The sequence below is a fragment of the Rathayibacter sp. AY1F3 genome, from assembly GCF_002931975.1.
GTDB lineage: Bacteria > Actinomycetota > Actinomycetes > Actinomycetales > Microbacteriaceae > Rathayibacter.
This window is the reverse complement of the sequence record NZ_PSVF01000025.1, coordinates 1-48191: the sequence shown is the minus strand read 5'-3', so window position 1 is coordinate 48191 and position 48191 is coordinate 1. Positions and strand designations below refer to the sequence as shown.

The following is a 48191-nucleotide window of genomic DNA, read 5'->3' as shown; positions in this document are numbered from 1 at the left end:
GGAGGGGGACGACCATCAAGCCTCGCACGCCCGCGCGGCGTCGGCGCGCGGGGGAGCCCACTGTCGTCCGGTGTTCATCCGCGGAGCGGAGCACCGGCACGTCCGGGTCGCCGTGCCGGTCCTCCGAGCAGGCGCGGCGCCGGCTACCACAGCGCCGCCCGCCCGTGCACGGGGTGGCCCCGGAGGCGCGGCTCGCCTGGGATGGAGGGGAGCGGCCCGATCCGGGTGCCGCGGACGGAGGAGCCATGCCCGACCAGTACACGTTCACGAACCCCGCCACCCGGTACCCGGATGTGACTCCGCCGGTCCAGCAGCAGCCCGAGCCCGGGCTGCAGTCGCGGATGACCCCGGTGCCGGACCTCGGCGAGGAGAGCTACCGCGGCACCGGCCGGCTCGCGGGCCGCCGCGCCCTCATCACGGGGGCCGACTCCGGGATCGGCGCCGCCGTGGCCATCGCCTTCGCCCGCGAAGGGGCCGACGTCGCCCTCGCCTACCTCCCGAGCGAGGAGGAGGACGCGCAGCACGTGATCGGGCTGATCCGCGCGGAGGGGCGCACCGCCGTGCCGATCCCCGGCGATCTCACGAGTGCCGAGTACTGCACGCGGCTCGTGTCGGAGGCGGTCGAGGGCCTCGGCGGGCTCGACGCGGTGGTCAACGTGGCCGGGAAGCAGATCTGGAAGGAGGACCTGCTCGACATCACCGATGAGCAGTTCGAGGCGACCTTCGCGGTCAACGTCTTCGCTCCGTTCCGGATCATCCGCGCGGCCCTCCCGCACCTGCCCGCGGGCGCCACGATCATCAACACGGCGTCGGCGGAGGCGCACAAGCCCGCCCCCGACCGACTCGACTACGCGATGACGAAGGGCGCGATCAACAACCTCTCGAAGGGCCTGGCGCAGCAGCTCGCCGCGAAGGGCATCCGCGTGAACGTCGTGGCGCCCGGCCCGACGTGGACCGCCCTGCAGGTGAGCGGCGGCGTCGACCCCGAGAGCCTGCCCGACTTCGGCTCCAGCGAGTCGCCGATGGGCCGTGCCGCGCAGCCCGCCGAGCAGGCCCCGGCCTACGTGTTCCTGGCGTCCGCCGAGTCGAGCTTCGTCGCCGGCGAGACCCTCAACGTGAACGGCGGCATGGTCTCGCCCTGACCCGCCGCGCCGCCGCCGCTCGCTGCTGGACCGCCGAGACGCCTCGGTCCTGCTCGAGACACGGGCTCGCGTCAACCCTCTCCCGAGCGGCGGGGGGCGCGAGGTGCCATGGAGGGACCACCACGAAGGAGCACCATGAGCACCACGACCGTCCTCCCCATCGAGACCTACTCCGACGAGCAGGGCTGGCACAACCGCATCGCCCACGCCCGGGTCCCGCTGAGCCACCACGAGTCGCGCCAGGAGGCGGAGGAGGTCGGCGAGGAGATCGCCGAGCAGCGCGGCGGGGAGCACGTCGTCCTCGGCTGACGGCCGGCGCGGGGCGCGGCATGCCGTGCCCGATCGGGGAACGCGCCCGGCCCGCGGAAGGCGCCGGGCCCGCAAGTCGCGCCCGGCCCGCAGGCGCCCGCTCCGCAGACGCCCCGTCCCGCGCGTGTAGCGCCCTCGACCCCGCCCGGTCAACCTTCTCGACCTCCCGGCCCCCTCCTCCCTAGCGTGGCCCGTCGTGCTCGCTCCCGAGCGCGCGACGAGAGGACGACATGGCCACCACGAGCGACGCCCCCGCGGCCGGAGAGGCCGGCGGCACCTCCCTGCGCCGCCGCATCACCGGCCCGCTGCTCTACTTCTTCATCCTCGGCGACGTCCTCGGCGCGGGCATCTACGCCCTCATGGGCACGCTCTCGGCGGAGGTCGGCGGCGCCGTCTGGATGCCCCTCCTGCTCGCGCTCGGCCTCGCGCTGCTGACCGCCGGCTCCTACGCCGAGCTGGTGACCAAGTACCCGAAGGCGGGAGGCGCGGCGGTGTTCGCGCAGCGGGCCTTCCAGCGCCCGATCGTCTCGTTCCTGGTCGGCTTCGCCATGCTCGCGGCCGGAGTGACCAGCGCGGCCGGTCTGTCGCTCGCGTTCGCCGGCGACTACCTCGGCACCTTCCTCGACGTGCCGACCGTGCCGACGGCCATCGTCTTCCTGATCCTCGTCGCGTGCCTCAATGCGCGGGGCGTCGCGGAGTCGCTGCTCAGCAACACGGTGATGACCGTGATCGAGGTCGGCGGCCTGCTGATCGTGATCGGATGCGTCGCGCTGCTGGTGGCGGGCGGAGGCGGCGACCTCTCCCGCACGGTCGAGCTCAGCTCCGAGCAGGCGCCGGCGCTGGCGGTGCTCGGCGCGGCGATCATCGCGTACTACTCCTTCGTCGGCTTCGAGACCTCGGCCAACATCGCCGAGGAGATCCGCGACCCCAGCCGCGTCTACCCGCGCGCGCTGTTCGGCTCGCTGCTGACGGCCGGTGCGGTGTACGTCCTGGTCGGCCTCGCGAGCTCGATCGCGCTGCCCGCCGACGAGCTGTCCGGATCCTCCGCCCCGCTGCTCGACGTCGTGACGGCGAGCGGAGCCGGGGTGCCGGCGTGGCTGTTCAGCCTGATCGCGCTCGTGGCGGTCGCCAACGGAGCACTGCTGACCATGATCATGGCGAGCCGTGTCACCTACGGCATGGCGAAGGACGGCCTCCTCCCGGACGTGCTCGGCCGCGTCCTGCCGAAGCGCCGGACGCCGTGGGTGGCCATCGCGGTGACCACGCTGGCGGCGTGCCTCCTGACCCTGGTCGGCGATCTGGCGACCCTCGCCGAGACCGTGGTGCTGCTCCTCCTGCTGGTGTTCATCAGCACGAACGTCTCGGTGCTCGTGCTGCGGCGCGACAAGGTCGAGCACGACCACTTCCGCGTGTGGACGGCGATCCCCGTGCTCGGCGTCGCCTCGTGCGTGCTGCTCCTCAGCCAGCAGGACCCGATCGTCTGGCTCTACGCGGGGATCCTCCTCGTGGTCGGAGTCCTCGTGCACCTGGCGACCCGCCGCTCGTCCCGCCGCACCGCCTGATCCGGCGGGGGACGGGCCGGCTGCACCATCCGACCGTCCTCCCCCGGCCGAGCCCCGCTCGCCCCACGACCGGTCAAGCCCCTGGGCGGACAGCCGCCCGGGGCGTGGGATGGAGGGAACGGAAGGAGCACGAATGACCGACACACCCTCCCGCGAGGAGCTGCCGCTCCCCGACTGGAACGACATCCCGCTCGGCACGCTCGCGGAGCGCATCCGCCCGCTCGACGAGGCCGGCCTCGGCGCGCTGCTCGCCTACGAGGAGGCGCACGGGCACCGCCTGCCGGTGACGACGATCCTGCACTCGCGCCTCGAGCAGCTGCGCGGGGGAGCGGAGCCGGCAGGCAGCGTGCCGGAGTCGCTGCCCGAGGTGTCCCGCTCGTCGTCCGGATCGCCGGTCTCGCCGGCGACGTCCGGTCCGCCGATCAATCCGCCCTCGCACGGAGTGCCGACGAACCCGGCTCAGCCGCGCTGACGGCGGCGGGCGGAGTCGCGGTCGCGGCGGCTCCGCCCCCGCCGCGCGCTGCCCAGGGCCTGCCCAGCGCGCACGGGCAGACTGTCCGGAGCCGATGACGGCGACCGGACGAGGGAGCAGTACCCGGAACGCGACAAGACTGACTCGTAGGAGCTGTCATGTCCTGGATCGTCCTCATCCTCTCCGGTGTCCTCGAGGCCGTGTGGGCCACCGCCCTCGGCAAGTCGGAGGGGTTCACCCGGCTCGGCCCGTCGGTCGTCTTCGGAGTCGGCGTCGTCGCGAGCATGGCCGGCCTCGCCTACGCGATGCGCGAGCTGCCCACCGGCACCGCGTACGCGGTCTGGGTCGGGATCGGCGCTTCGCTGACCGTGCTCTACGGCATGTTCTTCGGCGGCGAGGGCTTCTCGCTCGTGCGCACGCTGCTGGTCCTCGGGATCGTCGGCTGCGTCGTCGGCCTGAAGCTCGTGCACTGAACCGAGGCCCCCGTCCTCTCCTCCGCGAGAGCCGCTCCCGTACGCGACACGCCGACGGAGGCGCACCGGACTGGCATCTCGCCGAGGGTCCGAGGCCGGTGGTTGCAGGACGCCGCGCGTTCCACCTAGGCTCGGCGCATCAGGGGAGAACGATCGTTCTACGGTTCTCCCCGCCCCCCCCAAGGAGGACTCATGCCCACTCGTACCGCACGCACCGCCTGGAACGGCTCGCTCGAGACCGGCGAGGGCCAGGTCGAGCTCTCGAGCTCGAAGATCGGCACCTACGACGTCTCGTTCCCCAAGCGCGCCGCCGACGACGCCAACGGCTCGACCAGCCCCGAGGAGCTCCTCGCGGCCGCCCACTCCGCCTGCTACGCGATGCAGTTCTCGGCCGTCCTCGGCCAGGCCGGCGGCACCGTCGAGGCGCTCGACGTCCGCGCCGACGTCTCGCTCGGCCCGGACTCGGCCGGCGGATTCAAGCTCACCGGCATCAAGCTCATCGTGAGCGGCGAGGTCTCCGGCATCGACGAGGCCGCCTTCCTCAAGGCCGCCGACGAGGCCAAGGAGACCTGTCCCGTCAGCAAGGCGCTCACCGGAGTCGACATCACGCTCGACGCCACCTTCGAGGGCTGAGCCCCTCCGCACGTCACGAGCACCCCGTCGCGCATCGCGGCGGGGTGCTCGTGCGTCCGGCGCGGCCGCGGAGCGGCGTATCGAGACCCCTGCCCCCACCGGCCGCCCGGCGCCCCCTGTCGTCAGACCGCCGCCGGCGCGTAGCGGAAGCCGGCGCCGAGGTGCTCCTCCGGCAGCCGGTCGCCGCGGCCGTGCAGCTTCTGGCGGAGGCTCCCCTCGACGTACTCCTTCGGGTACGCACCGCGGCGGCGCAGCTCCGGCACGATGAACTCCACCACGTCCTCGAAGGTGCCGGGCGTGATCGCGTAGGCGAGGTTGAACCCGTCCACGTCGGTCTCCTCGACCCACTCCTGGAGGTGGTCGGCGACCTCCGCGGGCGAGCCGACGACGAACGGGCCGAGCCCGCCGATAACGCTGAGCTTGGCGATGTCGCGGACCTTCCACTCCGAGCCGTCCTCGTTCGCCTCCTGGAAGTTGGCGACGGCCGACTGGATCGCGTTGCTCTTCACGTTGCCGATCGGCTCGTCGAGGTCGTACTGCGACAGGTCGATGCCCATCCAGCCCGACATGAAGACCAGCGCCCCCTCCTCGCTCCCGTAGGAGAGGTAGTCGCGGTGCTTCTCGTGCGCGGCCTCGCTGGTCTCGGCGGTGATGATCGTCAGCAGCGTGTAGATCTTCGCGGAGTAGCGGTCGCGGCCGGCCGCCTCGAGGGCGTCGCGGATGCGCGAGACGGTCGCCTTCAGGCCGGCCTTCGTCGAGGACGCGACGAAGATCGCCTCCGCGTTGCCCGCCGCGAAGCGGATGCCGCGCGGCGACGCTCCCGCCTGGTAGATGACGGGGGTCCGCTGCACCGACGGCTCCGAGAGGTGGATGCCGGGGACGGTGAAGTTCTTGCCGCGGTGCCCGATCTCGTGCACCTTCGCCGGGTCGGTGAAGACGCCCGACTCGCGGTCGCGGACGACCGCGTCGTCCTCCCACGACCCCTCCCACAGCTTGTAGAGCACCTCGAGGTACTCGTCGGCGACGTCGTAGCGGTCGTCGTGCTCGAGCTGGTCCTCGTGGCCCATGTTGCGGGCGGCGCTGGGGAGGTAGCCGGTGACGACGTTCCAGCCCACGCGGCCTTTCGTCAGGTGGTCGAGCGTCGACATGCGCCGCGCGAACGGGTACGGGTGCTCGTAGGCGGTGCCCGCGGTGATGCCGAAGCCGAGGTGCTCGGTCGCGGCGGCCATCGCCGAGACGAGGAGGATCGGGTCGTTGACGGGGACCTGCGCGCCGTGGCGGATCGCCGCCTCGTTCGAGCCGCCGTAGACGTCGTAGGTGCCGAGCACGTCGGCGATGAAGATGCCGTCGAACGTGCCGCGCTCGAGCAGCTTCGCCAGGTCGGTCCAGTACGAGAGGTCCTTGTAGCGCCAGGACTGGTCCTGGGGGTGGCGCCACATGCCCGAGGACTGATGGGCGACGCAGTTCATGTCGAAGGCGTTGAAGCGGATCTGGCGGGTCATGGAGTCGATAGTGCCCAGCGGAGCCGCGAACGGGTACCGAGCGCGACGCACGGCGTCACAAAGCGACGCCCGTCGAGGCGCCCGGCGGGTCTGGGTGGTCGGCGACGTCCTCGACGAGCTGGCCGACCTCGAGGACCGCATCGGCAGCGCGATGATCGAGAGTCGGAACGGGTGATGCGCCGGGGCGCACCGCCCCCGTCCGCAGACCGGGCGGCTCCTCCTCCTACGCCAGCTCGCGCCCCAGGAAGCGCACGTGCTCGCCGATCTGGAACGCCTCGCCGCCCTCGTGGCCGTTGAAGGGGTAGACGCGGATCTCGCGGGGTCCGGCATAGCGGTTGTAGGAGGCGTAGACGGTGGACGGCGGGCAGATGTCGTCGCGGAGCGCCACCGAGAACAGCGCGGGGGACTGCGCGTAGGGGGCGAAGGAGGTGCCGTCGAAGTACGAGAGGGTGTCGAACACGCGCGCCTCGGCGCCGCGGTGGGTGTGCAGGTACTGCACGATCTCGCCGTACGGCATCGTGTCGACCAGCCGCACGGCGTGCGGGATGTGGGAGAGGAACGGCACGTCGACGATCGCCGCGCGCGCCGACTCCGACTCGCCGAGCAAACCCAGGATCCCCGTGACGGCCAGGGCGATCCCGCCTCCCTGGCTGCCGCCCGAGACGGCCACGCGGGAGGCGTCGACCGCGGGGTGCGCGCGCAGCACGTCGAGCGCGCGGACGGCGTCGGTGAAGACGCGGCGGTAGAAGTGCTCCGCGGGCGACTCGATGCCCTGCGTCATGAAGCCGGAGACGTGCGGCCCGCTGCCGACCGGGTCGGGCGTGGCTCCGGAGCGGTGCCCGGACCCCTGGCCGCGGGTGTCCATGACCAGGTGCGCGTAGCCGGCGGCCGACATCGCGGTCCACTCCGCGAGCTGCCCGCGGCCGCCTCCGTAGCCGATGAAGGTCACGAGCCCGGGGAGGGGGCCCTCGACGCCGCGGGGGAGGATCAGCCACGCGCGGATCGGGTGGCCGCCGAAGCCGGAGTAGGTGACGTCGAAGGTGTCGAGCAGTCCGAAGCCGGCGTCGACCCGCTCGAGGCGCGGCTCGGTCGCGACGGCCCTCGCCTCGGCGATCGTGTCGCGCCAGAACTCGGCGAACCCGGCGGGCTCGGCGATCTCGGGGGCGTACTGCTCGAGGAGGTCGAGCGGGAGGTCGTACTGCGGCATCACGGACTCCTTCTCGGGCAGCGGCGCCCGAGGACCGAGGCTACTGGAGGGACGGGCCCACCTGGGTGCGGCGTGGGAGAACGCCGCAGAGCGGAATGCCGGGGCGCCCTCCGCGTTCTCCTCAGCATGACGACGTACGGAATCATCGGAGCAGGCAACATCGGCAGCCAGGTCGCACGGGCGGTCATCGCCCTCGGGTACGACGTGTTCATCGCGAACTCGCGCGGTCCCGAGACCCTCGCCGACCTCATCGCGGAGCTCGGCCCGAAGGCCCGCGCCGCCACGGCACAGGAGGCGGCCGAGGCCGCCGAGATCGCCGTGGTGACGGTGCCGCTGAAGAACCTCGAGGAGGTACCGGTCGCCCCGCTCGCCGGCAAGATCGTCCTCGACACGAACAACTACTACTTCGAGCGCGACGGCCGCATCGAGGCGCTCGACAAGGGCGAGACCACGACCAGCGAGATGCTCCAGCAGCACCTCCCGGAGTCGAAGGTCGTCAAGGCGTTCAACCACATCATGGCCGCCGACATCACCACCGACGGCACCCCGGCCGGCACGCCCGACCGCCGCGCTCTCGCGACGTCGAGCGACTACCCCGAGGCGATCCACTTCGTGACCGACCTCTACGACCGGATCGGCTTCGACACCGTCGCGATCACGCCGCTGAGCGAGTCGTGGCGCGTCGAGCGCGACCGCCCCGCCTACGTGGTGCGGCAGAACCGCGAGGAGCTCGAGGCCAACCTCGCGAAGGCCCCCCGCACGGTCTGATCCAGCCACTCGAAGGGGAGCGGTGCTGCGGCGCCGCTCCCCTTCTGCCTGTCCGGACGGCGTCGGAGGCGCGCCCGGGACGGCCCCTCGGCGCTCGCCGCCGCCGGGCCTGCGATAGTCGAGAGGACCAGCCACGCACCAGAGAGCCCCGATCGGGCTCCGAGAGGAGAGGCCTGCTATGCCCTCGACACCCCGTTCCGTCCCCTCCCGCTCCGGGCTCTCGCGCCGCAGCGTCGTGATCGGCGGTCTCGCGGTGCTCCCGCTGCTCAGCGCCTGCACGCCCGACTCCTCCGCTCCGGACGACGCCCAGCAGGAGGCGCCCCGCACCCGCACCGCGGCTCCGAGCGGGCCGGTGGCGCTCGCCCCGGACGCGCTCGCCGCGAGCGCGGCCCTGTTCGCCGCGGCTCCGCTGGTCGTCCTGGTCGAGGACGTCGCCGAGTCCCGCCTGCGCGCCGCCCAGGTGAGCATCGCCTGGGGCGTGCCGCTGCTGGTCGGCTCGGCGGGATCCGGAGCGACGGCCGCCCCGACCGCGGACGCCGCGGCCGCGGGATCCACGGCTTCCGAGACGCCGTCCGACTCCGCGACGCCGTCGGACTCGGCGACGCCGTCCGACTCCGCGACCCCGTCCGTCGCTCCGTCCTCCACCGCTCCGACCTCCGACGCCCTCGCCGCCGAGTTCGCCCGCCTCGGCGTGACCCGCGTGCTCGCGATCGGCGACGTCACCGCGCCCGAGGGCGTCGACGTCGTCGCCTCCGACTCCGACGCGGCCGCCGTCAGCACCGCGTCCGGAGTGACCGTGACCGACCTGGCGCTCGCCGACCTCGCCGCCGCCGCGCCGTCCACCGCCTCCGACGCTCCGTTCGGGGCCCTCCCGGCCCGGGCCGACGCCCTGACCGGTCTGCACGCCCTCGCCCGTGCGCAGGACGCCGACGTCGCCGCACTGGCGACCGCCCGCGCGGCCGGCGTGCCCGTCACCGTGGTCGACGGCGACGACCTGCTCGCCTCGGGCGGAGCCGTGACCGCGATCGCCGAGGCCGACGCCTCCTGCACGCTGCTGCTCGGCCCCGTGCTCGCCGCCCAGCCCGAGCCCGAGTGGGCCGTGCGCGCGGCCGCGAGCGGCTGGCAGCTGCCGGGCGGCGGCCAACGGATGTTCGGCGGGCACCTCTTCGTCGCGATCTACGGCACTCCGGGCGCTCCCGTCCTCGGCGTGCTGGGGGAGCAGGGCCTCGAGCCCACGATCGCGCGGGCGGAGGCGGTGGCCGAGCCGTACCGGGCACTCACCGACAAGCAGGTCGTGCCGAGCCTCGAGATCATCACCACGGTCGCGGCGGGCGACCCCGGCAAGGACGGCGACTACTCCAACGAGCTCGACGCCGCCGACATCCGCCCCTACATCGACGCGGCGCAGGCGGCGGGGATGTACGTGGTGCTCGACCTGCAGTCGGGGCTGACCGACTTCCTCACCCAGGCGAAGCAGTACGCGGACCTCCTGTCGCTGCCCAACGTCGGCCTCGCGCTCGACCCGGAGTGGCGCCTGCTGCCCGGCCAGAAGCCGCTGGAGCAGATCGGGCGCGTCTCGGCCGCCGAGGTCGACAGCGTGTCGGAGTGGCTGGCAGACCTGGTGCAGAGCGAGGGGCTGCCGCCGAAGATGTTCGTGCTGCACCAGTTCCGGCTGTCGATGCTGCAGGACCGCGACAGCATCCGCCGCGACCGGCCCGAGCTGGAGTTCCTCATCCACGTCGACGGCCAGGGCTCGCAGCCCGACAAGCAGGCGACCTGGGACGCGCTGCACGAGGGCGCCCCCGAGGGCATCGGCTGGGGCTGGAAGAACTTCTACGACGAGGACGCGCCCATGCTCACCCCCGCCGAGACCATGGCCGAGGTGCGCCCCCTCCCCGACCTCGTCACCTACCAGTAGGCGGATCCCGAGGGCGGGCGTCAGCGGCGCAGGAGCTCGCCGGAGACGACGCCCGCCTCGACCTCCTCGAGGGCACGGCCGCGGGTCTCGGGCACGCGCTTCCAGATGAAGACGAGCGCGAGCAGGCCGACGGCGCCGAACAGGAAGAACGTTCCGGTGATGCCGACCCCGGAGACGAGGGTGGGGAAGAACAGGCCGAGCACCGCGTTCGTGATCCAGTGGCAGAAGATCGCGATGCCGACGCCGACGCCGCGGATCCGCAGCGGGAAGATCTCGGACAGCATCACCCAGGTGACGATGTTGAGGAACGTCTGCATGCTCCCCACGAACGCGACGACCAGCACCAGGATCACGTACGGTCGCGCCGGGTTCCCCACGGGGAGCGCGACGGAGGCGATGCCGATCAGGAAGTGCATCGCGGTGGTCAGGGAGTAGCCGAGCAGGAGGGTCGTGCGGCGGTTCATCGTCTGCATGAGCCGCAGCCCGATCAGGCCGCCGATCACGGCGATCGCCCCGGGCGCGATGTTGGCGACGAGCGCGCCGTCGTGGTCGAAGCCCGCCTCCTTCAGCACCGACTGGCCGTAGTACATGATCGAGTTGATGCCGGTGAGCTGCTGGGCGACTCCGATCCCGATGCCCACCAGGAGGATGCGCACCGCCCAGCGCTCGCGCAGCGCCTGCAGCAGGGGGATCCTCGGGCCGTCCTTCGCGCCGATCGAGCGGGCGATGGTCTCCGCCTCCGCGTGGGCCCGGTCGGGCGTCCGGATGGTCGTGAGCACGCCGAGCGCCTCGTCGCGTCGGCCGAGCGCGATCAGCCAGCGCGGCGACTCCGGGACCCGGGTCATGCCGAGCAGGAGCGCGGCGGCGGGGAGCGCGGCGACGGCGAGCATGATCCGCCAGACGCTGGGCAGCTCGCCCCAGACGGTGCCGATGACGGCGTTGGCCACGAAGGCGGCGAGCTGGCCGATCACGATCATCAGCTCGTTGCGGCCGGCGAGCGAGCCGCGGATCTCGGAGGGGGAGATCTCGGAGAGGTAGATCGGCACGACCACCGAGGCGCCGCCGACGGCCAGTCCGAGGACCGCCCGCCCGAGGACCATCACGCCGAAGCCCGGCGCCACCACGCAGACCAGGGCGCCGACGAGGAAGAGCACGGTGAGCAGGCGGATCGTGGTCCGCCTCCCGAGGGCGTCGGCGAGGCGTCCGCCCGAGATCGCGCCGATCGCGGCGGCGAAGAGGAGCGAGCTGGTGACGACCCCCTCTGTCAGCGCGGTGAGGCCCAGCTCGGCCGACATCGGCTCCAGGGCGCCGTTGATGACGCCGGTGTCGTAGCCGAAGAGGAGGCCGCCGAGGGTCGCGATGAGCGCGATGAGGCCGAGACGCCGAGTCGGCGCCTCCAGGGAGGTGGTGGTCATCCGCTCACTCTGACGCATGGCCGCGCGGTGAGCGAACCCTGGACCGTCGGGGGAACCCGGTGTAGCGGATCCTCTCGACGGCCCGGGGTCCCCTCGGCGGCAGGAGGGGGGGGGCGAGCGGAGGGTCCTCAGGAGGAGACGCGCGCGCCCTCGCGCAGGCCCTCCTCCTTGGCCTGCTGCACCAGGGCGGCGATGCGGCGGCGCGAGCGCGAGCGCCCGGCGAGCAGCGCCACGAGGATGAGGGCGACGCCGAGGATCACGAGCAGCTGCGGGACCGGCACGGCGGCGACCGTGATCGACTCCGTCACGGGAGCGGTGGCGACCGGCTCCTGATCGGCGGCGGCGACGGTCGGTGCGATGGTCAGGTCGGCGCCGACTCCGAAGAGGGGCCAGATGCCGTCGAGCTGCACCGAGACGCTGCGCCGGTCGCCGGGCAGCAGCTCCTGCTGGGGCGCGTCGGCCGCGACGACGGGCGCGGTGGCGCCCTGGGCGCTCGCCGTGCCGTCGAGCAGCAGGCGCACGTTGCCGGTGTTCACCACGTCGGCGACGAGCGAGAGGGAGCCGGGCTGGAACGGGTTCCAGGAGAGGCGGTAGTCGCTGGCCAGGTCCTCGACGGAGAAGGAGGGGGTCACCTCGCCGGTCACGCGGGTCATCACGCGGAAGCCGATGCGGCTCTCCACTCCGACGTTCGCGCCTCCCGCCTCGGTGCCCTGCGAGAGCACGGAGGCGGCGATGCCGGCGGCGTGGTCGCCGGGGGTGGCGTTGTCGGGGACCGTCACGGTGAACGGCACCACGCCGCTGCTGCCCGGATCGACGGTCACGGTCTCGGGGGCGGAGATCCACAGCCCGGCGTCGACCGACTCCTGGTCGGAGTTCAGCATGTTGAAGCGGCCGGTGTCGGTGAAGTAGCCGTCGGCGCTGGTGATGCTGAAGGTCACGGGCTGGTCGCTGAGGTTCTGCACGACCGCCTCGTCCGAGGCGCTCGCGCCGGGGGCGAGCTCGAGCTCGACCCACGCGCGCTTGTCGGGGACGCCGTCGGTGGAGGGGCTGACCGCCCAGGTGATCGCTCCGTCCGCCGCGACGGCCGCCGGAGCGACCCCCACGCCGAGGAGGGCGACGATCAGCGCGAGCAGCGCGGGGAGGAGCGGGCGGCGGGGAGCGGCGGAGCGGCGCGGAGCAGTCATCAGAACCTCATGGTCGCACGGGGGAAGCACGACGCGGCCGGGCGGGCGGGCCCGGCCGCGTCGGCCGTGGTGGGATCGCGGCCGAGGGAGTGCGTCCCCCGGCCGCGACGGGTCACTCGAAGAGCGACAGGGTGATGGTGGACGAGTACGCGCCGGCGTCCACGTTCACGGGGGTGCGGAGGAAGAGGTCGGCGTCGGCGCTCCAGGAGCCCTCGGGGTTGACCTGCTGGGAGTTGCTGGCGACGATCGCGAGCAGCTCCTTGCCCTTCAGGCCGACGCCGTTGACGCCGCCGTCGATGGCGGTGCCGACCTCGTCGCCCGCGGCGACCTCGCCGAGGTCTCCACCGTCGACCAGGTCCGGGGTCCAGCCGAGGTTCTCGGCGCCGATGGTCGAGCCGTCGGCCGACGTGAAGTCGCTCGCCGTGCCGATGACGTACCACGCGGAGTCGGGGGAGACGTCCGCGGCGTCACGGGTGTCGGTGACCGTGACGGTGGGCAGGGTGCCGGTGAACTGGCGGCGGACGTTGTCCGAGCCGGTCTCGGTCAGCGTCGTCGAGTCCGCGGCGACGGTCATCGAGAGGGCGCCGGTCCCGGGGAGGTCGGCGATGTCGACGTTGACGTCGACGTCGTCGCTGCCGTAGTTGGCCTCGGCGGCGAAAGCCGTTCCGGCGACTCCGAGCAGGAGGACGCCTCCGGCCAGTCCGGCGGCTCCGCGGATCAGAAGGGATCGGGTGTTCATGTCGGGTGTTCTCCGTTCTCCGGCCGGCGTCGTCGCCGGCTCGATCTCAGTGGGTGTGGGTCGTGCCCGCGGGTCAGCTGCAGCTTGCCGCGGAGTAGGGGGCGGTCGTGGAGGCCGTGGCCGGCTTCCCGCCGATGAACGCGGTCGCCGTGGCGGTCGCGGATCCGTCGGTCACGCTGGTCGCCCGGGTGGTGAAGGCGGCCGAGACGGTGGCGCCGGGAGCGACGTCGGCGAAGCTCTTGGAGCCCCACGTCGTGCCGATCACGATCTTCGCAGCGAAGGCGTTCGGGTTCGTGGCGGTCGCGGTGACGACGATCTTCCCCGCGACGCAGCGCGTCGTGGCGGTCGTGGTCACGGCGATCCCGGGTGCCGAGTCGGTCACGGGACCGACGGAGGCGGAGGCCGTCGCCGGCGTCCACTGCGGCTTCGCGGCGGTCACGGCCACCGAGATCGTCGCTCCGCGGTCGGCGGCGGTGAGCGTGTAGCTCGACGCCGTCACCCCGCTGATCGCGGTCCCGCCGCGCTTCCACTGGAAGCCGGTCGCCGTCCACGGGGAGGAGGCGGAGGCGGTCAGCGTGCTGCCCACCGTCGCCTTCCCCGTGATCGAGGCCGCGAGCGGCGCAGTGTCGACGATCGTCTGCGCCGCGACGCTGGTGAGGGTCGGGACGACCTTCTGCATGAGACCGGTCGTCTTGTCGAAGGTCACCCGGTCGATCGTCGTCTCGCGGTGCTGGCCGTCTCCGCCGGGGATGGCGAAGCGGTGGTAGGCGATGTACCAGTCGTCCGTGCCGGGCACGTTGACGATCGAGTTGTGGCCCGTGGCGAGGATGCCCTGCGACGGGTCCTTCTCGAGGATCACGCCGCGGTAGGTCCACGGTCCGTCGACGCTGGTCGAGGTCGCATAGCCGACCTTGTAGTTCTCGGAGCCGGTGTCGTCGATCGAGTAGGTGAGGTGGTACAGGCCGTCGCGGTAGTTCAGGAACGAGCCCTCGCGGAAGTCGGTCAGACCGCTGATCTTCTTGATCGTGCCGGTCTTGATCGAGAGCATGTCGTCGGACAGCTCCCCGTAGAGCGGGTCGCCGTTGCCCCAGAAGAGGTAGCTCTTGCCGGTCTTCGGGTCGGTGAACGCGGCGGGGTCGATCGCCTGGCCGGACCGCACGGACTCGCCGTTGGTGATCATCGCGGTCGGCTGCGCCGTGAACGGGCCCATCGGGCTGTCCGCGACGGCGACTCCGATCGTCTTGCGGTTGAGCGAGGAGTTCTCGCCGGAGAAGTAGAAGTAGTACTTCCCGTTCTTCTCGATGATCGTCGGCGCCCAGGCGTTGCCGGTCGCCCACGGCACGTTGCCGTTCGCGCCGTCCAGCGTCAGGAAGGGCTGCTCCGAGCGGGTCCAGTCGATGAGGTTCTTCGAGGACCAGGCGTAGAAGGTCTTGCCGCCCCAGCCGGCGAAGCCGTCCGAGGTCGCGTACAGGTAGTAGGTGTCGCCGAAGACTGCGATGTTCGGGTCGGCGTTCAGGCCTGCGAGGACGGGGGACTTCATGACGACGGCCTTCAGGGTCCAGGTGGTCGCGGTGCCGCCGGCGGCGGGCGTGAGCACGACCGTCTGCGGGGTGGAGAGGTCGCGGACGGTGCCGGAGGCGGGGCTCGCCGTGACTCCCGCCGCGGTGGAGAAGGTCGGGGTGAGCTTCGTCAGGTCGGTCCCCGGCTTCACCGGGAAGGTGACCGTCCTGCTCGCCGAGTCGACGATCGGGGCCGTCTTCAGGACGTCGCCGCTGAGCGAAAGGTCGACCAGGGCCGACGTGTTGCCGGAGGCGGCGAGCACCTCGGAGGCGCTGAGGGCCCGGTTGTAGACCGAGAACTCGCGGATCTGGCCGCGGAAGCGGTTGTCGGCGTCGTAGTTCGAGCGCCCGATGTAGTTCGCCGAGGTGGAGCCGCCGCCGATGTCCTTCGGGTCGGTCGTGACGGTGCCGCTGGCGACCTTCACTCCGTCGAGGTAGATCGTGCCGGTGGTGCCGGAGAGCGTGTACGTCAGGTGCGCCCAGGTGCCGCGGGGGAGGGCCGAGCCGCCGGCGACGGTCTGCTCGGTGGTGTAGTTCCCGGTCGCGATGCTGGTGCGGTAGTTGTTGCCCGAGGTGAAGAGGTAGCCGTCGCCGGCGCCGTTCGTGGTGTTGCCCAGGCCGTAGAGGAAGTAGGCGCCGCCCTGCGCGGGGTCGATCCAGACGTCGGACTGGATGGTGAGGTCCGTCACTCCGGCGAGCAGGTCGTTCGGCAGCTTGACGTAGTCGTCGGTGCCGTCGAGCTGCAGGGAGCCGTCCTTCCAGGTGCCGCCCGAGGGCAGCGTGCCGTTCTGGTTGTTGCCCGAGCTGTCGCGCACCGTGGTGCCCGAGCCGCCGTCGAAGGTGTAGCGGAGGATCTCGCCCGCCGCGTTGACCGGCTTCGCGGCGGGGCCGGTGCTGCTGGTGCCGTAGGCGGCCGTCAGGCGCGCCTCCTCGGCGCTCGAGAGGCGGAGCACCGAGCCGTGGCGGAAGGGCTTCGAGAACGAGTACGTGTTCGCGCCGGTGGTGCCGACGGGCAGGGCAGTGAACCGCATGTCCGCGAGGGTGTCGGTGACGTAGGCGGAGTAGCCGAACGAGTCGCCCATGACGACCCAGCGGCCGTCGGGCAGCTGGTAGACGGTGAGGCCCTCGAGGTGGTCGGAGAGGCCGCGGGACTTCTCCTCGCCGAAGCCGATCACGCGGGTCCACGGGCCGGCGAGGCTCGGGGCCTTGTCGACGACCGTGCGCCAGTCGGCGGTGGAGAAGCGGTAGTACGTGTCCCCCTCCTTCGCGATGGTCGTGTCGATGATGCTGCCGCGGCTCCCGCCGCCGGCGGCGGGGTTCTCGTCCAGCCAGACCTTCGGGGTGGAGAAGCCGACGAAGTCGCGCGTGGTCGAGACGTAGACGCGCTGGGCGGAGGCTCCGCCGGTCAGCGTCTTGTCGCGGGCGGCCCAGTAGACGTAGTACTGGCCGGTCGCGTCGTCCCAGATCGCCTCGGGAGCCCAGACGTTGCCCGCGTCGGGGAAGCCGGCGAAGACGATGCTCTGATCGCTCCAGTTCACGAGGTCCGTCGAGCGCCAGACGACGAGGTTCTTGCTCGCGTTGGTCTGGTCCCAGGTGCCGCCGGGAGCGGTGCCCTCGGCGTGCAGGTCGGTGCCGATGATCCAGTACTCGTCCCCGGTGGGGGAGCGCACGAGGTGCGGGTCGCGGACGCCGAGGGTGCCGCCGAGGTTGGCGAGCACGGCCTTGTCGTTGTTGAGCTTCGACCAGTGCAGGCCGTCGGTGCTGGAGCCGAAGTAGATCTTCTCGTAGTCGGTCGAGGCGAAGTGGGTCCAGAGGTAGCCCGCGTCGTACTCGGTGTCGAGGTCCGCGGGAGCCGCGGTCACCGTGACGGGCAGCTGCCGCGTCGCGGTCGTGCCGGCGATCGTCGCGGTGAGCGTGACGGGCGTGGCGGCGGACTGGCGCTTCACGACGCCGGTCGTGCTGAGCACGGCCGTGTTCGAGGAGGCCCAGGCGACATCGTAGGAGCCGGCCTTCGCGGGCAGCGTCACGTTGCCGCGGACGTCGCCGGAGTTGACGATCGAGAGGGCGTCGAGCGCCTTCTGGGCGTCGGCGTTCACGTCCTTGGCGGGCACGGTGGCGGTGAAGGTGCGGGTGGCCGTGGCCGAACCGCGGGTCGTCGTGGCGGTCAGCTCGACCGAGGCGACCCCGTTCGCGGGCGGCGTGACCACTCCGCTGGTCGAGACGACCGCGGAGTTGCTCGAGGCCCAGGCGATGGCGGAGCCGTTGGGGCCGGTCGTCGGGAGGGTGAGGTTCGCGGAGACCGAGGAGAGGCTCCCGAGGTCCAGGGCGGCGGAGTCGCGGGAGACGCGCGTGCTGTCCGGGGCCTGGAGCGTCGCGACGTCGGCCGCGCTGAGCGCCGTGCTGTAGACGCGGAAGTCGCGGACCGAGCCGGCGAGGGTCTTGTCCGCCGTGTAGACGGAGCGGCCGATCGCGTTCGCGGTGGTGGTGCCGTTGCCGATCGCGGCGGGAGTGATGGTCACTCCGGTCTGCTGTGCGACCTGGGTGCCGTCGAGGTAGAGGCGTGCGGTGTCGCTGGCGTCGTCGAGCGTGTAGGTGAGGGTCTTCCAGACGCTGCGCGCGAGGTTCGCGTTGGAGTTGACGGTCTGCTCGGTGGTCCAGTTGCCGGTGGCGATCGAGGCCTTGTAGCCGTTGCCCGTCGTGTAGAGGTAGCCGTTCCCAGCGCCGTTCGTCGTGTTGCCGAGGCCCCAGATGAAGTAGGGCGTGCCCTGGTTCGCGTTCACCAGGACCTCGGTGCTGACCGTGATCGAATTCAGACCCGCGAGCAGGTTGTCGGGCAGCTTGACGTAGTCGTCGGTCCCGTCGAGCGCGACGCCCGCGGCCCCCCGGGGAGCGGCTCCGTTGACGAGCGTGCCGGTGCGGCCCTTGCCCGAGCTGTCGGCGACGGTCGTGCCGCTCGTCTCGTCGAGCGCGTAGCGCAGGACGAGGCTGTCGGAGGGAGCGGCGCTCGCCGACTGGGCCGTCAGAAGGGGGACGGTGAGGGCTACGGCCGTCACGAGGACGAGTGGTCGCAGGAAAGGCTTCATCGCGCTTTGCTCCAGGGTCGGCACCATTGCTGAGGGGAGGGAGTGTGCCGGCTTCGTACGCGGCGATGTTCACGGTAACACTTTGTTGACGTCAACGTGAAGAGCCTAACCGGATCATTTCCCGACACTCCAGATAAGAGGCGAACCGGTTCGACTGATTCCGCGAGCATCCTGGAGCGACGCGGACGCCGATGTCCGGTCGGATCAGCCGCGGTCGACGTCGCGCGAACGGCTCAGCGCGCGGTCCATCGCCCTCAGCGTCCGGAAGCCGGCCCGCTCGGCCACGGCCGCGCGGGCCGAGGGCGAGAGCGACGGGCTCGCGGCGAGTAGCGACGCGGCGAGGTGCACGCGCCGCTCGCGGAGGGTCGCGGCCACGGTCGTGCCCCGGCGGTGGAAGGCGCGGTCCAGCGTCGCCCGCGAGACGCCGAGCCGCATCGCGAGAACACCGACGGTGAAGTCCGCCTCACCCGCCTCCGCGTCGATGACGGCGATCGCGCGGAGGAGGACGCCCTCGAGTCCGTCCTCGGGACGGGCAGGCGGCAGGCTCTGCTTGATCAGGGCCGACGCGGTCGCCTCGAGCGCCCGGCGCAGCTCGCTGAAGCCGGGATCGCCCGCCGAGAGGTCCGCGTTGAGGGTCGCGTTGACGAGGGAGACGAAGGCGCCGCTGTAGCTGTCGGCGGCGAGCAGCGTGCAGGACGGCCCGCCGGACTGTGCGCTCGTGAGGCCGAGCCTGCCCCAGGAGGTCCTCAGCGCCAGCCAGGCGGAGTCCTCCTCCGCCCGGAACCGAGCGGAGTCGTCGCGTCGGAGGAGGGCGAGCCCGCCGGGCCGCAGACGAGCGGCCTCGAGAGGGCCGTCGACGACGATCTCGCCGGCGACCGGGACGATGAGGTCGACCTCGGCCCGGTCGGGGGCGGGGAGGGGCGGGTCGGTCCGGAGCGTGCCGGGTGTGTGCCAGAGGCGGCTCAGCCGGAAGCCGTCGACGGCGAGCACGTCCCCGGCGAGGTGCAGGGGCGGAGCTCCGTCGCTCGCCCAGCCGAGGCTCCTCAGCCACGCCTCCACGCGGGGACCGCTCAGCTGCAGCGTCTCGACGAGACCGCGCGGGGCGGCCGGCTGCTCGGAAGCGGTCACCGGGCTCCTTCGCAGCGGGGACGGGGTGCGCGGGCGGTGACCACGCTAGGCCGGGGGAGGGGCGCCGAGACGGCGTGGCGCGTTCCACCTCGGACGAGGCGCCCGTCCTCGGCGGGAGGGCGGAGGCGGCCCTCCTCGCCCGCGGTTCGGCAGGACGCGGGCGGAGAGGGCCGCCGGGCGCGGATCAGCGGCAGTCGGTTCTCGCCTTGATCCAGTGGGGGTTCAGCGTGTTGTCTCCCTGGGCGGTGATCCCGGCCGCATCGGGCCCGGTGCTGGCACCGGAGCCGATCTTGGTCCACGTGTTCTGCGCCGGGCTGTAGTACCAGATGTCGCCGTTCGCCTTCACGGAGACGTTCCCATCCGCTCCCTGACCGTAGGTGCGGACGAACCCGGAGTTCTCCGGAACGGTCGCGAGCCGGGTGCCGTACTGCAGGACTCCGTCCTTGATCCAGTGGATCTCGAACGTCCCGCCCGGCCGCTGGGTCAGCCCGGCGGCGCTCGGCTCGGTGCTGGCTCCGGTGCCGATCAGGTCCCAGACGTTCCCCTGCGGGGTGTACCGCCAGATGTCGCCGTTCGACTTCACGGCGATCGTGCCGCGGGTGCCGAGGCCGTAGACGCGGACGAATCCGGAGTTGGTCGGCACGGTGGCCGTCGCGGTGCCGTACTGCAGGACTCCGTTCTTGATCCAGTGGACGTTCAGGGTCCCGGCCACGTTCGCGGAGATGCCGGCCGCGCTCGGCTCGGTGCTGGCGCCGGTGCCCAGAAGGATCCACTCGTTGGCCTGGCGGTTGTACCGCCAGATGTCGCCGTTCGCCTTGATGGAGACGTTCCCGTCCGCGCCCTGACCGTAGGTGCGGACGAATCCGGAGTTGTTCGGAACGGTCGCGAGCGCCTTGCCGTACTGGAGGACTCCGTCCTTGATCCAGTGCGCGTTGTAGGTTCCGTCCGGCTGCTGCGTGAGCCCGGACGTGCTGGGCTCCGTGGAGGCGCCCGTGCCGAGCTTCTGCCAGCCGTCGGACCGCCGGTACTGCCAGATGTCGCCGTTCGCCTTGACGGAGACGTTGCCGTTCACACCCTGCGAGGAGGTGTGGATGAATCCGGAGTTCTCGGGAACAGTGGCGAGGCCCGTGCTGTACTGCAGGTCGCCGGTCTGGCGGACCGGGAACGGGGCGTTCGTCTTCGCCGAGCCGCCGAAGGCGAGGGCCGAGCCTGTCGAGGGGCCGGCGATGACGCTGCCGGCGGGGATGGTGGCGACTCCGTTCGCGTCGGTCACGAAGGTGTCGGTCCCGCTCCCTCCGAAGCGGAAGCCGGGCGGGGTGTTCACCCGCACGGGGACGTTCGCGACGGTGCCGCCGGTGAGGGTCAGCGTGATCGGCGCCGTGTTGGGCATGCACGCGATCATGGTCGGGATGGAGCTGAACACGAGGGTCTGCGTGGCAGAGGCGGCGGCGGCCGGGGTGGCCGTCGCTGCGGCGATCACGGGCAGGGACCAGGTGGCGCCGGCGACGACGGTGCGTCGCCTCAGCGGACCCTGCTCAGCGGGAGAGTTGTCGGAAGTCACAGTGAAGCTCCTCGGTCTGTCTTCTCGCCGACGGCCTGCTCGGAGGACGGTCGTCGTCCGCTCGGTCGCTTCGGCGGGTACGACGGGCGCCGTACCGCTGGGGAGTCTTCCCGCGGGCGGTCGGTCTGCCCAAGCGCTCGGGGGCAGGTGAGGAGGAAGTGGCGCCGCCGTGAGGAGGGAGTGGTGTGCTCCGGCGCCGTTCCGAATCGCGATGGCCCTCCTGACCGGGCGATCCCGTCGGTCGCCCGACGCCGCCGGGGCGCCGCCGGTGCGATGAGAGGGAGCGTCGCCGTCCGCTGTGACCGGTCCGGTGACAAACGGAGTGCGCGGCGGCTGCGAATCACTCCCGTGGTGAGGCGTCAGCGTGCCCGCGAGGAGGGGGCACCCGATGGGGGCGAGATCGGCCGAGATGTACCGGCGGATGGCCGAGCACTGGAACGGCATGGAGGCCCGTTCTTCCGGACTGCGGGTAGAGGGGACGGGCTCGCCCGGCTTCGAGATCACCAGACTGTGGATCCCCGAGGGCTCCGTCCTCGAGCAGAAGCGGCAGCCGCGCTACCCGCCGGGCGCGCATCTGCTGCTGGTCGTCGAGGGCGGTGGACGCATCCGACAGGACGGACGGATGCTCGAGTGCGGCCGCGGTGATCTGGTGGTCCTCGACGCGGAACCGCGGACCGGGGCGCGCTTCCCCCGCTCGACCGTGGTCTACGCCTGGGTGCTCGGCGAGCGGGCGCTGGAGCAGCGCTGGATCGCTGAGCGCCTCGGCGAGGTCCTGCCGGTCGCCGGCTCCTTCCTGGCCCCGGCGCGGGCGCTGATGAACGGTCTCCTCGACGGCGACCCCGCTCTGGCGGAGCAGCCCGCCGTCGCCCGGGCGGGCGAGGCCTTCCTGAAGGAGCTGGTCGAGGGCTCCGCACCGCGCAGGCGTCTCCGCGCCGAGGAGGTCTACGGGGAGGCCATGGCCCTGATCGAGGAGCGCCACCGCGATCCCGCCTTCACCGCCGCCCGGCTCGCCCGCGAGCTCCTGGTGTCGGAGCTGACGCTGGCCCGCGCGTTCTCCTTCCTCGGTCGGACGGCCGACGACGAGCTCGAGCGGCGCCGGGCGGGCACCCTCCTGCTCCTGATCGGCGGGCGGTCCCTGGCGACCGCCGACTTCGCGCGCGCGTCCGAGGAGGCGGGCTTCGCCTCCGAGGGGAGCGCTCGCCGCGCGCTGTGGCGGCTCTCCCAGCGCCGCTGACCGGGACGGTCCCCGTGGCCGTCCTCCCGGTCCGGCGACGGCGTGCGGCCGGATTCCGAGCGCGAGACGCGGAGGCCTGGGAGATCCGTGCGAACGTCCGGCGGTGATCGACAGATGAGGGATTCTGTTCGTTCGACGCGGAGGAGGCGGGAGATGGGGGCCGCAGAGGAGCGGATGCAGGCGTTCGCTCGCGCCTGGTACGAGCGCGGGACCGGCGCTCCCGGTCTGCGGATGGACGCAGCGGATGGACCGGGACTCGCGCTGACGCGGGTGTGGGGGCCGAACGGGATCAGGGTCGCCCCCTCGCCGTCGGTCGACAGGGCGGACAGGCCGGCGGGCGTTCACATCTCCCTGATCGTCGAGGGCGGGGGAGAGGTCGTCCTCGACGAGGGCGTGCTCGAGGCGACTCCGAACAGCGTCCTGCTCCTCGACGCCAGGGTCCCGGCGCGCATCGACTACCGGCGGCCGACCGTCTCGTACACCTGGAGCTTCGACGCCGCCGTGCTCGAGCACCGGTGGGTCCGCGAGCGGATCAACGAGGTCGTGCCGGTGCGCGAGTCGGTCTGGACGCCTGCCCGTGCCCTCGCCACCAGTCTGATCGAGGGGGATCCGGCCGTGCTCGGGGCCGCCGGCGTGAGGCGGGCGAGCGAACTGCTGCTGGAGGGGATCGTCGAGCACTGCGCTCCGCGGGTCCGGACCCGGAGCGCGGACCAGGTCTACGCGGAGGCGATCCCGGTGATCGAGGCGCGCCACCGCGACCCGGCGTTCTCCGCCGCGGTGCTCGCCCGGGAGCTGCTCGTCTGCCCCCGCATGCTCGCGGAGGCTTTCGCGTTCCTCGGCCGCACGCCGGCGGAGGAGATCGAGACGCGCCGGGCGGGCACCCTCCGGCGCCGGATCGGCCTGCGGCGGCGGGGCCCTGCCGACTTCGCCCGCCTCGCCGAGGAATGCGGCTACGCCACCCGCGAGCAGGCCGCGCTGACGCTCAGCCGCTCCGCCTCCTGAGGCCGGCGGAGCGCCCCGGACACGACGGCGCCCCCTCGTCCGCGGAGGGACGAGGGGGCGCCGGGGGAGATCGGGCGGGAGCCCGGTCAGGTCTTGCTGCGGGCCATGACGGCGCGCTGGAGGAGGACGAAGACCAGGAGGATGCCTCCGGTGATGATCGTGGTCGCCTCCGGCGGGATGCCGCCGTCACGGGTGATCAGGACGTTCATCAGGCCGAGCACCAGGGCGCCGACCACCGAGCCGAGCACGAACCCGACGCCGCCGGTGAGCAGCGTGCCGCCGATGACGGTCGCCGCGATGGCGTCGAGCTCCCAGCCGGTGCCGGTGATGTTCTGCGCGCTGCCGAGGCGGGCGGTGTAGACCACACCGGCGAGACCGGCGAGCGTGCCGCTGATGATGTAGATGAACAGCTTGGTCCGCACCACCGGGAGGCCCATCAGGGCCGCCGACTGCTCGGAGCCGCCCATCGCGTAGACCGTGCGGCCCAGGCGGGTGCGGTGCAGCACGAAGAACGCGCCGGCCACGACGAGGATCGCGATGATCACGCCGGGGCTGATGACGAAGTCGTTGACCTTCGGCCCGTCGATCAGCTTGATCGGCGTGGCCAGGCTCAGCACGGCCGAGTCCTCGGGGAGGCGCTCCGGGACGGTGCTCAGCATGGAGGCGAGACCGCGGGCCAGGAACATCATCGCGAGCGTCGCGATGAACGGCTGCACGTTGAAGTACTGGATCAGGACGCCGGAGATCACGCCGAACAGGGCGCCGATCACGACCATCAGGACCATCACGAGCCAGGGGTTCCAGCCGGCGTTGATCAGGAGCACGCCGCTCACGCTGCTGAACGCGATCACCGCGCCGACCGAGAGGTCGATGCCGCCGGTGAGGATCACGAAGGTGAGGCCCACGGCGAGGATGATCAGGTGCGCGTTGTTGACCAGCAGGTTCGAGATCGTGCTCGCCTGCAGGATCCGGCCGTAGGCGGCCTCGCCGTAGACGATCATCCCGAAGAAGATGATCAGCGCGGCCAGGGTGGGCAGCTTGTCCAGGTGCTGGCTCAGCCAGCCGCGCGCCCCGGAGGTGCGCTTGGTGCTCGCCGGAGGGGCGGAGCGGGTCATCACGGCACTCATGCGGGGATCGCCTCTTTCTGCGGGACGCTGCGGCGCGCCTCGCGACGGGACTTGAAGGCGGAGCGGACGCGCTCGGACTGCAGGAGGCAGAGCGCGACGATGACGATCGCCTTGAAGGCGGGCGTCGCGGAGGACGAGACTCCGAGGAACACGACGGTCTTGTCGAGGGTGGCGATCAGGATCGCGCCCACGGCGGCACCGGTGATGTTGAACTTGCCGCCGGCGAGCGAGGTGCCGCCGATGACGACCGCGAGGATCGCGTCGAGCTCGAGCTGGTAGCCGGTGCGCGAGACGTCGACCGTCATCACGCTCGCCGTGGCGAACACGCCCGCGACTCCGGCGAGGATGCCGCTGCCGATGTAGGCGGTCATCAGCAGGCCCCGGCGGTTGATGCCCGCGAGGCGGGCCGCCTTCGGGTCCATGCCGATGGCCTCGATCATCAGGCCGAGCGCGCTGCGGCGCACCAGGACTCCGACGACCACGACGATCGCGATGGCGAGGAGGAACACGACCGGGAGCCCGAAGACGTACCCGTTCGCGAGCCAGCGGAAGGGCTCGTTGGTGGCGGCGGTGTTCTGGCCGCCGGTGATGACCTTCGCCAGGCCGCGGCCCGCGAGCATCACGACGAGCGTGCTGATGAAGGGCTGGAGGCCCACCACCGAGACCAGGACGCCGTTCACGGCTCCGAGCACGGCGGCCACCAGGAGGGCGACCGCGAAGGCTCCCGCTGCGGCGCCGAGCGAGTCCGGCGCTCCCGCGGAGTTGAGGAACTCCATCGAGACGGCGCCGGCGACGACCATGATCGAGCCGACCGAGAGGTCGATGCCCCCGGTCGCGACGACCAGGCACATGCCGACGGCGATCATCAGGATCGGAGCGGCGGCACGGGCGATGTCGATGACGTTGCCGACGAGGTAGCCGGTGGTGGGGCTGACCGAGACGGCCAGGTAGCCCGGGTCCTTGACGACGTTGACGAGGAGGAGCAGGGCGATCGCCACGACTCCCCAGAAGTACTGGCGGCGGATGATCCCGCCGAGGACGGATCCCCGGGCGGGTCGGGTGTCGCTGCTCATGATGCGGCCTCCTGCGTGGCGCTCTCGAGGACGACGACGTCCTCGTCGACGACTCCCTCTGCGGCGATGGTAGTGACGATCGACTCCGCAGTGACAGCGGGACCGTTGAGGATCTCCGCGATCACGCGGTGGTCCTTCAGGACGATGATGCGGTCGCTGAGGCGGACGACCTCGTCGAGCTCGGACGAGATGAAGACCACGGCGACGCCCTCGCCGGCGAGGGCGACGACCTTCTCCTGGATCTCGGCCTTCGCTCCGACGTCGATGCCGCGGGTCGGCTCGTCGAGGATGAGGATCTCGGGGGCGGTGGCGAGCCAGCGGCCGAGGAGGACCTTCTGCTGGTTGCCGCCGGAGAGCTTGCTGATCGGGCGGTCGGGGTCGGCCGGGCGCACGTTGAGCTCGACGAGGTACTTGCCGACGATCTCGTCCTTCTCCTTCTTGGAGAGGGGGCGGGCCCAGCCGCGCTTGGCCTGCACGCCGAGGATGAGGTTCTCGCGGACCGAGAGGTCGCGGATGATGCCCTCGTCGCGGCGGTTCTCGCTCGAGAACGCGATCTTGTGGGCGAGGCCGGCGGTCGGCGTCGGGACGTCGATCTTCTTGCCGTGCATCGTGATCTCGCCGGTGTCGGGCTTGTCGACGCCGTAGATCAGGCGCGCGAGCTCGGTGCGGCCGGAGCCGAGGAGCCCGGCGAAGCCGACGACCTCGCCGCGGTGCAGCGTCAGGTCGGTGCTCTCGATGGAGCCCTTCTTGCCGATGCCCTTCGCGGTGTAGAGCGGGGCGTCGCGGTAGAGGTGGTCCTGGCTCTCGCGCTCGGAGTCGAGCGAGCGCAGCGCCGCGATGTCCTTGCCGATCATCTTCGAGATCAGCGAGGTGCGGTCGAGCTCGTGGGTCAGGTACTCGCCGACGAAGGTGCCGTTGCGCAGCACCGTCAGGCGGTCGCTGATCGCGTAGACCTGGTCGAGGAAGTGCGAGACGAAGAGGATCGCGACGCCCTCCGCGCGGAGGCGGCGGATGACGACGAAGAGGTTCTCGACCTCGTTCGCGTCCAGGCTCGAGGTCGGCTCGTCGAGGATGAGCACCTTGGAGTCGCTCACCGTCGAGCGGCTGATCGCGACCAGCTGCTGCATCGCGATCGAGAGCGAGGCGAGCGACTGGCGCGTGTTGAGGTGGCCGAGGCCGAGCTTCTCGAGCGCGACCTTCGCGGCCTGGTGGGTGGCCTTCCAGTTGATGCCGAAGGGTCCGCGGACCTCGTAGCCGAGCATCACGTTCTCTCCGATGGAGAGGTTCGTGACCAGGTTGACCTCCTGGTACACGGTGGAGATGCCCGCGGCCTGCGAGTCGGCGGTGCCGGTCAGGCGACGGGTCTCCCCGTCGATCACGATGTCTCCGCTGTCGATGCGGTAGACGCCGGTGAGGGCCTTGATGAGCGTGGACTTGCCGGCGCCGTTCTCACCCATGAGGGTGTGGACCTCGCCCGGGAACAGGCGGAAGTCGACGCCGTCGAGGGCTTTCACGCCGGGGAAGCTGATCGAGATGTTCTTCATCTCGACGATCGGAGGCGAACCTGTCATGTCGCGTCGTTCCGTTCTCGAGCGGGGCGCAGCCGAACAGGTGCGCCGAAGGGTCGGAGCGACCGGGGCCGGCGGGAGGGCCGGCCCCGGTCGCTCCGGGGGAGTGGTGCCGCGTCGAGGACGACGCCGGGCGACCGGTGGTGCTGAGCGACTAGAACTTGCGGTCGGGCAGCGCGGTGGCGGCGGCCTCGGGCGAGTCGAAGGTCTCGCTCGGGACGACGATCGAGGACTCGACCGTCTCGCCGGCCAGGGTCTTCTCGACCGCGTCGAGGGCGGTCTCGCCGAACAGCGGGTTGTACTCGGCGACGAAGCTCAGCTCGCCGTCGGCCAGCGCCTGCAGGGCGTTCTTGGTGCCGTCGATCGTGGCGATCTTGACATCGGTGCCGGGGGTGAGGCCGGCCTCCTGGACGGCCTGGACGGCGCCGAGGCCCATCTCGTCGTTCTGGGCGAAGACCAGCTGGACGTCGTTGTTGTTCGACTTCAGGACGGTCTCGAAGACGCTCTTGGCCTCCTCGGTGGACCAGTTAGCGGTCTGCGCGCCGATCTTGGTGAACTTCGAGTCGGCTCCGATGACCTCGTCCCAGCCCTCGTTGCGCTCGTTGACGACCGAGACGCCCGCGGGGCCCTCGAGCGTGAAGTACTTCGCGCCGCTCGGGAAGGTGGTCTTGGCCCAGTCGGCGACCGAGGTGCTGACCGCGATGTTGTCGGGCGCGATGCGGGTCACGTAGAGGTCGGTGTTGTCCGGCTCGATGCCGCGGTCGATCAGGATGACCGGGATCTCGGCCTCCTGGGCGCGCTCGAGCGAGTCCTCCCAGCCGGAGCCCTCCGTGGCGGAGAGCAGGATGATGTCGACGCCCTCGTCCACGAAGGAGGTGAAGGAGTCGATCTGCGACTTCTGGTCTCCGTTGGTGGCGGGTGCGTACTTCAGGTCGAAGCCGGCGTCCTTGGTGAACGTGTCCTCGATGTTGGTCTCGTTCGCCTGGCGCCACGCGCCCTCGGGGCCGACGGCCACGAATCCGACGGTGGTGAGGTCACCGCTCGAGCCGGAGCCCGAATCGGAGCCGGAACCGCCCGAGCAGCCCGCGAGTCCGAACGCGAGTGCGCCGACTGCTGCGAAACCCAGGAACTGGCCGATACGCCTCGTCTTGGACATAGATCTCCTCCTTGAGATCGCGGGCACGAAGAGCGCGCCCGAGATGGTGGACCCCGAAGGGCCTCGAATGCGGGCCTAGCGGCCCGAGGTGCGGTGAGTGCAGGATGTGCAGTGGGCGCCGGCCGAAGCAGCGCCGCGTCGAAATGTTACCGTGAACAATTCTTGTGACGCAACAGCACGGCGGTGCGCTTCGGTAACGATCCGGTCGCGGGGCCCCGCAGGGCCCGATGGCGACCCTCTGCCCGGTGGTCGGGCCCGGGAGTAGCTTCCCTGGCCATGATGCTCCCTCGATCGCGCTCCGTCCCCGCGACGGCCGCGACGGCGGCCCTCGTGCTCGCGCTCTGCGGATGCTCCGCGGACGGCACGGCGGCCCGCCACGCGGCCGACGCCTTCCTCTCCGCGCTCGCCGACGCCGACGGCGCCGCGGCGTGCGCGCTGCTCACCGATTCCGCCCGCGAGGCCGTGGAGGACCGGGAGGGCGACTGCCCCGACGGCGTGCTGGAGCTCGGGATCACGGAAGACGGAGCAGGAGACGCCGAGGTCTACGGCCGGGCGGCGATCGTGCGCTCCGGCGGCACCGCGGTGTTCCTCACTCCGGGCGACGACGGCTGGCTGGTGCGCGCGGCCGGCTGCGCGCCGGTGGCGGACGCGCCCTTCGACTGCGTCCTGGACGGGAGCTGACGTGCGCACCGCTTCCGCCCTGTACTACGCCGTGATCGTGCTCGGCCTGATCGGGTTCTTCGCCGTCGGGATCCTCGGGAGGTGAGCCGGATGCGCCGCTTCCTGCGCGAGAACGGACTCTCGCTGTTCTTCCTCGCGATCTTCCTGCTCGCTCTCGCCGAGCAGTCGTTCGCCGGGCTCGCCGCCTACAACGACACCCAGGTCGCGGAGGGGCTGCGGGAGGTCGGCTACTGGCGCTTCGTCACCTCCTCCGACTTCGCGATCGACGTCGCCGAGAACTGGCAGTCGGAGTACCTCCAGTTCTTCCTCTACATCGGCGCGACCGTCTGGCTCGTGCAGCGCGGGTCGCCCGAGTCGAAGCGGGTGGGCGAGGAGGGGCTCGAGACCGACGAGCAGCAGAAGGCGGGCGCGTCCGCGGAGGACGGCTCGCCCCCCTCGGCCTCCGCCGGCGGCCTGCGGCAGGCGCTGTTCTCGCACTCGCTGCTGCTGGTGATGGGGGCGGTGTTCCTGCTGTCCTGGGCGGCGCAGTCGGTGACGGGCGTCGTGGCCTACAACGAGGAGCAGCTGACGAGCCTGGAGGCGCCTGTCGACTGGCTCGGCTACGTCTCCTCCGCCGACTTCTGGAACCGGACGCTCCAGAACTGGCAGTCGGAGTTCCTCGCGGTGGGCAGCATGGCGGCGCTCGCCGTGTTCCTGCGCGAGCGCGGGTCGAGCGAGTCGAAGAAGGTGGGCGATCCGCACGGGCGGACGGGGATCTGAGCGCGGGGGCGCCTCCGGGTGGGAGGGGTGCGGAGCGGTCGCGATGCGAGCGGTCGGTCCGCGGCCGAGCGGTCAGGGGGCGTCGGATCGGACGCGGATCTCGTCGCCCTCGAGGGCGAACCGCAGGGACGTGCCGATCGGGAACCGCTCGCGCAGGGCCTCCGGCGCCGCCGACGTCACGGTGAACTGCGCGACCGCGGGGAACGCTCCGGCCGTGCAGCCCTGGAAGAACAGGCCGTCCTGCGGCTCGGCGGTCCGCACGATGGAGAGGCACGAGCCGGCGCTCGAGGAGCGGCGCTGCCGGACGACGGTGAGCCCCGTGTCGGCGGGCAGGCTCTGCCGCACGACGGTGAGCCCGCCGAAGTCCTCGGTGGTGACCGACCCGTCGAACCCCAGTCCCTCCCAGCCGGGGAGGTCGGTGCCGTTCGACAGCGGCAGCACGGCGACCTCGCGGCCGGGCTGCCCGTCCCCGGCGGTGGCGAGGAGGGTGGCCCCCGCGGCGACGGCGGCCGTCGCGGCCAGCGCGGCGAGGAGGAGGAGGCCGCGCCGACGGGAGCGGCGGGGCGGGACGTGGCCGAGGGGGTCGGACTCCCCGTCGGCGGAGGCGTCCACGGGAGGTGCCGCGTCCTCCGGCGCCGCGTCCCCGGGGGCCGCCGCGTCCGGCTGCGCGGTGCCGGGGGCGGGACGGGTGCGGGCCTCGAGCGCGGAGAGCCGGGCGAGGGCGCCGGGGTCACGCTCGATGTCGGAGCCGCGACCGTAGGCGCGCCGCTGCAGCTCCGCGAGCTCGTCCGGTCGCTGATCGTCCACCCCCGGATCCTCGCAGGCCCGGCGCCCGAGCGGGACCCGCCGGCGCGCCGAGGTCCTGGCGGTCGAGCAGCCCCGGACGGCTCATCGAGACCCGGTGGACGGTGCGGCCGCCCGGCCGGCGGGGGAGGTCAGTCGTCGTCGTCGAGGTCGTCGTCGCGGTCGGCGGCGATCATCTCGACGATCGTGTCGACGGTGAGCCAGGGGCCGTTGCTGACCTCGCCGATCTTCTCGCGGTCCTTGAACACGACGATGCGGTCGCTGAGGCGCACCACCTCCTCCAGCTCGGACGAGATGTAGACGACGGTCACCCCCTCCTTCGCGAGCTGCGCGATGTGCGCCTGGATCTCGACCTTCGACGCCACGTCGATCCCGCGCGCCGGCTCGTCGAGCACGAGCAGCCGCGGACGGGTCGCGAGCCACCGCGCGAGGACCACCTTCTGCTGGTTGCCTCCGGAGAGGTACTTCACCGGGATGTCCGGGTCGGCCGGCGAGATGTTCAGCGCCTCGACGTAAGTGCGCACCAGGGTGTCGGTCTCGGCGGCCGAGAGCGGGTGCGCCCAGCCGCGCAGAGCCTGCAGGCCCAGCACGAGGTTCTCGCGGAGGGAGAGGTCGCCGATGATCCCGTCCTCGCGGCGGTTCTCGCTCGAGTGGGCGATGCGGTGGCGCAGGCCCGACACCGGGTCGGAGATGTGGGCGGGCTCGCCGTCGATCAGCACCTCGCCGGTGTCCGGCTTCTCGACTCCGCTCACGAGCGACGCCAGCTCGGTGCGCCCCGAGCCGCGCAGGCCCGCGAAGCCCACGATCTCGCCGCGGTGCAGCTCCAGATCGGTCGGGCCCACGGCGCCGCGGCGGCCGATCCCGTGCGCGCGGTAGATGGCCGGGCCGACGGGCTGGCGGCGGTGCTCGCGGCGGTCGGAGCCGATCTGCCGCAGCGCGTCGATGTCCTTGCCGATCATCTTCGCGATCAGCTCGGCGCGGTCCATGGTGTGCGCCGGGTACTCGCCGACGGTGCCGCCGTCGCGGAGCACGGTCAGCCGGTCGCTGAGGGTGAGGACCTGCTCGAGGAAGTGCGAGACGAACAGGATCGCCACGCCCTGGTCGCGCAGCCTCCGCAGCACGGTGAAGAGGCGGGCCACGTCGCTGAGGTCGAGGCTGGAGGTGGGCTCGTCGAGCACCAGCACGCGCGGACGGTCGACCATCGCGCGGCTGATCGCGACCAGCTGGCGGATCGCCGGCGAGAGCGAGCGCAGCGGCAGGTGCGGGTCGAGGTCCTCCAGGCCCAGCTCGGCGAGCATCTCGGCCGCGCGGTGGTGGGTGCGCGACCAGGAGATGCCGAAGCGGCCGCGGACCTCGTGTCCGAGCATCACGTTCTCGCCGATGCTGAGGTTGTCGGTGAGGCGCTCGTCCTGGAACACGGCCGTGATGCCCGCGGCCTTCGCCTCCGCCGGGCCGCTGAAGCGCCGGGCGACGCCGTCGACGAGGATCTCGCCCGCGTCGGGCTGGTGGATGCCGGTGAGCGTCTTGATCAGCGTGGACTTGCCCGCGCCGTTCTCGCCCATCAGTCCGTGGATCTCGCCCGGCACCAGCCGCAGGTTCCCGTCCTTCAGAGCGGGTCCGGAGGCGAAGGAGACGCGGATGCCGGTCATCTCGACGACGGGTGCCGCGGAGCTCCGGGTCGTCCTCGATGAGATCGCCACGTGCCGTCCTCGGTTCGTGTGCGGCGCGCCGTCAGGGTCCGGCGTGCCAGGGGCTGCCGCCGATGATACGCGAGCGCATGCGGCGGGACGGGAACAGGAGGGTCACGATCGGGGAGCGGCCGTGGAGGAGCGGATCACCAGCTCCGTGGGGATCCGGGTGCGCTGCGGGATCTCCTGGCCGCGGATCCTCGCGTGGATCACCTCGGCGACCGTCGTCCCCAGCTTGTCGAAGTCCTGGCGGACCGTCGTCAGCGGCGGGAGGAAGTGGCGGGCGGTGGGCAGGTCGTCGAAGCCGACGATGCTCACGTCCTCGGGCACGCGGATCCCGCGCTCGACGAGGCCGTGGATCACTCCGAGCGCCATCTCGTCGTTCGCGACGACCATCGCGGTGAAGTCGGGCACCGACTGCAGGCTCGCGGCGAAGTCGTACCCGGAGTCCGGGGTCCAGTCGCCGATGACGATGGGGCGCTCGTGCATCCCCCACGACTTCGCGCGGCTGTGGAAGGCGCGCTCGCGGGCGCGCGCGTCGAGCCAGTCGAGGGGGCCGGAGAGGTGCAGCACGTCGCGGTGGCCGAGGTTGCCCAGGTGGTCGACGGCCTGGAACATGCCGGCCTGCTGGTCGACCGAGACGGTGAGGAAGCTCGGATCCTTGTCGCTCTTCACCACGAGCGTCGGCACGCCGATCTCGACGGTGCGGAGGGTCGCCACGGAGGAGGAGCGCGGCGCGATCACGCAGAGCGCGTCGATCCCGAGGCCCATCAGGTGGTCGATCGCGTCGGTGGGGGTCATCTCGAGGTCCGGCCGCAGCGCGACGGAGGTGATCGAGTACCCCTTCTCGCGGGCGGCGCGCTCGATCGCGCGGAGGGTGCTCGACGGCCCGTACTCGGCGCCGCTCTCGATCATCACGCCGATGCGGTCGGTGCGCTGCGTGACGAGGGAGCGGGCGGCGATGTTCGGCCGGTAGTTGAGCTCGTCGACCGCCTCGAGGACCTTCTGGCGGGTCGACTCCTTGATGTTGGGGTGCCCGCTGAGCACGCGCGACACGGTCATGTGCGAGACGCCCGCGACCGCCGCGACATGGCGGAGGTTCGGCCGATCGGCCATGAGAGGACCTCCTCCGCTCCCCGGGCGGGTGAGCCGCGCCACCCCGGCGCGGACGAGGCTCAGAGGGCTCGGCTGCCGGGGGTGGCACCAGCATAGTCAGGCGGGGCCGACCTCCCGGTGGGCGCCTCCTGAGCGGGCGGGCATCGTCCGTTCCGCTGCGGGATCCGCCGTGGCGCGGGGCGGGCGAGTACTCTCGGGAGTACTCATGGCACGCGACAACGAACCGACCGTCACCCTCACCGATCCGCTCGAGGAGCGCCTGCGCGCGCAGGTCGCCCGCGAGGGGGAGCGCAACGTCGCTCTGCGATCCGCGGCCCTGCTCACCGGCGGGTACGAGGGCGAGTCCTTCCTCCTCACCGTGGGCGGCGAGCACGCCGACGGGATCCTCAAGGGAGCGCCCTCGCTCTACTGGCCCGAGCTCTGGGGTGCCCGCGCGCTCCTCTACGTCTGGGACGACGACGCCGCCGACGCGGTGACCGCCGGACTCGCGAACCCCTCCTGGCGCGTCCGCGAGATGTGCGCCCGCGTCTGCGCCGAGCGCGTGCTGGGCGGGCAGAAGAAGCTGTCCCGCCTGACCACCGACGAGCACCCCCGGGTCCGCGCGGCCGGAGCGCGCGCTCTCGTGGCGGCCGCTCTGGCGGGGATCTCCTCCGGTCGCGACGCGAAGGGCGAGTTCGCGGCGAGCGTCGAGGCCGTCCTGACGGGCATGCTCCGCGACCCGGACCGCGACGTCCGCCGCGCCGCGCAGCAGTCGGCCGACGCGCTGCGGGACGCCCGCTCGGCCTGAGCGGACCGTCCGCCGGCGGTCGAGGCGTCGCGAAGGGCCGCCTCCCGGCTCCGATGACGACCGTTCATGACGCCTCGGAGCCCCGGGGGCTCAGCCGACCAGGTGCGTCGCGCGCTCGAAGGCGCGCTTCAGCTCGTCGCGCTTGCGCGGCTGGCTCATCGCCCGCTGGCCGGGGCTCCACGAGTCGATGACCGTCGGGCCGTCGACCAGGTACGGCTCGATGTTCTTCTTCCAGCCGCTGGTCGGCGCGGTCCCGGCGTTGACGACGACCCGCAGGTCGGGGAGCAGCGGCAGGAGCCGGCGCAGCTCCATCGCGCCCTGCCGCACCTCGTCCGCGTCGGGGGCGCCGTCGAGCTGCCACGGCACGATGTTCCAGACCAGGGTGCGGGCGTGCAGTCCGACCTCGTCGCGGAGGGTCCAGGTCGAGGCGGCGGTCGCGTCGTCGTTGTCGACCGAGACGAAGCCGGAGCCGTCGGGGCCGGTCGACATCGGTCCCGGGGCCTCCAGCACGATGAGCGCACGCGCCTCGACGCCGGCCTCGGCCGGGTCGAAGTCGGGCACCACGGCACCGGGATGCCTGCGCGTGCGCCGGGCGAGGAGCTCCTCGCGGAACGCCCGGAGGGGCTGCACCGAGGGCTCGTCCTCGAGCAGGGCCCGGCGCTCGTCGAGGGCGGAGCGGTCGCGGAAGCCGTACGGCTCGGTCAGGAACACCCTCCGAGGCTAGTCGCGATCCGCCCAGCCGCGGCGGGCGGGCCTGCGGGCGCCCTCCTGGGTGACCCCGGCAGGGCCTGGCTCGCGCCGCCCCCGGCTCCTACGGTCTGACTGCAGTCGAGAATCTGGACCGGAGGGGGTCACCGTGTCGGACGAGCCGTCAGTGAGCATCGGGGTTCCGTACGTCGAAGGGGGGTCGTCGCCGCAGGTGCTGGACGTGTACAGCAGGTCGGTGTCCCCGGCCGAGGACGCCGCTCGGCCGGCCGTCGTGCTGATCCACGGCGGCGGGTGGTTCCGGGGGGACAAGAGCAAGGAGCGGGCGCTCGCGACGATGCTGGTCGACGCCGGCTACCTCGTGTTCGCGGCGGACTACCGCGAGGCTCCGGACTCGGTCTTCCCGGCCAGCAGGGACGACGTGCTCGCCGCGGAGCGGTGGGCGGTCGCGTCCGCGTGGGCGTTCGACCGGAGCAGGCTGGCGTTCTTCGGCGGATCGGCGGGCGGGAACCTGGTCGTGGAGGCCGCGATCGCCACCGGCCGGCCCGCCGTCAGCTGGTCGGGGATGTTCGACCTCCTCGGCATCGTCGAGGCGACCGACGACCTCCCGGCCACGCCGACGACGCAGGACCTCGACGCCATGAAGAGCGCCGACATCAACCAGACCGGCCGGAACGACGCCTTCCTGCGCTGGACGATCCTCAACGAGGTCGGGGGCGACCGCGGGCTGCTCACCGCCGCCTCCACGACGCGCCACGCCTCCTCGGACGGCGGGCCGGTGTTCCTGGCCAACTCGCTCGGCGAGTTCGTCCCCGTGAGCGACGCGCAGGCCATGCAGGCGGCGCTCTCCGCGGTCGGAGTCGCCAGCACGCTGCAGCTGATCCCGGGCACCCGTCACGCCGAGGGGTACACGGAGGCGGCCATCGGCCCCTCGCTCGCCTTCCTCCGCGACGCCCTCCCGCCGGCCCGAGCATGACGACGACGGAGTTCGCCGGAGTCGGCAACGTCTTCTACTTCGTCGACGACCTCGACGCCGCGATCGCCTGGTACTCGGCGCGGCTCGGGCGCGAGCCCGTCGTCCGCGGCGGGGCGCTCGTGGCCTACGACCTGGACGGCACCCGCCTGACGCTGCACGAGCGGGACGCGCTGAACCGGCCCGGACCCGACGGCACGAGCCCGTACTGGACGGTCCCCGACGTCGACGCCGTCGTCGCCGACTGGACGGCGAACGGCGCCGTCGCCCACCGCGGTCCGAAGACGGTGTTCACGGGGGAGCGGCTGTGCCAGCTGCTGGACCCGTTCGGCAACCTCTTCTCGGTGCGGCAGGCCGTGCCCCGTGACTGAGGACGTCGCTCCGGCTCCCGCCGCCCCGGCGCAGACGTCCGCGCCGGCGCAGCCGTCGGCCTGGGCGCCCATGGCGATCACCGCCTTCCGGGTGCTGTGGTTCGCCCAGCTGGGCAGCAACATCGGCACCTGGATGCAGACCGTCGGAGCCCAGTGGTACCTGGTCGAGGCGGCCGCGGGCGCGGCGGTCGTCGCGCTCGTGCAGACGGCGAGCCTGGCGCCCTCGATCCTCGTCGCCCTCCCCGCGGGCGTGCTGGCCGACTCGCTCGACCGGCGGCGGCTGCTCATCTGGGGGTCGTCGGCCAGCGCGCTGCTGGCGGCCGCTCTGACGGTCGTGGCGGCGGTCGGCGCGCTGACGCCGTGGACGATCCTGGCCTTCACCTTCCTCCTCGGCATCACCTCCACCCTGACCTCGCCCGCCTGGCAGGCGATCCAGCCGGAGCTCGTGCCCCGGAACCTGATCGCGGCGTCGTCGGCCCTCGGCGGGGTGACGGTGAACGGCGCGCGCGCGGTCGGCCCGGCCCTGGCGGGCGTCGTCCTCTCGGCGTTCGGCGCTCCGGTGGTCTTCGGCATCAACGCCCTGAGCTTCATCGGCGCGGTGCTCGCTCTGCTCTGGTGGAAGCGGCCGGCGCAGACCGGCCTCGACGACCGCGAGCAGTTCGGCGCCGCGCTGAAGGGAGGGATCCGGTACGTCGCCTCCGCGCACCTCGTCCGCCGGATCCTCCTCCGCTCCGCGCTCTTCGCCCTGCCGGCCAGTGCGCTCTGGGCGCTGCTGCCGCTCACCGCGAAGCGCCTCCAGCTCGACTCCAGCGGCTACGGCTTCCTCCTCGGGGCCCTCGGTGCCGGTGCCGTGCTCGGCGTCTTCGCCCTGCCGCTCGCCCGCCGGAAGCTCTCGGACGACGTCGTGATCGGGGCGAGCGCCGTGCTGTTCGCGGCGGGGACGCTCGCGGCGGCCTTCCTGCCCCTCGTCCCGGCGCTGCTGCTGCTGGTCCTCGCGGGGCTGGCCTGGATCGGCACCCTCACCGTGCTGAACGCGGCACTGCAGCTCACGCTGCCGCAGTGGGTGCGGTCCCGCGGAGCCTCGATCTACATCCTGGTCTTCATGGGGACCATGGCGGTCGGCTCGATCGGCTGGGGCCTGGCCGCGCAGGTGCTCGGCACCGCACCCGCGTACGCCGCGGCGGCCGCTCTGCTCCTCCTCGTGGCGGCCAGCGTGCGGGTGCTGCCCCTGCTGCCGGGGACGGGCACCGTCGACCGCAGCATCTCGATGTCGTGGCCCACGCCCACGCTGGTGTTCGAGCCGGAGCCGACGGACGGGCCGGTGATGGTGCAGATCTCGTGGACGGTCCGCCCCGACTCCCTCGCGGACTTCCGATCGGCCATGCGGCTGCTGGAGAGCTCCCGCCGCCGGACCGGCGCCTCGCGCTGGGCGCTCTACCGGAGCGGGGAGGAGGCCGACGTGCAGCTGGAGACGTTCATGGTGCCCTCGTGGGGCGAGTTCCGGCGGCAGGAGACCCAGCGGCTCACCGGCCGCGACCGCGAGATCCGCGCGGCGGCGCTGACCCACGCCGACGGCGATCCCGTCGAGCGGCACTTCTTCCCGAGCGCGACGCCCTCCTCCTGAGAGCGGGAGCGGCGGCGAGCCGTCCCCGTGATCGTCGAGACACCGGCCTGCGAGCGGTGTCTCGGCGGCACGCGGACGCCTCGCCGCGCGTCTCGGGCGCGAGGGCCGAGGTGCGCCGCGGTCAGCCGCCGACGGTGGAGCCGAAGCCGGACTTGCCGGAGGAGCCGAAGCCGCCGGAGAGGGTCGCCTTCGAGCCGACGGTCGAGCCGGCCGGCGCGCGCTGCACGACGTCGGGCTGGGTCGCTCCGCGGGCCGCGAAGCCGCCGGACGCGACGGGCGCCCAGCTGGTCGCCCGCGTCGAGTTCCAGCGCGAGGACGCGAAGATCAGCGGGCCGAGCCAGAAGCCGCCGGCGTAGTGCCCGCGGTACTCGTCGGTCGCCTCGCACAGCTGCTCGGGGTCGTCGCCGACCTCCTCGCCCTGCGCCTGGAGCTGGGCGATCTGCTCCCGCACGTCGGCGAGGCAGTCCTCGCGGCTCGCGTAGACGGGGCGCTCGGCGTTCTCGGGGATGACGTAGTCCTGGCCGTCGGCTCCCGTGGCGACGACGCCGTCGGTCGAGGGGCCGCCGTTCGCGAGGGCGACGGCGAGGCCGACCGCGCCGACCGCGACCGCGCCGCCGATGAGCAGGCCGCGGCGGTTCTTCGCGATGCCGCTGATGCCGACGCTCCGGGAGCGGTGGGGAGCGGTGCGGGCGGCGCCGTCGCCGCGGCCGGTGCCGCCGCTCGAGCCGCCGCTCGGCGTGCCGGAGCCCGCTCCGGGCTCGCGGCTGCCCCAGTCGTTCCCGGAGCTCGGCGTCCCCGAATCGCCGGGGGTGCGGTCGTCGTCCGTCATCGGGTCTCCTCGTCCTGCGGGCGGGCCGCGCGGGTGTCCTGCGGCCGGTCGTGCTCGGGGGCGCCGTACTCGGGCGCGGGGGTGCCGGGCGCGGGAGCGCCGTAGGTGGGGGCGGCGCCGTGCTCGGGGTGGGAGGCGGCCGACGCGGCGTCCGCGTCCGTCGCGGCCCCGTCGCTCCGTCCGCCCTCGATGTAGTGGGGGACGAACTCCGCCAGGTCGCCGGTGATCAGGCCGCTCGTCTCGCGCACGTCGATGCCGGCCGGGGTCTCGCCGACGATCCAGCTGCCGATGACGACGGTCTTCCCGTCGACCCGGGCCAGCTCGGCGCGCTCCTGGTGGATGAAGCCCTCGGCGCCGTAGCTCCCGCCGTTCTCGGCGACGACCGAGCCGTCGGCGTCGAGGACCGTCACGTTGGCGCCCTCCCGGCCCAGGCGCGGCTTGCGCACCTGCGCGGTGCCGGGCAGCGGATGCACGGAGGCGGGCAGCAGGTTCGGGTGGCCGCGGAACATCTCCCACAGCACCACCAGCAGCTGCTTGTTGCTGAGCAGGAGCTTCCACGCCGGCTCGACCCAGCGGGTGCGCTCGCGCCGGTCGAGGAGGAGGCCGCCGAACTGCTCGCCGAGCATCCACTCCCACGGGTACAGCTTGAAGACGTGGCGGATCGGCTCGCCGTCGCCGTCGAGGAAGCCGGCGCCGTCGAGCTCGTAGCGGATGTCCTCGACGAAGATCAGCTTGGGGTCGAAGCCGGCCTGCGCCGCGGTCTCGGCCATGTAGGCGACGGTGTCGGCGTCCTCGACGATCAGCTCGCCGTCTCCGGAGTCGTGCAGCGACGCGAGGTGCAGCCGGGCGCCCTCGTCGAGGCTCCAGCGCTCGAGGCGGAGGTGGCGCCACTGCTCGACGAGCTGCTCGTGCAGGCTGTTGAACTGGTCGGCGTCGGGCCCCTTCGTCTCGACGAGCCACTGCCACTGGGCCGCGGCGGTCTCGACCAGCGAGGTCGGGGTGTCGGCGTTGAACTCGAGCAGCTTCACTGCGCCCGCGCCGTCGTAGGCGAGGTCGAAGCGGCCGTAGACCGTGGGGTCGTCCTCGTCCCACGAGGTGCGCACCAGCTCGTGGAAGCGGGGCGGGATGCCGAACTCGGCGAAGCGGCCCTTCCGCACCACGAGCTCGCACGCCTCCATGCAGAGGTCGAAGAGCTCCGAGGTCGTGCGCTCGAGCAGGTCGATCTCGGCGGGCTCGAAGGAGTAGGCCGCGGACTCGTTCCAGTAGGGGCGGCCGCCCTCGGAGGGGAGGTCGTAGAAGCTGAAGCCGATCTCGTCGCAGCGGGCTCGCCAGTCCGGTCGCGGAGTGAGGGTGTGTCTGCGCATGATGTCCGGCAAGTGTAGGTCGGGCGTCCGCGTGAGGGCAGGGGGTGGCGCCGTCCTCCGCGCTAGCCTCGACGGGAGCGAAAGGCCGTGCCATGACCGCACCCCTCCCGCTCGCGGGCGTCCGCGTCCTCGAGCTCGGCAACTTCATCGCGGCGCCCACCGCGGGCCGGCTGCTCGCCGACTTCGGCGCCGAGGTGATCAAGGTGGAGCGGCCCGGCACGGGGGACGAGCTGCGCCGCTGGCGGCTGCACGAGGGGTCCGAGACCTCGCTCCTCTTCCACACGATCAACCGCAACAAGCGCTCGATCGCGCTCGACCTGCGCACGGACGAGGGGCGGGACGCCGTCCGCCGCCTGGTCGCCGAGTGCGACGTGGTGCTCGAGAACTTCCGGCCCGGCACGCTCGAGCGCTGGGGGATCGGGCCGGCCGTGCTCGACGAGGCCCGGCCCGGCATCGTGATCGGCCGCATCTCCGCGTTCGGGCAGACCGGCCCGCTGTCGGCCCGGCCCGGGTTCGCGGCGGTCGCGGAGGCGATGGGCGGGTTCCGCGAGCTGGTCGGCGACCCGGACCGGCCGCCCGTGCGCGTCGGCGTCTCGATCGGCGACTCGATCGCCGGGCTGTACGCGGGCTACGGAGTGATGATGGCGCTGTTCCAGCGCGAGACCCGCCGCTCCGCGGGGCTGGATCCGGCACCGCTGGCGGAGCGGGTCGTCGACGTGGCGCTGCACGAGGCGATGTTCTCGATGACGGAGTCGCTGATCCCCGACTTCCAGGCGCACGGCATCGTCCGGGAGCGCGTCGGCGGGCGGATGGAGGGCATCGCCCCGACCAACGCCTACACCTGCGCCGACGGGGCGAGCATCGTGATCGCGGGGAACGCGGACGCGATCTTCCAGCGGCTGATGGCGGTGATCGGCCGCGCCGACCTGGGCGAGGACCCGGCGCTCGCCTCGAACGAGCAGCGCTGGGCCCGGCGCGACGAGCTGGACGCGGCGATCGGCGCGTGGACGGCGGGCCGCACCGCCGCCGAGGCGCTCGCGGTCCTCGACGACGAGGGCGTCCCCTCCGGCCCGATCTACACGGCCGCCGACATCAGCGCGAGCGAGCAGTACGCGGCGCGCGACATGATCCAGGCCTTCGACGTCGAGGACGCCGGCGGCACCCTGCGCGGCGTGGGCTTCCCGGGGATCGTGCCGGTGCTCGGCGGCCGCTCCCTCCCCATCCGCTCGCTCGCGCCCGACCTGGGCCAGGACACCGAGGAGGTGCTGGCGATGCTCCGGCGCACCGGTCCCGCTGCTCCCTCCGCCGGCGGGGCTGCTGCTGCAGCTCCGGCCGCTGCTGCTGCTCCCTCCGCCGCCGCTGCCGAGGAGGCCGGCCGGTGACCGCGCTCGCCTCCGCGCGCCTGCGCGACGTCACCCTCCGCGACGGCCTGCAGCTCACCGGCAAGCTCCTGACGACCGAGCGCAAGGTCGACCTCGCGCGCACGCTGCTCGCCGCGGGAGTGCCCGAGCTCGAGATCGGCTCGCTCGCGCGCGGCGACCTCGTCCCTCCGATGGCCGACACCCTCGACGTGATCGCCGCGCTCACTCCCGAGGAGCTGGAGCGGTGCTGGGTGTGGGTCGCGACTCCGCGCCACGTCGAGCGTGCGGCCGCCGCGGGGGCGCGCCGCTTCCAGTACTGCTTCTCGGCGTCCGACTCGCACAACCTCGCCAACGTCGGCAGGCCGACCGAGGCGAGCATGGCCGCGATGCCGGAGGCGGTCGCGCTCGCCGAGAGCGTCGGCGGGCGGATCCAGCTGTGCATCGCCACCTCCTTCACCTGCCCGTTCGAGGGCCCGGTCGACCCGGAGCGCGTGCTCGCGATCGCGCGCGACCCGCGAGCGGAGGGAGCGGCCGACGTGGTCGTCTGCGACACGCTCGGGCAGGCGCACGCCGGCCAGGTGGCGTCGCTCGTCTCGCGCGTGGCGGCGGAGACCCCGCCTCGCGAGATCGTGTTCCACGGGCACGACACCTGGGGCTCGGGCGTCGCGAACGCGATCGCCGCCGTGCAGGCCGGGGCCGCGGTGGTCGACGGCGCGCTCGGCGGCCTCGGCGGCTGCCCCTTCGCGCCGGGCGCCAGCGGCAACACGGCGACCGAGGACCTCCTGTTCGCCCTGCGCCCCGACTGGTTCACGCCCGGCGCGCTCGCGGTCCTCGTCGGCGAGTCGGAGTCGCTGCTCGCCGAGCTCGGCGAGCCCGGCCGCTCGAAGGCCGCGCAGGGCGCCCGCTCGAACGCCCCCGCCTTCCCCTGGGCGCTCTGAGCGGATCGTCCCCCGCTCGCCGGTCCGAAGCGTCACGAACGGCCGCCTCCCGCCGCGGAGGACGACCGTTCGCGACGCCTCGACAGCGTCGTGCGGGTCAGCGCGCGAGCAGCGCGCCGAGGCGTGCGCGCTCGGCGCGGAGGACGTCGACCAGGAGGGACCCCTCTGGCGCGGCGAGCCAGCGCTCCAGGGCGAGGTCGAAGAGGGCGGAGGCCGCGAGGGCGGCGAGGGCCGCGTCCCCCGGCGCGACTCCGGCGTCGACGAGAGCGGCGCGCATGCTCTCGGCGAGGGCGGCCGACTTCAGGAGCTCGCGCTCGCGCAGCTGCGGCTCGGAGCGCACGACGGCGCGGCGGGCGGCGATCGGAGCGCGCCAGGTCTGGAGGTCGCCCGAGGCGGCTGCCTCGAGGCCGTGCATCACGAGGTCCATCGGCGCGAGGCCGGCGGGGGCGCCGGCGAGCAGGCGGCCGACGATCTCGGGGAACTCGCGCTCGCGGAGGAAGAGGACGTCGCGCTTGTCCGCGAAGTGGCGGAAGAAGGTGCGGGTGGTGAGCCCGGCGCGCTCTGCGATCGCGGGGACGGTGGTGCCCGCGTAGCCGTGCTCGGCGAAGAGCTCCATCGCCGCCTGCTCGAGGCGGAGGGCGGCGTCGGGGGCCCAGCGTGACATCCGCCCAGGATAGCTGACGACACGACGTGTCATCAGGAGTAGTGTGACGACACGTCCTGCCATCACTTCCGACTGGAGCCGCCCGTGCCCGAGAACGCCGCCGCCCTGCTGACCGCCCCGCGGGCCGACCTCGTCGTCCGCCCCGCTCCGATGCCCGTCCCCGGCCCGGGGGAGGTCCTGCTGCGCAACCGCGCCCTGGCCGTGAATCCGGTCGACGAGATGAAGCAGTGGACGGGCGATCTGATGTTCCGATGGGTGCCGTACCCGGCGGTGCTCGGGGAGGACGTGGCCGGAGTGATCGAGGCGGTCGGCCCTGGAGTGACGCGCTTCGCCGTCGGCGACCGGGTCGTCGCGTACGCGGTCGGGATGGAGCGCGGGCGGCGGAACCGCGACGAGGGCGCCTTCCAGGAGTACACGGTCGTGCGCGAGGACCTGGCGGCGCCGATCCCCGACCGGCTGGGCTTCGAGGAGGCGGCGGTGCTGCCGCTCGCGGTCTCGACGGCGGCGACGGCGCTGTTCCAGCGGGACCACCTCGCCCTGCCGCACCCGAGCGTCCCGGTCCGGCCGACGGGCAGGACGGTCGTGGTCTGGGGCGGGACGACGAGCGTGGGGAGCAACGCGATCCAGCTCGCCGTCGCCTCCGGGCACCGCGTCGCGACGACCGCGTCGCCTCGCAACCACGATCGGATGCGCGAGCTGGGCGCCGAGATCGTGCTCGACTACCGCAGCCCCTCCGTCGTCGCCGACCTGGTGGCGGCGCTCGCGGGCCACGAGGTCGCGGGGGTGCTCGCGATCGGGACGGGTTCCGGTGCCCCGTCGGTGGCGGTGGCCGCGGGCACCGGAGCGCGACGGGTCGCCCTGGCCAGCCCCTCCGTCTCGTTCGGCTCGCTCCCGCGCCGGCGCGGTGTCAGCGCCGCCTTCGTGCGGACGATGCTGCGCGTGGTCGGCGGCACCGCGGCGCTGCAGATCGCGGCCCGGCGCCGCGGCATCCGCGCCCGCTTCGTCTGGGGCGGCTCGCTGATGACGAACGAGGTGGGGCCGATGCTGTGGCGCGACCACCTGCCGGCGGCGCTCGCCGAGGGCCGTCACGTCTGCGCCCCGGCGCCCGAGGTGGTGGGTGAGGGGCTCGCCGCGCTGCAGCCCGCCCTCGACCGGCTGCACGAGGGTGTGTCGGCGGTGAAGCTGGTCGTCCGCCTCTGAGGGGCGGGTCGCCGCCGCCTGCCCCGCCGTGCCGCGGACCGGCCGCTCCGCCCGCAGCCGCTCCGCCCGAGCCGTGCCGCCGAGTGGCCGCAGCGCCGGAGCCTCGGTATCGTGGCGCGCTCCGACGCGACCCGAGGAGATCCCGTGATCCGCCGCACCGCCCCCGGAGCCGCCGCGCTCCTCCTGCTCGCCCTGACCGGCTGCTCCGCCGGGTCGTCGCCCGCGGCGTCCCCGTCCGCCACTCCGGAGCCCGTCGGCGGCCTCGGGGTCGCCGTCTCGGCGCTCTGCGAGCCCGGCTCCGATCCGCAGTGCGGCCCGGTCGGCGGGCAGGACGTCCTCGTCGATCCCGAGGACTTCACCCGCGCGGGCGTCGTCGCGGTCGAGGCGGATCCGAGCACGGGAGTCGTCGACGTCCGGTTCGACGAGGCGGGCGCCGCCCTCCTGCGCCGCGGCTCGCAGGCGGCCATCGACGAAGGGACCGACGCCCGGCTCCTCCTCCGCGCGGGCGCCCGGGTCGAGTCGGCGCTCTCCGTCATGCAGCCGATCGAGGGCGACACCGTGCAGATCGTGCCGGCGGAGGGCGACGCGCAGGGGCTCGTCGACCGGATCCTCGCCGGCTGACGCCCGCCTAGGATCGGCGCATGGCGAAGGGTTTCCGCACGGAGCGCGCGCAGGCGCTCCTCCTCGCGCAGCCCTGGGCGCTCTCGCTGGTGAGCGCCGTCTTCGTGGCGGGGATGCTCTGGCTGGCGGCGGACGCGGGCTGGGATCTCGGCGCGGTCGTCGGCGGCGGACGCCGGCACGCGCCGCTGTGGCTGGTGCTCCTGCTCGGCCTGCCGCTGTTCGGCGCCGGAGTGGTGCTCGGCGCGGTCCGGCAGGTGCGGCTCCTGCGGCGGCCGGCGGCGCCGCCCGTCCCGAGTCCGGAGGCGGAGCGGCTGCGGCGCGAGGGCCCGGGCTGGCTCAGCCGGCGCGAGGACGAGCGAGCGGCGCAGGGCGGGACCGGGAGCGCGCAGGGCGGCACCGGCGGCACACCGGACGTGATCGGCAGCGCTCCCGACGGCACGGACGACCCGCGCGACGAGGCCCGCTGACCGCGCCTCAGAGGTGCAGCATCCCCCAGTCGATGATCACGGCCAGCGCCGTGTAGGCCGCGGCCACTGCTCCGACCGCCTTGCCCGCGCGGTCGAGGTCGGCCTGCGGGTCCGGACCGGCGTCGGCGACGACCCGGAGCAGCGCTCCGACCAGCGCGATCAGCGTGATCGCCAGGATCCAGACCTTGAGCGACGCGTGCGGATCGACATGCGCGAGCGTCAGCGCGACGACCGGCACCGCCACCACGAGCACCGACGCCAGCACCAGGAGGCAGCCGCGCCGGGTGAGGCCGGTCGGCCCGAAGGAGCCGCCGCGCATCCAGGCGCGCACGCGCTGCCTCCGCGACGCGGGCGGACCGCCGGCGGAGTCCGCGTCGGTCGAGGGCCCCCAGTCCTGCGCGGTCGTCATCGCGCGGTGCCGGAGCGGTCGGGAGTCGGGCTGGGCCGCATCGGGTCCTCCAGGGGACGAGGGGGCGCGTCGGACGGTGGTGCCGACCCCTCAGTCTCGGGAGCGCGTCCGGCAGCGGCAAGCGCCTCTACCGGACATGTCCGGAAGAGGACGCTCAGGCCCGTCCCTGCAGGATCAGGTTCCAGTACACCCACGGCAGGACGCGGCGGTCGGCGAGGTAGGTGAGGCGCCGCTCCTTCGCCAGGCCCGTCCAGAAGGGGACGGTCGGCTTCGGGCGGTAGCGGTCGTCGAACTCGGCGAACACCACGCTCGAGCGCGAGACCACGAAGGGGCAGACGGAGTAGCCGTTGTACACGCGGGGGAGCGGGCGCCCCTTCTGCGCGGCGACGAGGTTCTTCGCGAGCGTGGTGGTCTGCTGGCGCAGCGCTCCTCCGGACTTCGAGTTGACCGTGGCCGCCGCGTCGCCGAGCGCCCAGACGTCGGGGAACCGCGGGTGCCGCAGGGTCAGCGGGTCGACCTCGACGAAGCCGCCCTCGTCGCCCTCGGCGGCCAGTCCGGTGCCGGCCAGCCAGTCGGGGGCCGACTGCGGGGGCACGGCGTGCAGCACGTCGTACGACAGCGTCTCGCGCGGGCCGTCGGTCGAGCGCCGCGCGCGGTCGGGGCCGGGGAGGGCGGTCGCGCGCTCGTCGACGGCGAGGACGACCCGCCGCTCGGCCGCGTCGACCTCGACCAGCTCGCGGCCGTAGCGGACCTCGATCCCGTACTCCGCCACCTTCCGCTCGAGCTCGGAGTCGATCAGCGGCATCCCGAACAGGGTGGGGGTCGGCACGACGAGCACGACGCGGATGCGGTCGAGGACGCCGGTCGCGCGCCAGTAGTCGCAGGCGAGGTACATCGGCTTCTGCGAGGCGCCGGAGCAGGTGCCGGGGCCGCCGGGCTGCGTGAAGACGACGGTGCCGGAGCGGACATCGCGGAGCACCTGCGACGCCTTGCGGGCGTACTCGTACTCGTAGTTGGACACTCCGAACGGCGAGTCCATCGCCTCCTGGAGCCCGGGGACCGCGGCCCAGTCCTTCTGGATCCCGGGGCAGACGACGAGCTGCCCGTAGCCGACGGTGCGGCCGGAGAGGAGGGTGACCGTGTGCGCGACCGGGTCGATCGTCTCGACGCGGTCCTGGATCCAGACGACCCCCTTCGGCGTCACCGAGCCCTGGGGCCGGGTCGCCGCGGAGGCGGGTGCTGTGCCGCCCGCGACGTGGGAGAGCATCGGCTGGTAGACGTGGGTCGACCGGGGCTCGATCACCGCGACGTCGTCCACTCCGGAGCGCCGCAGCCGCCCCGCGGTCGAGAGTCCGGCGTTGCCGCCGCCGATGATGAGGACGTCGTGGCGGGCCGCGCCGGGATCGGTCATGGCCTCACCCTAGGGGCGCGCCGGGGCGAGCGGACGGGCTTGCGCAGACCCGCGGAAGGGGGTGCGCTCGGAGCGCCCCGGGACGGTGATCCCGCACGGCCGCCCGGCTCGCGTCAGGCCGCCTCGAGCGCCTGGATCGCGGTCCTCGCGGTCGCGCAGGGGTAGGAGTCGTACCCGTCGTGGGCGTCGAAGGCGCGGCACTCGGCGCAGCGCAGCCGCACTCCGGCGCCGCCCTCGAGGACGCGCTCGGGGCGGTGCCCGTGCAGGATGACGGCGAGGCTCGCGACGAGGGGGTCGCTGCTCACCAGCGCGCTCCGCAGCGCCTCCGACCGGCGGCGGAGGTAGTCGTCCGCCACGGCGTCGATCGACTGCTCGGGGAGGTCCGGCTCGGGCCAGGAGGCGGGCCGCTCGACGGGCAGGTCGAGCTCGTCGAAGCCCATCGACCAGTCCGGGAAGCGGCGCTGCTCGTGCACGCTGGTCCAGACGGTGACCACGCCCTCGTGCCGCGGGTCGGCGAGGATCCGCGCGTAGAGCGAGCGCACGTCCGACTCCTCGCCCTCGAGCAGCTGCATCACGCGGCGGCCGCGGAAGACGAGCATCCCCGAGACGCCGTGCTCGACGTTGTTGCGGCGGCTCGTCTCGAGCAGCCGGCGGATCTCCCCCGAGCCCAGGTCGCGGTCGAGCGTGCTGACGTAGACGACGGTGAAGACGAGGGAGTCGCGCCGCGGCGAGTGCTCGACGAGGTGGAGCGTCGCCGGGGAGTGGGCGCCGGCTTCGGGGTCCATCAGGGCCGCGACCTCCGGGAACTCGAGCCAGATCAGGTCCTCCGGAGCGCTCGGCTCCACGGCGGTGACCGCCGGGACCGCGTCCAGCCACTGCGTCCGCTGGCGGAGGTCGGCGGCGACCGCCTTCTCGTCGAGCCCGGGCAGGAGGCCTGCGGCGCCGGAGACGAAGAGGCTCGTCGCGGAGTTGAGCAGCAGCGTCACGACCGTCGCGTGGCCGTCGCCGCCGAGCACGGGGAGCTCGACACTGTCGGTGCGGCCGTGAGCGGCGAGCCCGGAGGCGTAGGAGACGAGTGCGTCGGCGACCGCGTCCCCCACCTGGAAGGTCGCGCCGGCGTACTGGATCTGCTTCACAGCCCTACGATGCGCCTGCGGCGGATCCACGGGTAGGGGTATCGGTGCCGGGTGGAGCGTGCAGGGGTCGCGGCTGCTCCTACCCGAGGAGCACGGAGCGGCGACGGGCGCCTCCGCGCCGGCCGCGAAGGCGAGCTCCGGGCGCCCGCGGCGCCGGACGGCGGCGGGATCGGCGCGGGCGTCGGCATGCGCGGCTCTCTCAGCGCGCGGAGAGCGGCTCCCCTCTCCGCGCGCTCGTCCGCACCCTGCCCCCTCACGGGCGCCACCGGTACCCTTGACAGGTGCCCCTGACCCTCCCTCCGCTGAGCCGCGCCCGCGCGCGCGCCGCCGCGGCGTACCCGACCCGGCAGCTGCTGACCAAGCGCGCCTCGGGCACGAACGGATGGCTCAGCTCGTGGGGGACGAACGCGCACGGCGAGATCGCCGGCTGCCCCCCGCCGCGCGGCTGACCCGCGACCGCCCCTCCTC

At 73.0% G+C, this 48191-nt stretch carries 45 protein-coding genes and 1 riboswitch; of the genes, 23 read left to right on the top strand and 22 right to left on the bottom strand.

The features are described 5' to 3' along the window. Window positions 1-245: 245 nt before the first annotated feature. The 6 genes from C5C39_RS13765 (at window position 246) to C5C39_RS13740 (ending at window position 4591) form a co-directional block, all read left to right on the top strand. On the top strand, window positions 246-1142 hold the full coding sequence (locus tag C5C39_RS13765) for an SDR family oxidoreductase (protein ID WP_104353639.1): 897 nt from the start codon (window positions 246-248) through the stop codon (window positions 1140-1142). A 135-nt stretch (window positions 1143-1277) separates the two neighbouring features. Then, entirely contained in the window at window positions 1278-1451 is a 174-nt protein-coding gene (locus tag C5C39_RS13760; RefSeq protein ID WP_159940661.1) for a DUF2188 domain-containing protein, read from the top strand. A gap of 230 nt (window positions 1452-1681) precedes the next feature. Beyond that, a complete protein-coding gene (locus C5C39_RS13755) occupies window positions 1682-3013 on the top strand; it encodes an APC family permease (protein WP_104353638.1) in 1332 nt (443 codons plus the stop codon). 133 nt (window positions 3014-3146) lie between these two features. Then, on the top strand, window positions 3147-3485 hold the full coding sequence (locus C5C39_RS13750) for a hypothetical protein (protein ID WP_104257715.1): 339 nt from the start codon (window positions 3147-3149) through the stop codon (window positions 3483-3485). 85 nt (window positions 3486-3570) lie between these two features. After that, window positions 3571-3634: riboswitch (guanidine-III (ykkC-III) riboswitch) on the top strand. Between the two features lie 9 nt (window positions 3635-3643). Further along, complete coding sequence (locus tag C5C39_RS13745; RefSeq protein ID WP_104222377.1) at window positions 3644-3958, top strand: multidrug efflux SMR transporter; 315 nt, start codon at window positions 3644-3646, stop codon at window positions 3956-3958. A 192-nt stretch (window positions 3959-4150) separates the two neighbouring features. Next, on the top strand, window positions 4151-4591 hold the full coding sequence (locus C5C39_RS13740) for an OsmC family peroxiredoxin (RefSeq protein ID WP_104222378.1): 441 nt from the start codon (window positions 4151-4153) through the stop codon (window positions 4589-4591). Between the two features lie 122 nt (window positions 4592-4713). On the opposite strand, the gene C5C39_RS13735 is transcribed toward C5C39_RS13740, so the two are convergent. After that, the gene (locus C5C39_RS13735) at window positions 4714-6093 is read right to left on the bottom strand and encodes an LLM class flavin-dependent oxidoreductase (RefSeq protein ID WP_104353637.1); all 1380 of its coding nucleotides are present in this window, start codon (window positions 6091-6093) and stop codon (window positions 4714-4716) included. A gap of 10 nt (window positions 6094-6103) precedes the next feature. On the opposite strand from C5C39_RS13735, the gene C5C39_RS17610 reads away from it, so the two are divergent. Further along, a complete protein-coding gene (locus tag C5C39_RS17610) occupies window positions 6104-6268 on the top strand; it encodes a hypothetical protein (RefSeq protein ID WP_181136395.1) in 165 nt (54 codons plus the stop codon). Window positions 6269-6316: 48 nt separating this feature from the next. Here C5C39_RS17610 and C5C39_RS13730 read toward each other — a convergent pair whose 3' ends face one another. Then, a complete protein-coding gene (locus tag C5C39_RS13730) occupies window positions 6317-7300 on the bottom strand; it encodes an acetylxylan esterase (protein ID WP_104222380.1) in 984 nt (327 codons plus the stop codon). A gap of 126 nt (window positions 7301-7426) precedes the next feature. Between C5C39_RS13730 and C5C39_RS13725 the strand changes: the two genes are divergently transcribed. Further along, window positions 7427-8068 carry an NADPH-dependent F420 reductase gene (locus tag C5C39_RS13725; RefSeq protein WP_104353636.1) on the top strand — a complete coding sequence of 214 codons (642 nt, stop codon included), beginning with the start codon at window positions 7427-7429 and terminating at the stop codon, window positions 8066-8068. Window positions 8069-8246: 178 nt separating this feature from the next. Then, window positions 8247-9986: a hypothetical protein gene (locus C5C39_RS13720; RefSeq protein WP_104353635.1), complete on the top strand. Its 1740-nt coding sequence runs from the start codon at window positions 8247-8249 to the stop codon at window positions 9984-9986. A gap of 20 nt (window positions 9987-10006) precedes the next feature. On the opposite strand, the gene C5C39_RS13715 is transcribed toward C5C39_RS13720, so the two are convergent. The 6 genes from C5C39_RS13715 to C5C39_RS13690 form a co-directional block, all read right to left on the bottom strand. After that, the gene (locus C5C39_RS13715) at window positions 10007-11401 is read right to left on the bottom strand and encodes a sugar porter family MFS transporter (protein WP_258075840.1); all 1395 of its coding nucleotides are present in this window, start codon (window positions 11399-11401) and stop codon (window positions 10007-10009) included. Between the two features lie 128 nt (window positions 11402-11529). Then, window positions 11530-12585, bottom strand: coding sequence for a WxL protein peptidoglycan domain-containing protein (locus C5C39_RS13710; RefSeq protein ID WP_104353633.1), 1056 nt, complete (start codon window positions 12583-12585; stop codon window positions 11530-11532). Between the two features lie 112 nt (window positions 12586-12697). Next, window positions 12698-13324: a hypothetical protein gene (locus tag C5C39_RS13705; protein WP_104353632.1), complete on the bottom strand. Its 627-nt coding sequence runs from the start codon at window positions 13322-13324 to the stop codon at window positions 12698-12700. Window positions 13325-13397: 73 nt separating this feature from the next. Continuing rightward, complete coding sequence (locus C5C39_RS13700) at window positions 13398-17966, bottom strand: family 43 glycosylhydrolase (protein ID WP_181136394.1); 4569 nt, start codon at window positions 17964-17966, stop codon at window positions 13398-13400. Between the two features lie 204 nt (window positions 17967-18170). Continuing rightward, window positions 18171-19094 (bottom strand): helix-turn-helix domain-containing protein, encoded by a 924-nt coding sequence (locus C5C39_RS13695; protein WP_104353630.1) that lies wholly within the window; start codon window positions 19092-19094, stop codon window positions 18171-18173. A 184-nt stretch (window positions 19095-19278) separates the two neighbouring features. After that, window positions 19279-20655, bottom strand: coding sequence for a hypothetical protein (locus C5C39_RS13690; RefSeq protein ID WP_104353629.1), 1377 nt, complete (start codon window positions 20653-20655; stop codon window positions 19279-19281). Window positions 20656-21043: 388 nt separating this feature from the next. On the opposite strand from C5C39_RS13690, the gene C5C39_RS13685 reads away from it, so the two are divergent. Then, the gene (locus C5C39_RS13685) at window positions 21044-21889 is read left to right on the top strand and encodes a hypothetical protein (RefSeq protein ID WP_104353628.1); all 846 of its coding nucleotides are present in this window, start codon (window positions 21044-21046) and stop codon (window positions 21887-21889) included. A 153-nt stretch (window positions 21890-22042) separates the two neighbouring features. Then, window positions 22043-22891: a hypothetical protein gene (locus C5C39_RS13680; RefSeq protein ID WP_104353627.1), complete on the top strand. Its 849-nt coding sequence runs from the start codon at window positions 22043-22045 to the stop codon at window positions 22889-22891. 86 nt (window positions 22892-22977) lie between these two features. On the opposite strand, the gene C5C39_RS13675 is transcribed toward C5C39_RS13680, so the two are convergent. The 4 genes from C5C39_RS13675 to C5C39_RS13660 form a co-directional block, all read right to left on the bottom strand. After that, a complete protein-coding gene (locus tag C5C39_RS13675; protein ID WP_104222391.1) occupies window positions 22978-24018 on the bottom strand; it encodes a sugar ABC transporter permease in 1041 nt (346 codons plus the stop codon). Continuing rightward, on the bottom strand, window positions 24015-25091 hold the full coding sequence (locus tag C5C39_RS13670) for an ABC transporter permease (RefSeq protein WP_104238658.1): 1077 nt from the start codon (window positions 25089-25091) through the stop codon (window positions 24015-24017). The genes C5C39_RS13675 and C5C39_RS13670 overlap by 4 nt, the downstream gene beginning before the upstream one ends. Further along, window positions 25088-26662, bottom strand: a complete 1575-nt coding sequence (locus C5C39_RS13665) for a sugar ABC transporter ATP-binding protein (RefSeq protein WP_104222393.1) — start codon at window positions 26660-26662, stop codon at window positions 25088-25090. Before C5C39_RS13665 ends, C5C39_RS13670 begins: the two co-directional genes overlap by 4 nt. A 151-nt stretch (window positions 26663-26813) precedes the next feature. Continuing rightward, entirely contained in the window at window positions 26814-27815 is a 1002-nt protein-coding gene (locus C5C39_RS13660) for an ABC transporter substrate-binding protein (RefSeq protein WP_104238659.1), read from the bottom strand. Window positions 27816-28091: 276 nt separating this feature from the next. Here C5C39_RS13660 and C5C39_RS13655 point away from each other — a divergent pair, with 276 nt between their 5' ends. Continuing rightward, entirely contained in the window at window positions 28092-28496 is a 405-nt protein-coding gene (locus tag C5C39_RS13655; protein WP_104353626.1) for a hypothetical protein, read from the top strand. 90 nt (window positions 28497-28586) lie between these two features. Then, window positions 28587-29255: a DUF6766 family protein gene (locus C5C39_RS13650; RefSeq protein ID WP_104353625.1), complete on the top strand. Its 669-nt coding sequence runs from the start codon at window positions 28587-28589 to the stop codon at window positions 29253-29255. A gap of 72 nt (window positions 29256-29327) precedes the next feature. Here C5C39_RS13650 and C5C39_RS13645 read toward each other — a convergent pair whose 3' ends face one another. From C5C39_RS13645 to C5C39_RS13635, 3 genes are all read right to left on the bottom strand, one after another. Continuing rightward, window positions 29328-30062, bottom strand: a complete 735-nt coding sequence (locus tag C5C39_RS13645; RefSeq protein WP_104353624.1) for a hypothetical protein — start codon at window positions 30060-30062, stop codon at window positions 29328-29330. 128 nt (window positions 30063-30190) lie between these two features. Further along, the gene (locus C5C39_RS13640; RefSeq protein ID WP_104234360.1) at window positions 30191-31708 is read right to left on the bottom strand and encodes a sugar ABC transporter ATP-binding protein; all 1518 of its coding nucleotides are present in this window, start codon (window positions 31706-31708) and stop codon (window positions 30191-30193) included. A gap of 153 nt (window positions 31709-31861) precedes the next feature. Further along, window positions 31862-32863 (bottom strand): LacI family DNA-binding transcriptional regulator, encoded by a 1002-nt coding sequence (locus C5C39_RS13635; RefSeq protein WP_104238662.1) that lies wholly within the window; start codon window positions 32861-32863, stop codon window positions 31862-31864. A gap of 205 nt (window positions 32864-33068) precedes the next feature. Here C5C39_RS13635 and C5C39_RS13630 point away from each other — a divergent pair, with 205 nt between their 5' ends. After that, on the top strand, window positions 33069-33650 hold the full coding sequence (locus C5C39_RS13630; protein ID WP_244230570.1) for a HEAT repeat domain-containing protein: 582 nt from the start codon (window positions 33069-33071) through the stop codon (window positions 33648-33650). A 90-nt stretch (window positions 33651-33740) separates the two neighbouring features. Here the strand turns inward: C5C39_RS13630 and C5C39_RS13625 are convergent, their stop codons facing one another. Continuing rightward, window positions 33741-34361 (bottom strand): hypothetical protein, encoded by a 621-nt coding sequence (locus C5C39_RS13625; protein WP_104255600.1) that lies wholly within the window; start codon window positions 34359-34361, stop codon window positions 33741-33743. Window positions 34362-34593: 232 nt separating this feature from the next. Here C5C39_RS13625 and C5C39_RS13620 point away from each other — a divergent pair, with 232 nt between their 5' ends. Genes C5C39_RS13620 through C5C39_RS13610 form a run of 3 tightly spaced genes read left to right on the top strand, consistent with a single transcriptional unit; the run spans window position 34594 to window position 37323 of the window. Then, complete coding sequence (locus tag C5C39_RS13620; RefSeq protein WP_181136393.1) at window positions 34594-35331, top strand: alpha/beta hydrolase; 738 nt, start codon at window positions 34594-34596, stop codon at window positions 35329-35331. Further along, window positions 35328-35699, top strand: a complete 372-nt coding sequence (locus tag C5C39_RS13615) for a VOC family protein (RefSeq protein ID WP_104353622.1) — start codon at window positions 35328-35330, stop codon at window positions 35697-35699. The genes C5C39_RS13620 and C5C39_RS13615 overlap by 4 nt, the downstream gene beginning before the upstream one ends. Further along, window positions 35692-37323, top strand: a complete 1632-nt coding sequence (locus C5C39_RS13610; protein ID WP_244230571.1) for an MFS transporter — start codon at window positions 35692-35694, stop codon at window positions 37321-37323. The genes C5C39_RS13615 and C5C39_RS13610 overlap by 8 nt, the downstream gene beginning before the upstream one ends. 121 nt (window positions 37324-37444) lie before the next feature. On the opposite strand, the gene C5C39_RS13605 is transcribed toward C5C39_RS13610, so the two are convergent. Then, a complete protein-coding gene (locus tag C5C39_RS13605; RefSeq protein ID WP_104353621.1) occupies window positions 37445-38152 on the bottom strand; it encodes a hypothetical protein in 708 nt (235 codons plus the stop codon). Continuing rightward, on the bottom strand, window positions 38149-39516 hold the full coding sequence (locus tag C5C39_RS13600) for a glutathionylspermidine synthase family protein (protein WP_181136392.1): 1368 nt from the start codon (window positions 39514-39516) through the stop codon (window positions 38149-38151). Before C5C39_RS13600 ends, C5C39_RS13605 begins: the two co-directional genes overlap by 4 nt. Window positions 39517-39608: 92 nt before the next feature. On the opposite strand from C5C39_RS13600, the gene C5C39_RS13595 reads away from it, so the two are divergent. Together C5C39_RS13595 and C5C39_RS13590 are read left to right on the top strand one after the other, a co-directional pair. Further along, window positions 39609-40898, top strand: a complete 1290-nt coding sequence (locus C5C39_RS13595; protein ID WP_104353620.1) for a CaiB/BaiF CoA-transferase family protein — start codon at window positions 39609-39611, stop codon at window positions 40896-40898. After that, the gene (locus C5C39_RS13590) at window positions 40895-41815 is read left to right on the top strand and encodes a hydroxymethylglutaryl-CoA lyase (protein WP_181136391.1); all 921 of its coding nucleotides are present in this window, start codon (window positions 40895-40897) and stop codon (window positions 41813-41815) included. Before C5C39_RS13595 ends, C5C39_RS13590 begins: the two co-directional genes overlap by 4 nt. Window positions 41816-41912: 97 nt before the next feature. Here the strand turns inward: C5C39_RS13590 and C5C39_RS13585 are convergent, their stop codons facing one another. Beyond that, on the bottom strand, window positions 41913-42479 hold the full coding sequence (locus C5C39_RS13585; RefSeq protein ID WP_181136390.1) for a TetR/AcrR family transcriptional regulator: 567 nt from the start codon (window positions 42477-42479) through the stop codon (window positions 41913-41915). 84 nt (window positions 42480-42563) lie between these two features. Here C5C39_RS13585 and C5C39_RS13580 point away from each other — a divergent pair, with 84 nt between their 5' ends. The 3 genes from C5C39_RS13580 (at window position 42564) to C5C39_RS13570 (ending at window position 44767) form a co-directional block, all read left to right on the top strand. Continuing rightward, the gene (locus C5C39_RS13580) at window positions 42564-43679 is read left to right on the top strand and encodes a zinc-binding alcohol dehydrogenase family protein (RefSeq protein WP_104353618.1); all 1116 of its coding nucleotides are present in this window, start codon (window positions 42564-42566) and stop codon (window positions 43677-43679) included. 144 nt (window positions 43680-43823) lie between these two features. After that, window positions 43824-44300: a hypothetical protein gene (locus tag C5C39_RS13575; RefSeq protein ID WP_104353617.1), complete on the top strand. Its 477-nt coding sequence runs from the start codon at window positions 43824-43826 to the stop codon at window positions 44298-44300. Between the two features lie 20 nt (window positions 44301-44320). Beyond that, window positions 44321-44767, top strand: coding sequence for a hypothetical protein (locus tag C5C39_RS13570; RefSeq protein ID WP_104255608.1), 447 nt, complete (start codon window positions 44321-44323; stop codon window positions 44765-44767). Window positions 44768-44774: 7 nt separating this feature from the next. On the opposite strand, the gene C5C39_RS13565 is transcribed toward C5C39_RS13570, so the two are convergent. From C5C39_RS13565 to C5C39_RS13555, 3 genes are all read right to left on the bottom strand, one after another. Then, entirely contained in the window at window positions 44775-45176 is a 402-nt protein-coding gene (locus C5C39_RS13565) for a hypothetical protein (RefSeq protein ID WP_104226999.1), read from the bottom strand. A gap of 154 nt (window positions 45177-45330) precedes the next feature. Then, window positions 45331-46587 (bottom strand): NAD(P)/FAD-dependent oxidoreductase, encoded by a 1257-nt coding sequence (locus C5C39_RS13560; protein ID WP_104353616.1) that lies wholly within the window; start codon window positions 46585-46587, stop codon window positions 45331-45333. Between the two features lie 113 nt (window positions 46588-46700). Continuing rightward, entirely contained in the window at window positions 46701-47723 is a 1023-nt protein-coding gene (locus tag C5C39_RS13555) for a BLUF domain-containing protein (protein WP_104250016.1), read from the bottom strand. 281 nt (window positions 47724-48004) lie between these two features. Here C5C39_RS13555 and C5C39_RS17605 point away from each other — a divergent pair, with 281 nt between their 5' ends. After that, complete coding sequence (locus tag C5C39_RS17605) at window positions 48005-48172, top strand: hypothetical protein (protein WP_181027217.1); 168 nt, start codon at window positions 48005-48007, stop codon at window positions 48170-48172. The last annotated feature ends 19 nt before the right edge of the window (window positions 48173-48191 follow it).

What these genes read in the sequence shown, in the direction of transcription:
- C5C39_RS13765 (WP_104353639.1), top strand. Translation starts at nt 246, where the DNA reads ATGCCCGACCAGTACACGTTCACGAACCCCGCCACCCGGTACCCGGAT.
- C5C39_RS13760 (WP_159940661.1), top strand. Translation starts at nt 1,278, where the DNA reads ATGAGCACCACGACCGTCCTCCCCATCGAGACCTACTCCGACGAGCAG.
- C5C39_RS13755 (WP_104353638.1), top strand. Translation starts at nt 1,682, where the DNA reads ATGGCCACCACGAGCGACGCCCCCGCGGCCGGAGAGGCCGGCGGCACC.
- C5C39_RS13750 (WP_104257715.1), top strand. Translation starts at nt 3,147, where the DNA reads ATGACCGACACACCCTCCCGCGAGGAGCTGCCGCTCCCCGACTGGAAC.
- C5C39_RS13745 (WP_104222377.1), top strand. Translation starts at nt 3,644, where the DNA reads ATGTCCTGGATCGTCCTCATCCTCTCCGGTGTCCTCGAGGCCGTGTGG.
- C5C39_RS13740 (WP_104222378.1), top strand. Translation starts at nt 4,151, where the DNA reads ATGCCCACTCGTACCGCACGCACCGCCTGGAACGGCTCGCTCGAGACC.
- C5C39_RS13735 (WP_104353637.1), bottom strand. Translation starts at nt 6,093, where the DNA reads ATGACCCGCCAGATCCGCTTCAACGCCTTCGACATGAACTGCGTCGCC.
- C5C39_RS13730 (WP_104222380.1), bottom strand. Translation starts at nt 7,300, where the DNA reads ATGCCGCAGTACGACCTCCCGCTCGACCTCCTCGAGCAGTACGCCCCC.
- C5C39_RS13725 (WP_104353636.1), top strand. Translation starts at nt 7,427, where the DNA reads ATGACGACGTACGGAATCATCGGAGCAGGCAACATCGGCAGCCAGGTC.
- C5C39_RS13720 (WP_104353635.1), top strand. Translation starts at nt 8,247, where the DNA reads ATGCCCTCGACACCCCGTTCCGTCCCCTCCCGCTCCGGGCTCTCGCGC.
- C5C39_RS13715 (WP_258075840.1), bottom strand. Translation starts at nt 11,401, where the DNA reads ATGACCACCACCTCCCTGGAGGCGCCGACTCGGCGTCTCGGCCTCATC.
- C5C39_RS13710 (WP_104353633.1), bottom strand. Translation starts at nt 12,585, where the DNA reads ATGACTGCTCCGCGCCGCTCCGCCGCTCCCCGCCGCCCGCTCCTCCCC.
- C5C39_RS13705 (WP_104353632.1), bottom strand. Translation starts at nt 13,324, where the DNA reads ATGAACACCCGATCCCTTCTGATCCGCGGAGCCGCCGGACTGGCCGGA.
- C5C39_RS13700 (WP_181136394.1), bottom strand. Translation starts at nt 17,966, where the DNA reads ATGAAGCCTTTCCTGCGACCACTCGTCCTCGTGACGGCCGTAGCCCTC.
- C5C39_RS13685 (WP_104353628.1), top strand. Translation starts at nt 21,044, where the DNA reads ATGGGGGCGAGATCGGCCGAGATGTACCGGCGGATGGCCGAGCACTGG.
- C5C39_RS13680 (WP_104353627.1), top strand. Translation starts at nt 22,043, where the DNA reads ATGGGGGCCGCAGAGGAGCGGATGCAGGCGTTCGCTCGCGCCTGGTAC.
- C5C39_RS13675 (WP_104222391.1), bottom strand. Translation starts at nt 24,018, where the DNA reads ATGAGTGCCGTGATGACCCGCTCCGCCCCTCCGGCGAGCACCAAGCGC.
- C5C39_RS13670 (WP_104238658.1), bottom strand. Translation starts at nt 25,091, where the DNA reads ATGAGCAGCGACACCCGACCCGCCCGGGGATCCGTCCTCGGCGGGATC.
- C5C39_RS13665 (WP_104222393.1), bottom strand. Translation starts at nt 26,662, where the DNA reads ATGACAGGTTCGCCTCCGATCGTCGAGATGAAGAACATCTCGATCAGC.
- C5C39_RS13660 (WP_104238659.1), bottom strand. Translation starts at nt 27,815, where the DNA reads ATGTCCAAGACGAGGCGTATCGGCCAGTTCCTGGGTTTCGCAGCAGTC.
- C5C39_RS13655 (WP_104353626.1), top strand. Translation starts at nt 28,092, where the DNA reads ATGATGCTCCCTCGATCGCGCTCCGTCCCCGCGACGGCCGCGACGGCG.
- C5C39_RS13650 (WP_104353625.1), top strand. Translation starts at nt 28,587, where the DNA reads ATGCGCCGCTTCCTGCGCGAGAACGGACTCTCGCTGTTCTTCCTCGCG.
- C5C39_RS13640 (WP_104234360.1), bottom strand. Translation starts at nt 31,708, where the DNA reads ATGACCGGCATCCGCGTCTCCTTCGCCTCCGGACCCGCTCTGAAGGAC.
- C5C39_RS13635 (WP_104238662.1), bottom strand. Translation starts at nt 32,863, where the DNA reads ATGGCCGATCGGCCGAACCTCCGCCATGTCGCGGCGGTCGCGGGCGTC.
- C5C39_RS13630 (WP_244230570.1), top strand. Translation starts at nt 33,069, where the DNA reads ATGGCACGCGACAACGAACCGACCGTCACCCTCACCGATCCGCTCGAG.
- C5C39_RS13615 (WP_104353622.1), top strand. Translation starts at nt 35,328, where the DNA reads ATGACGACGACGGAGTTCGCCGGAGTCGGCAACGTCTTCTACTTCGTC.
- C5C39_RS13605 (WP_104353621.1), bottom strand. Translation starts at nt 38,152, where the DNA reads ATGACGGACGACGACCGCACCCCCGGCGATTCGGGGACGCCGAGCTCC.
- C5C39_RS13600 (WP_181136392.1), bottom strand. Translation starts at nt 39,516, where the DNA reads ATGCGCAGACACACCCTCACTCCGCGACCGGACTGGCGAGCCCGCTGC.
- C5C39_RS13595 (WP_104353620.1), top strand. Translation starts at nt 39,609, where the DNA reads ATGACCGCACCCCTCCCGCTCGCGGGCGTCCGCGTCCTCGAGCTCGGC.
- C5C39_RS13585 (WP_181136390.1), bottom strand. Translation starts at nt 42,479, where the DNA reads ATGTCACGCTGGGCCCCCGACGCCGCCCTCCGCCTCGAGCAGGCGGCG.
- C5C39_RS13570 (WP_104255608.1), top strand. Translation starts at nt 44,321, where the DNA reads ATGGCGAAGGGTTTCCGCACGGAGCGCGCGCAGGCGCTCCTCCTCGCG.
- C5C39_RS13565 (WP_104226999.1), bottom strand. Translation starts at nt 45,176, where the DNA reads ATGACGACCGCGCAGGACTGGGGGCCCTCGACCGACGCGGACTCCGCC.
- C5C39_RS13560 (WP_104353616.1), bottom strand. Translation starts at nt 46,587, where the DNA reads ATGACCGATCCCGGCGCGGCCCGCCACGACGTCCTCATCATCGGCGGC.